Below are 57,671 nucleotides of genomic sequence, written 5' to 3'. Positions count from 1 at the left end.
GGCGAAGGTCCGGCTGAAGATACGCTCGAGTTCGTCCCGGGGATTCGAATCCGGGTGCAATCGGTCACCGTAGGTCGATTCGACGACGAGGTAGTCCGCGTGTGCAAGCGGCGTGGGCGCGCGCATGATCGGGTCTTCGGGGCGGCCCACGTCGCCGGAAAACGCCAGCACCTTGTGATTGCGGCACATCACGACGCTTGCGGCGCCGAGAATGTGTCCGGACGGCAGGAAACGGAAGCAAAGCCCATGCGGCAAATCGGTGGGATGGTCGAAGTGCCGCGGTTCGAGCAGATGCAGCGCGCGCTGCGCGTCATCCCGTGTATAAAGCGGCAACGCCGGATGATGCTTCGAGAACCCATGCCGGTTGGCGAAATCCGCGTCTTCTTCCTGAATCTTTGCGCTGTCGGGCAGCATGATCTCGCACAGCGCGGCGGTGCCCGGTGTGCAATAGACAGGCCCGCGAAAACCGTTTCTCGCCAGCAGCGGAAGATAACCGCTGTGATCGAGGTGCGCGTGAGTCAGGATCACGGCGTCGATCGAATCGGCTGGCACCGGCAGCGCAGCCCAGTTGCGCAGCCGCAGATTCTTCACGCCCTGAAACAACCCGCAATCGACGAGGACGCGCAAACCGGGCTCTTCAAGCAGGTATTTCGAACCGGTGACTGTCTCGCTTGCACCCAAAAAGGTTAGTTTCATGGTTCCTCCGTCGAGCGCCGATACCTGGCTGCGTACCGTTATTTCATCGCATGCGCGCGCCGCGCTATTGATGTGGATCATGAGTCGCGCGCAGGCCGACACTACAGTGAAATCATTGCTTGCGCCTCGGGACCCGAGCCGTGAGCACGATGAAAGCGATCGTTTGTGTGGTGTCGAGGCGCGCTTGCATCGATGCCGATTCCTGGAGGGCCCCGGCCATGAAGTCGGATAGTCAATTGAAAGAGGAAGTCGAGGACGAACTCGCGAACAACTCCGCGATCGACGCGAACCGGATCGGCGTGGCCGTAGCCGACGGCATCGTCACGCTGAGCGGTCAGGTGCCGAACTACGCGCAGAAGGTCGCCGCCGAGAAATCGGTACTCGGCATAGCCGGTGTGGTCGCCGTCGTCATGCACATCGAGGTTGCGCTTCACGACACCGACCGGCGTAGCGACGAGGACATCGCGGTGAGCGCCCGGGCGGTGCTCGACTGGATCGCCGGTCTGGAAGAAAGTACGGTCAGGATCAAGGTCGAGAATGGCTGGGTGACCTTGAGTGGCGAAGTGCGGGACGGCTATCGCAGTCACATCGCCGAGAAGAACATCCGGCACATGCGCGGCGTGACCGGGTTGACGAACGACATCCGCATCACCGGTTGTGCATCGTCCACCGATATCGAATGCAGCATCCGCAAGGCGATCGAGCGACATACCGAGCGCGAATTGAAGCACCTGGGCGTAAAGGTCGACGACGGTAACGTCACGCTGTCGGGCCGGGTCGGCTCCCGCTCCGAACGCTCGGTAGTCTGGGGCGCGGCGCGCTCGACGCCGGGCGTGAAGACGATCGTCGATCATCTGGAGATCGGCTGACAGTCGCGTTGCGCGCGGATCGGGAGTTCGCCAGTGGAGCGGCCGATGAATCGATTCGATATATTCAATGGCGATGCCGACGGTATCTGCGCGCTGCACCAGTTGAGGCTTGCCTATCCCGCCGACGCCGTTCTGATAACGGGCACCAAGCGCGAAGTGGCGCTATTGCAGCACGCGCGCGCGCAGCATGGCGATAGCGTGACCGTGCTGGATATTTCGCTCGACACGAATCGCGACGCTCTTGCCGTCCTTCTCGAGCGCGGTGTGAACATCGAATATTTCGACCATCATTTTCCCGGCGTCATCCCCGGCAATGCGTTACTGACCGCCCATATCGATACATCGCCCGATATGTGCACCGGCCTCATCGTGGACCGTCATCTGCATGGGCGGCACAAGCCATGGGCGGTCGTCGCGGCGTATGGCGACAACCTTCATCGGGTAGCGCATCAGGTGGCCACGGAATGCGCGATGAGTCTGGCCGACGAGCAGATGTTGCGCGAGCTGGGCATCGCGATCAACTACAACGCTTATGGCGACAGTCGCGCCGATCTCATCGTCGATCCGGCCGCGATGTATCGCGCCATTCAACCCTTCTGGAGCCCGCTGGAGTTCATTGCCTCGACCGGCGTACTGCGCGAAATCGAGACGCGGCGCATGGAAGATATCGAGCTTGCGCTCGGACTCGCGACAGTCCAGAGACTTGCAGCCGGGACGTTGCATGTTCTTCCCGACACCGCGTGGGCGCATCGCGTACGGGGGGAATTCGCCAACCTCATCGCGAGGCGCGATCCGCGGCGGGCGCACGCGGTGCTGACCCTGCGCGGCGACAACCGGTACGTGGCGAGCGTGAGGGCGCCATTGGAGCGCCCGCAAGGCGCCGATGTTCTGTGCAGGAAATTCGGCGGCAATGGCCGTGTAGCCGCCGCCGGTATCGATGGGCTCGATCCTCGCCGGCTCGACGAATTCATTGCGGCCTTCAGCATTGCCTTTTCTCCGCATTCCATTGCAGCCGGCGAGTAGCCGTTCCCGCGGCTTCGGGCTTGCGCTGTGCGATGCGCGCAGCCGTCGAAAGCTGCATCGCGCGTTTCGCCGTTGTGTCCGATTTTGGCTTGCGCGGGTTTGATGCAGGTCAAAAAGTGGGCGTGGCAGGCGATCAATCATGGCGCCATACCGTGCAAGGGGGGAAGAATGAGCGGCCGGATCTTTGTCATTGGCGCATCGCAGGGCGGGATCGATGCGTTGCGACAACTCGTCAAGCAGTTGCCCGCCGATTTTCCCGCGCCCGTGCTGATCGTCCAGCACGTCGGCGCGGGCAGCCCGAGTATGCTGCCCGCCATTCTCACGAAGGCTGGGAGTCTGCCCGCGCAACATCCGGGCAACATCGAACTCATCGAGCAAGGGCGCATCTACGTCGCTCCGCCAAACCGACATATGCTGGTCCGGCAAGGCTATATCCGGCTCTCCGAAGGGCCTCGGGAAAATCACTGCCGGCCCGCGATCGACCCGTTATTTCGCTCGGCTGCCAATGCATATGGCCCGGCGGTCGTCGGCGTGGTGCTGACCGGACATCTCGACGATGGCACGGCCGGGCTGATGGCCATCAAGGATCGAGGCGGTATAGCCGTGGTGCAGGAGCCGTCCGAAGCGCTCGCGCCGTCGATGCCGAGAAGCGCGCTCGCGCATGCCTGCGTGGATCACTGTTGCAGGCTGGCGGAGATGGGCGAGCTTCTGGTGGATCTCGCCAGAGACGATCCGGACATGCCCGCGCCTGGCAGTCGCGACGACCTTATCCGGATCGAGACTCGCATCGCGGAAGGAAGCGTCGACGCCGCCGACTGGTCGCAATTCGAGCGGCTTAGTACTCCGTCCGGGCTGAACTGTCCCGAGTGCGCCAGCGCACTATTCGAGTTGCGCGATCGAAGTATGACGCGCTTCAGATGCCGTGCCGGGCACGCCTTTTCGGCGCGTGCTCTTGCCGGCGAACAGACGGGAGTGCGTGACAGACATTCCGCGGCGCATGGCGCGGCTGCGCAATCCGCGAACGCCGGTACGGCGAATGCCGGTGTAGCGCCGGCGGGCAACCACCTCGACGACCTTTGACCCTTATCAAATGCGTCGTCACGCGTGTGTCTAGACTCATGTGCAACAGGGATGAGCCCTCGATATGGAGATTCGCCATGCAAGCCTCGGACATCATGACCACGCAGGTCGTTTCAATCGCACCGGACAGCTCGGTATACGACGCGGCAAAGCTGCTTGCCGATAACCGGATCAGCGGCATGCCCGTCGTCGACGAGACGGGCGACGTGATCGGCATCGTCAGCGAAGGCGATCTGCTCAGACGCGTCGAAACCGGCACGGAAAACCCGCGGCGCTCGTGGCTCGCCGAATTTCTGGCGCCCACGCGTCAGCTCGCGGTCGAGTATCTGAAGGAGCACGCAATTAAGGTACGCGATGTGATGAGCACGCCGGCGGTCACCGTCGACGAAGCCGCGCCGCTGACCCAGGTGGCAGAACTGCTCGCGCGCAAGCACCTCAAGCGGCTGCCGGTGCTGCGCAACGGTAAGCTCGCCGGCATCGTCAGCCGGGCCAATCTGGTGCGAGCGCTCGCGAGTTGCGCGCCCGCGCAGCTCGATACGCAGCCGTCGGACGATCAGATCCGTCAGGCGATTACGAAGGAACTGGATGGCCATCGCTGGGCCATGGCGGCGGATGGCCTGATCGTCACGGACGGCGTGGTTCATTGCTGGGGCACGGTGCGCTCGGAGGAAGAGCGTAAGGCTATTCTCGCCGCCGCCGCGCGTGCGCCGGGGGTGAAGGGCGTCAACGATCATCTGGAGTATCCGGTCGTCTTCACGCCGATGTGAAGCAGTCTGTGAAGCAGTCGCCGGGAGCGAGCCGAACGCGCGCTCGAAGCTGTCTTCTAGCAGTCTTCTCTTTCATTGCTGGTGAACCGGTGCGGCTACGCCCCACCGGTGCTGGCCCGATCGAGATCGGCCGTCTTCTGCTCCGGCGCGCTACTGTCGAGACGACCGATAGCGCGCGTATAACGGTCGATCGCGGGCAACGCGCTGAGTCCGTGAGCAAAGATGCTGATCAGGACCGTCGCCATGACCGCGAGCTTGATGGTTTGCTCACCCGGCAGCCCGGTTTCCCCTTCGAGATAAACAAGTCCGAGAACGATCGATGCGAGCCCTCGGGGGCCGAACCAGCCTATGAACAGCAGCGTTGGCCAGCTCAGGCGCGTGCCTTTCAACGCGATCGCAACCGGAACCATGCGGATCAGCGTCAGGCTCGCTACACCATAGGCCACGATGGCGACGCTGAACTGTGCCCAGACACGCGTGACGAGCAGTCCAAACAGGAAGAAGACGAAATAGTTGAACAGTTGCCCCCAATCCTCGGTGAACTCAACGCTGTGTTTGCCGACCTCGCTAAAGCCCGCCTGGGTCGCGAGACCCGCGACGAACGCCGCGATGAACATGCTGGCGCCGGTTTCCTCCGAAATCAGCACACATGCCAAAGGAAGGACCACGACGCCAAGTTGCGTGAGCGACTGGACGATCCATTCCTTGCGTTGGGCAACGCCGAGCAGCCATCCGCCGGCCAGTCCCACGCCTAGCCCCACCAGCGTGCCATAGCCGAGCTGCTCGACGACGAAACGGACCAGTACCGTGCCGCCGGCACCGGTCTCCTTCACCTCGGCGAGGGCGATGCAAAACATCAGGAAAGGAACGGCCAGCCCATCGTTGAGCCCTGCCTCGACGTTCAGTGTCTGACGAATGCGCGTTGGTACGCGCGGGCTGTTGACGATGGCCTGCCCGAGCCCTGCGTCCGTCGGCGCAAGAATCGCGGACAGGATGCCCGCCTCCCACCAGGTCAGCGATCCGAGCAGGACCATCGCCACGAGTACACCGAGCACCATGGTGAGCAGCATGCCCGTGCTGAGCAGGCGAACGGCCAGATGCGCCTCACCCTTGAGCATACGGGGACGCACGCGGGACGCGTCCGTGAACAGCGTCATGACGAGGCCCAGTTCCGCGATCAGCAGCAGACTTTTCCGGTCGAGCGCCAATTCCGTGAGCGCGTCATGCGAGAGCGACATGAGCATGCCCAGGGCCGTAAACAACATTGGCGCGGTCAGGACCGTGCGTTCGAGTCGTCGGGATACAAGGCTGTAGACGAAGACCAGCGTGACGAATGCGGCGATGAGTGTCATTTGTGCGCTCCCTGTGTACGGCCAGTCGCGTCCCAACGTGATGAACAGACTAGGACGGGCACAAAACGCCTGGTTGATACAGGTCAAGCCTTCGTCGTGGGCAAATGCAGGCTACGTCACCCGCGTTTCGTGGAATACGCGAGGCGGTTGTCGAAGCCGTCGGCGGCGCAAGGGCCGTTGATCTGTATCAACTCCGGGTGTAGCCATCTGACTATCGTGGATCAGACCGGTCAGGTATGCCGGGCAAGGCACTGGCGCGGCGGCGCCCCGGTTGCGTCGAGCATGGGCGCGTACGGGCCAGGGATTAGCAGGGAAGCGTAGTCGCGAGGTGATGTCATGGATAAAGCCGTTTCACGCAAGATGGTAAGCGACGCAAGAGAGAAACGCGTTACGTACACGACGCCCGACGAGAGGGCATCGCAAGGGCGCGTGATACGTGATTCGGTTCCCCGTTCGTCGCAGGCGGGATGGGTAGCGCCCGCGGATCGCCGCGACATCATCGAGATTTTGAACGAATCCAATGAAGGGCGCATCGCGCATCTGATACCGATCCGCTTCGGCCGGATGGCGGCATCGCCGTTTGCGTTCTATCGCGGCGCGGCCGCGATCATGGCGGCCGACCTGGCTGTGACGCCGACCAGCGGCATACGCGTTCAGGCATGTGGCGATGCGCACCTGATGAACTTCGGAGGCTTCGCGACGCCGGAGCGCAATGTGATCTTCGATATCAACGATCTCGACGAAACGCTGCCTGCTCCATTCGAGTGGGATCTGAAGCGGCTCGCCGCAAGCGTGGCGATCGCGGGTCATCATCTGGAGTTGCCGGCGAGCGATACGGCGCGCATCGCCGTGGATCTGGTGCGGGAATACCGTGAGCGTATGCACGACTATGCATCCATGCGCACGCTCGATGTCTGGTATGACAGGATCGATCTGCAAAAGTATCAGGACCGCACGGGCGACCCCGAGATAGTCGAGATTGCGCGCAAACGGATCGCGCAGCGCATAGAAGTGGAACGTCGCAAGACCGTGCCCGACCATCTGTATCCGAAGCTCGTTTCGGACGAGGGCGAGCGGCCGCGGATCAAGGACGAGCCGCCGCTCATCGTGCATCCCAATGAGGATCTGGCCCCGGGTATCGGCTCAAATTACGCGGAGGCGATCGAATCGTATCGGCAAAGCCTTGCCGAACACGTGCGGGTTCTGTTCGACCGGTTTCATTTCGTCGATCTGGCGATGAAGGTCGTGGGTGTGGGCAGCGTCGGCACGATGTGCTCGGTCGGTCTGCTGATGGCGTCGGACAACGATCCACTGTTCCTGCAGGTCAAAGAGGCAAGGGCATCGGTGCTCGAACCTTATGCGGGAAAGAGCTTGCATGCGAATCACGGCGAGCGCGTCATCGCCGGCCAACGGCTCATGCAGGCCGCGAGCGACGTGTTTCTCGGCTGGACTCGCGGGAAGAACGGGCGCGATTTCTACGTCCGGCAGCTTCGTGATATGAAACTGTCGGTCGTCATCGAATCGCTCGACTCCGGCATGCTCAGACAGTACGCGCGCATGTGCGCGCACGCCCTCGCTCGAGCGCATGCACGCAGCGGCGACGCGGCGATGATGGCTGGCTATATGGGTTCGGGCCAAAGCTTCGACGATGCGATCGGCGAATTCGCGATGGAATACAGATCGCAAAACCAGCTCGATTACCGCGCCTTTATTCAGGCAGTGCGGGAAGGCCGGATTGAGGCCGTGCGAGAAGAATAGGGCGCATGCATTGGAGGTCATATGGACACGGCTACATCCGCCCAGCAGGATCAGATTGAGAAGCGCGAGCCGATACTCAGCATGGTCGACCGTGTCTCTGAACTGTGTTTCGGGCTGTTCATGGCGCTGACTTTCGTCGGCGCGGTCAAGGCGGTGACCGCGGGCGAAGATGCCGGGCGCAAGATGTTTCTTGCCGCGCTCGGCTGCAACCTCGCGTGGGGCCTCGCCGACGCCGTGATGTTTCTGGTTCGCACGCTCGCGGTTCGTGCCCAGCGCCTGACACTTGCGCTGAGTGTGAAACGCGAGCGGAATCACGCGGCCGCTGTGCAGACATTGCGCGACGCATTGCCGAAGTCGCTGGAGCCGCTCGTCGAAGATACCGAACTCGAACGGATACGCGCGCGTCTCGCCGCCGTATCAACGCTACCGTCCCGCGCGCGTTTCGTGTTCGACGACTTTCTCGGCGCGCTCGGCATCTTCATGCTCGTCGTCATATCGACCTTTCCGGTCGCGCTGCCGTTTCTCGTTGTCGCGGATCGCACCGTGGCGCTTGTCATCTCGCGCGTGCTCACGCTCGTGATGCTGTTCGGCGCGGGCTTTGCGCTTGGGCGCTACACCGGCTTCAGTGCGATGAAGGCGGGCTTTGCCATGACTACGGTGGGTATCGTGCTGACGGTGGCGATCATTGCGCTCGGAGGATAGTCGCTCAGCGGCCGGCTCAGTCTGGCCACGGGTGGAGCGCCGCGAACGGGCGCCGTGTTTCATCCCGCGCAGCGTGTTGCGGCATGTGCAGATGAGCGTCGTACAGCAACCTGCCGGGTTCCGAAGGCGCGTTGTCCTGGGATGTGATCCGCTCCACGAGTCCGATCAGATCGAGTGCGCGCATCAGGCGTGTCGCATTGACGCGTCCCGAAGTCAATGGCGGAAGGTCCGCATCGTCGGGCAACGCTTCGCGAATTGCCAGGCGGCAGGTGCCGCCCGGATCGCCGAGTGTCATCAGAACGTCGTAGTGGCGCGCACGCCGCGGGCCGCTGCGGTAGCGGAAGCAGATTTCCGCCGCCTCGTCACGGGTATCAGCGGCTGTGGCTTTCGGCTTCGAGGATAGATTGCGCAAGATCGGTGCTCCATGTTGGCAAAACGTTCGCGGCATTCACCGCTCCGAACGATGCATGCGGCTCGCGACGATGCGTTTGAGCAGCCGCGCGAATCCGAGGCAGGCCGCAGTGACGAGCAGCCACAGCACGAGTGCGTAGCCGATCATTCTCCAGAACTCGCCGACCCGCTCCCGCATGATCATGTTTTGATAGGACGCAACGTCACCGGCGGCATTCTGGGTCGTTGCGCGATACAGAAAGAACGATCGGCAGATCTCGTCGTCCGGTTGCGCGGCGGAAAGCACAGAGCCTGCCGGCATGCGGCTGACCTTCACGCACTCGGGCGACATCATCCCGGTAACGACCGCGTCGTCGATCGGGTGATCGAAAATGGCGTTCAGCCAGGTGACGGCCGTCACGAACAGCAGGCTGACGCACAGTACGTACAGCCATCTGGTGTGTGGTCCTCGCATGGGGCTCGCGGTCTGGACTTTCATCGCAGCACTCCGTCATCGCGTTTGAGTGCGCGTTCCTCTAGCGCAAAAACGCGCGATTGCGTTAGCGGCTTTATACGCCGCCGGCGGCTCATAGTTACCTGGCGTATCGACCCGCGTCGTTAACACGAACTACCCTCGGGCGGAAACGGCGACGATCTAGCGTACCGGCGCGCCGTCGCGCGTGATGTCGACGGCGATCGCCTCGACGTAGTCGACCTGCACGCTGTCACCTGCTTTCAGGCCGTCGAGCAGGCTGTCCGACGATGCCTGCAGCACCACCGAACGGGTCGGACCGCGCAACGTCAGTTGATGCCTGTCGCGATCGATCCGCACGACGGTCGCCACTGCCTCGACGCGGTGCAGGGACAGGGAAGAGCCCAACGATGCGCCGCTGGTATATCCCTTATCGATGCGCTCGCGTATCCCGCGTGAATGGCTCTTGTCGGCACGCAGCAGCAGAGCCCGGTGGAACGTGACGGCGACAGTGTCGCCGAGCCGCAGTTTGCCCACATCGCCGATGTTCGGGTCGACCACTACGTCGACAGGTTCTCCGTTGTCCTGGAGCAGCGTCATGCTGTTGCGGCCGGTGTCGATAGCGAACACGACCGCGTTTGCATGCGCGACGCTGGTTCCGGAGAACGGGACGCCGGAACTGGCCTGTGCCGTCACTTCGCCGCGAGCGGCGGACTGTATCGAAAGGCAGATTGCCAGCACCGTCAGCAAGACAATCAATGCTTTACGCCGTGCGTGTCTCATGTGGCGTTCTCCGTGCGGCAGAAATCGTCTATGTGAACTCCCGGCAGCTTGCGGCTGCGCGAGGCCGGTCGCGAAACACGCTCAACTGGAGCGCAACACCGCGATGCGTCCCTTCACACGCGCCAGCAGCGGCGCGGCACAGGCCAGCTCGGTCAGCATGGCGCGGCTGCGCGGATGAACGCACGCGATGGACACGACGAGGAGCGACCCCGGTAGCGCGAGAAATCCTATGAACAATATCCGCCTGAACATGCTGTGCCTCGCTTTTCACCTGCTCGATGGAATCAGCGTAGAGCCTTGCGCGGCAACGCACTTGATGCATATCAACGGCGCGGCTCACGCAGCGGTGTCATTAGCGCGACCGAGCCGTCCAAGCCAAGCACGGGTCCTAGGCTGCGTTCGAACTGCGATAGCGGATGCCCGGCGAATTCATGCTTACGCAGGTCCCTCCGCGGTGTTCGATGACGGCCTGAATGTCGGACAGCGAGCCGATCACGGCATCGCGCCCGGTTTTACGAACGAATTCGAGCGCCGCCTGAACCTTGGGTCCCATCGAGCCGCTCGCGAACCCAAGTTTCTCCAGCTCGTCCGGATGAGCCTGCGCGATCGCTCTTTGATCCGGCGTTCCCCAGTCCACGTAGACGGCATCCACGTCGGTGGCGATGATCAGCATGTCAGCGCCCAGTTCGTGCGCAAGCAGCGCCGAGCACAAATCCTTGTCGATGACCGCTTCGACGCCGACCAGCTTTCCGTCGTCGTTGTAGCAGGTGGGAATACCGCCGCCGCCCGCGCAGATGACGATCGTGCCGCGTTCGAGCAGCCATTTGATAGGCCGGATCTCGAAGATATTTTGGGGACGTGGACTCGCGACGACGCGGCGGAATTTGTCGCCGTCGGCGGCGATGCTCCAGCCACGCTCCTTCGCAAGACGTTCGGCATCTTCTTTCGGGTAGACCGGCCCGATCGGCTTGGTCGGATGCGCGAACGCGGGATCGTACGGGTCGACTTCGACCTGCGTAAGAATCGTCGCGAATGGCACCTCGAAGGGCAGCAGATTGCCGAGCTCCTGCTCGATCAGATAGCCGATCATGCCTTCCGTCTGCGCGCCCAGAACGTCCAGAGGGTAAGCCTCGACCTCCTTGTAGGCGGCGCTTTGCAGTGCAAGCAGTCCGACTTGCGGGCCGTTGCCGTGAGCGATCACAAGCTCGTTGCCGGGTGCGACGAGGGCAATCTGGCGGGCGGCGAGCCGCACATTTTCACGCTGATTTTCCGCCGTCATCGGCTCCGAGCGCCGCAACAGCGCATTGCCTCCCAACGCGATCACGATACGCATGATGTGCCCCTCCTGATTGACGCGTGATCGCGGGCGGCGCAAACGTCACCGACGCTTGTGCCGCCCGCGGCTGATGATTCGACCGGATTGTTCAGAGGTCGGCGAGTGTCGCGACGAGGATCGCCTTGATCGTATGCATGCGATTTTCGGCCTGCTCGAAAGCGATATTCAGCGGCGATTCGAAAACCTCTTCGGTCACTTCGATTCCGTTGGCAAGCGCGGGGTACGCTTCGGCGATCTGCTTGCCGACCACTGTCTCGCTGTTGTGAAACGCCGGCAGACAGTGCATGAATCTTGCCTGCGGGTTCTGCGTGGCTTTCATCAGATCCATATTGACCTGATACGGCAGCAGAAGCTGGATGCGCTCACCCCAAACTTCCATCGGTTCACCCATCGATACCCACACGTCGGTATGCACGAAATCCGCGCCCTTCACGGCGGCTTTCGCATCCTCCGTCAGCGTGATGCGCGCGCCTGTTTCGGCCGCGAAGCGCTCGCACGCCTCGATATGCGCGGCACTCGGCCACAGCGCCCTCGGTGCGCCGATGCGCACGTCCATGCCGAGCTTCGCGCCGATCAACAGCAGCGAATTGCCCATGTTGTTGCGGGCGTCTCCCAGGTACGCGTAGCTGATGGCGGTTAGCGGCTTGTCGGTGTGTTCGCGCATGGTCAGCACGTCGGCGAGCATCTGCGTCGGGTGATATTCATCCGTCAGTCCATTGAAAATCGGCACGCCCGCGAACTTCGCCAGTTCCTCGACGATCTCCTGACTGAAACCGCGATATTCGATTGCGTCGTACATGCGCCCGAGAACGCGCGCCGTGTCCTTCATGCTTTCCTTGTGCCCGATCTGCGAAGAGTGCGGGTCGATATACGTGACCCTCGCGCCCTGGTCATACGCGGCGACCTCGAACGCACAGCGCGTGCGAGTCGACGTCTTCTCGAAGATCAGCGCGATATTGACGCCCTTCAGATGCTGCTGTTCAGTGCCCGTGTACTTCGCGCGTTTCAGATCGCGCGACAGGTCGAGCAGATAACGAAGCTCGCGATTGCTGTGATGCGTGAGGCTCAGAAGGCTCCGGTTGCGCAGATTGAAAGCCATGATGAACTCCTTGTCGGTGTATGCGGCAAAGGCGCGCGGTAGTGCGGCGCGCCTTCGAGGCAGGTATCAGTAGTCGATGCGATCGCGCACGATCGGGCAGGTCATGCAATGGCCGCCGCCGCGGCCGCGGCCCAGTTCGCTCGCGGTGATCGTGATCACTTCGATGCCGGCCTTACGCAACAACGTATTGGTATAGGTATTGCGGTCGTAGCCGATTACAACGCCGGGCTCGATGCACACGAGGTTGTTGCCGTCGTCCCATTGCTCACGCTCGGCCGCGAAAGTATTGCCACCCGTCTCGACGGTGCGCAGCCGCGCGAGCCCCAGCGCCTCGGCCACGACTTCGACGAACGGCTTGTCTTCGCGGCGAATGTTGATTCTTGCCGCCTCGGAATCGCTGGGACGCAGCGAGAACGCGACGATCTCGTTGACCACCTCGGGAAACATCGTGACGAGATCCCGATCGCAGAAGGTGAAGACCGTATCGAGATGCATCGCGGCGCGAGACTTCGGCAGGCCGGCCACGATGATGCGTTCGACCGCGCCGTTCCTGAACAGGCTCTGCGCGAGTTCTCCGATCGCTTGCCGCGAGGTGCGCTCGCCCATCCCGATCAGCAGCACGCCCTTGCCGATCGGCATCACATCGCCACCTTCGAGCGTCGCGAGGCCGTGGTCGCGATCCGGATCGCCATACCAGACTTCGAATTCCCTGCTCGCGAAGTCGGGATGGAACTTGTAGATTGCCGCGGTCAGCACGGTTTCCTGGCGGCGCGCGGGCCAGTACATCGGGTTCAGGCTGACCCCGCCGTAGATCCAGCAGGTCGTATCGCGTGTGAACAGCGTGTTCGGCAAGGGCGGTAAGACGAAACCGGAATAACCGAGGTACTGCCGGTACATCTTCAAGGCGTTCGAATCGTCGGTATCGGGGATGTCCTCCGCGATGACACCGCCGATCAGGAACTCGGCCTGCCGCCTCGGCTCGAGACTTTCGAGCCACGCGCGAACCTCGTTGGCGAGCCCGACGCCGACCGTATCGGGACGGATTTTCCGATCCAGAAGCCACTTCAGCGCTTCCGGGTTGCGTACCGTTTCCGTCAGCAGGTTGTGCATTTCCAGCACTTCGACGCCGCGCTCGCGCATCTTCGTGACGAAGTCGAAATGATCCCGTTTGGCCTGACTGAGCCAGATGACGTCGTCGAATAGCAGTTCGTCGCAATTGCTCGGCGTCAGACGCTGGTGCGCAAGACCCGGCGAGCAGACCATCACCTTGCGCAGCTTGCCCGCTTCCGAATGAACGCCATACTTCATTGTTTCCGTGCTCATCATGTGTCTCCTCGAATCAGAGCGTGAGGAATCCCTTGTACAGGCCGAATGCGGCGATCAGCGCGCCCACGAGTACCGCCGCGAACACGAGTTTTTCCACCAGCGTGAACACGGGTTGACCTGCTTCGCGCTTCGCCTTGGCAAAGAGCAACGCGCCCGGGGCATACAGCAGCGCCGAAAGCAGCACGTACTTGAAGCCGCCTGCATAGAGCAGCCATACCGCGTACACCACGGCGATCAGGCCGATCAGCAAGTCCTTGTTGCGCTGCTTCGGTTCGGCTTCGTAGGTCTCGCGGCGCCATGCGACGAGCACGGCATAGGCCGCCGACCAGAAGTACGGCAGCAGGATCATCGACGTGGCCAGATAGATCAGCGAAAGATAGGTGCCTTTGGAAAACAGCGTGATGAGCAGGAATGCCTGCGTCATGCCATTGGTCAGCCACAGCGCATTCGACGGAACTTTCTTCGCATTCTCCTTGCGCACGAAGTGCGGCATGGTGTTGTCCCGCGCCGCCGAGAAAATGATCTCCGCGCACAGCAGTACCCACGAGAGCAACGCGCCCAGCAGTGAAATGACCAGTCCCACGCTGATCAGAATCGCGCCCCAGTGACCCACGACCCGTTCGAGCACGCCCGCCATCGACGGGTTTTGCAGCGCGGCCAGATCGGGCCGCGACATGATGCCGAGCGACAGCATGTTGACGAGCACCAGCACCAGCAGCACGCCGATGAAGCCCATCACCGTTGCCCGGCCTACGTCGGCGCGTTTCTCGGCGCGCGCCGAGAAAATGCTCGCGCCTTCGATGCCGATGAAAACCCAGACCGTGACGAGCATGGAGCCGCGCACCTGGTCGGCGACACTGCCGAGCTTCGGCGTGCTCAAGCCGAAGAAGTCATTCGTGAAGATGTTCGCCTTGAACGCAAAGAGGCAGATCACGATGAACAGCACAATCGGCACGACCTTCGCAATCGTCGTGATCATGTTGACGAACGCCGCTTCCTTGATGCCCTGCAACACGAGGAAGTGGACGCCCCACAGCAACACCGACGCACAGGCGATCGCAAGCGGCGTATTGCCTTCGCCGAAGACGGGAAAGAAGTAGCCGAAGGTGCCGAACAGCAGCACGAAGTAGCCGACATTGCCGAGCCATGCACTGATCCAGTAGCCCCATGCCGACGAAAAGCCCATGTAATCGCCAAAGCCTTGCTTGGCGTAGATATAGACGCCGCCGTCGAGCTCCGGCTTGCGATTCGCGAGCGTCTGGAAGACGAATGCGAGGGTCAGCATGCCGACGGCGGTGATCGCCCAGCCGATCAGCACCGCGCCCGCACCGGCGCTGACCGCCATGTTCTGCGGCAACGAGAAGATGCCGCCTCCGATCATCGAGCCCACCACGAGCGCGGTGAGTGCGCCGAGATGAAGTTTCGGGGCCGCGGCGGCCGATACCGTCGAGGGTCCTGCCTGCGGGCTGGACGCGGGTTGCGTTACGGAATCTGACATGTAACCTCTCCTTAACCGGTTTCGAGTCCGTTCACTCCGTCGCGGGCGCAGCCGACCGATCGGAGTTTTCGACACATAGTCAGGATAGAAACGGTCAGGTCACGTCGATTGACCTGAATCAACGGACCAGATGGTTGAGCTGACATCGGAGCGGATGCAACGAATTCCGCCGATGATTGGCGATGCTTCACCGGTTGAACCAGCGATATTGCAAGGTCAGCGAAATCGCCTTGTAGTTGCCGCCGGCTCTGACCACGAATCCGTTGGACACGGCCAGTTTGGCCGACCAGTCGCGCGTGATCGGAACCGACAGCGTGAGTCCGTAGCGGGCATTGTTCTGTCTGTCGTCGCCGGTGACACCGTTGACGGAAGTCGCGCCGCCCGAGGAGAAACCTACATCGGCCGCCAGCCACAAGCCCGGACGGAACGTGTATCCGCCATGCAGCTGAAGCTCGGCGAGCGGCGCCTGAGCGCGTCGCCTGTTGCCGAGAAAGGACGTGTTGTCCGTGAATAACCACACGCCCGTCATGACTTCCGCAAACCAGTTGCCGAACGGTTGCGAGATGCCGAACTCAGGCTTGAACGCCCATCGGTGGGTGCCGATGTTGACCAGATGCGCGGGCTCGTACTGTCCGGTGGGCGCGACGACGGTGAGGCTCATTCCGACGATGGTGCCGGGTGTGCGGTGCGCGAATTCCTCCGGCGTCAGCGCCGGGCCGCCCAGAAGATTGACGGAAAGCCTGAAGCGGGCATCGCCGATTCCCGCGCGATGCACCTGATTCGGGGCGTCGAAGACCTTACCCGAGATATCGCCGCTGACGAAAGGCGCGAGCAAACCGAACGACGCGCCATGGCCGGCGAGATTGAATACATGCACGTAGCCAATCGACGCGGAGTTGATCTGCGCCTGGACATCGGTAATGGGAATTGACGGATCGACGAGCACCTGCCCGCTGAGCCTCGTATAGGTGAGCCCGATGAAGTTGGTGCCGACGGGCGCGGGCGAATACGCGCGTGGCTCCAGTTCCTGAGCCGACACCCGCATGATGGACAGAGCGAGGCACGCGCCGACGAACGTCGTGCCGAAGCGGCCCATGCGGCGGGAGCGGATTGGCCCGCGTGGTGGCGCCGAGAGGGTTCGCGCGAAGGGTGAATGCACAGCCGGCATGGTTGATCGAAAGCGGAAAAGGCTTCATCCAACGCTGACGTTACCGGGTTGTTACCGGGTTGGAAACGCGCGCTTATCGTCGGCTATCACGCCGTCGAAGTATTGACCTGAATCAACCCCGTAACTGGTCGCATGCGTATCGTGATTTGCAGGGAGAATGCGCGCCTTTTCAGCAGACGATCGAGTGGCACCTGAATTCGATCAACGCGAATTGCGCAGGGGGATTCAATGACGGTTGACGCAAATCAAGCGGCCGCGGCGCAACGGATACTTGAATGAAATTGCGCTGGACGCCGACGCGGCAATGGGCGGCGATGTGCAGCGATGCGCGGTAGAGCCTTCGTGAAGATCGAAACGAGCGGCGGTCACGCGTGTAGGCAACACCGTTGAAATCGGGTGGAGAAGCGCCATGGCGGAGCAACCCAAAAAGATGAACGTCGTGCAGCTGACGTTCATCGTCACCGTCAACATGATGGGATCGGGCATCATCATGCTGCCTGCAAACATGGCCAAAGTAGGCGCGATCTCGTTGCTGTCGTGGGTCGTCACCGCGATCGGGTCGCTCGCCATCGCCTACGGCTTTGCCGAAGCGGGGCTGCTGAACCAGCGTACCGGCGGCATGGCCGCCTACGCCGAGGATGCTTATGGTAAGGATGGCTACTTTCAGGTCTTCTTTCTGTACTTTCTGTCGATCGCCATCGCAAACGTGGCCGTGGCAAGTTCGGCACTCGGCTATCTCGCCGCGTTTTTCCCGGTGCTGACATCGTCTCCGGTCGCGACCTGCATCGGCGTGATCGGTCTGCTGTGGTTGACCACGGTCGCGAATTTCGGTGGGCCGAAGATCACCGGCCGCATCGGCTCCGTCACCGTATGGGGCGTCATTCTTCCCGTTGGATTCATGTCCGTCGCCGGCTGGTTCTGGTTTCATGCAGACACCTTCGCAGCTGCATGGAATCCGCGCGGGATGGGTATCCTCGAAGGAATGGGATCCAGCATCGCGCTGACGTTGTGGGCGTTTCTCGGAATGGAGTCGGCGGTACAGAACTCGTCCGCGGTGGAAAATCCGAAGCGCGACGTTCCGTTGGCGTGCATGCTCGGTACCCTGGGCGCGGCCATCATCTACGTGCTGTCGACGGCGGTGATTCAGGGGATCGTGCCCAATGCGGATCTGGCCCGCTCGACGGGACCATTCGGACTCGCTTTCGCCCACATGTTCAGCCCGGCGATCGGATCGATCGTCATGGCGCTTGCCGCAATGGCATGCGTGGGCTCGCTGCTGGGGTGGCAATTCACGCTTGCGCAAACCGCGAGAGATGCCGCCGACAGCAACATGTTCCCGTCGATTTTCGGCAAGGCAAACGGCATGGGCGCGCCGATCGCCGGCATGATCATCATGGGATGCGTGCAGTCGCTAATGGCGCTGTCGACGATCTCGCCGAACCTGAGCGAACAGTTCGCGGCGCTGGTCAATCTCGCGGTCGTCACGAATGTGCTGCCGTACATCATCTCGCTGTCGGCACTCTTCGCCATGATGCGCAATGCGGGCACGCAACCGACGAAATATCGGCGCAACACGATCGTCGCGGTGATCGCACTGGCTTATTCCGTGTATGCCATCTACGCGTCCGGCAAGGACGCGGTATTAGGTGGGATGCTGGTCATGGCGATCGGCTACGTGATCTACGGCTTCATGGCGTTCCGCGTCGCCACGGTGACGTCCACCGGGCGCGCCCGCGCGGCGAGGGCGGCGGCTCTCGCGATTGCCGTGGTGGCGCTGGCGTCGTTGTTTCCGTCGCGGTCTCGGGCCGAGGAGCCCGTATCGGCAAGCGTGCTGGCGCGGATCAAACAGTCCGGCACTATCGACCTCGGCTATCTCGACGGCGCGCAGCCCTTTGCCTATAAAGATCAGAGCGGCCAGGTCACGGGTTATGTGGCCGCGTTGTGCCAGAAAGTCGCCGACGAGATCGGCAAGCAACTGGGACTGGCGGCGCTGAAGGTGAACTGGATCGGCATCACAGCCGGCGATCAGGCGCGCGCGGTGCAGGAACGCCGGATCGATCTGTTGTGCGGTGACGGCGATACGCTCGCCAGCCGCCGGAGCATGTCGTTCTCGATACCCGTGTATCCGGGTGGTATCGGCGCGGTGGTGCGATCGGATGCGCCTGCCGGACTGAAAGAGGTGTTGACGGGCACCCCGCCATCACATCCCGCGTGGCGCGCCTCGCCTGCGCAATTACTGTCCCGTCAGACGGTCTCCGTCGTCGACGGTTCGCCCGCGCAACGCTGGCTCGGCGCGAAGATGGAGCGGTTTCAGATCACGGCGTCCGTCGTTCCGGTCCCGGATGTTCAGTCGGGCGTGCGCAAGGTCGTCGAGCGCCAGTCGAACGTTTTCTTCGCCGAGCGATCGCTGTTGCTCGCATTGGCGAGCAACAGTCCGGCGTCCGGCGATCTGACGGTGCTGGACCGCCGCTTTACCTATCTGCCCGTCGCCATTGGCATGTTGCGCGGGGAAGACGATCTGCGCCTCGCCGTCGATCGCACGTTGAGCCGATTGTTCGTTTCGCCTGAGTTCGCGTCGATCTATTCGAGGTGGTTCGGCGAGCCCGATGGCGCGACGCGGGATTTCTTCCGCATGACTGCACTTCCAGAGTGAGGCTCTCGATCATGCTCAACCCATCTCCGCCGCGGCACGATTCGCATTTTCGCCTGCCGATTCTCGAATGGGTTCGCGACTATCAGAAGTCGTGGATCAAGCCGGATGTCATCGCCGGTGTGACGGCGGCGGCCGTCGTGCTGCCGAAGTCGATGGCTTACGCCACCGTTGCCGGGTTGCCGGTCCAGGTGGGCCTCTACACGGCTTTTGTGCCGATGCTGATATACGCACTGTTCGGCACGTCAAAACCGCTTAGCGTCAGCACCAGTGCAACGCTGGCCATCCTGACCGCATCGGCGCTCGGGCAGGTCGCTCCCGGCGGTGGAGCGGCACAACTTGCGATCGCGACGGCTACGCTCACGTTGCTGGTTGGTTTCATCCTCGTGCTCGCCGCGATATTCAGGCTCGGATTCGTCGCAAACTTCATTTCCGATCCGGTGCTGACGGGTTTCAAGGGCGGTATTGCCATCGTTATCGTGCTCGACCAGTTGCCCAAACTGATCGGGCTTCACGTCGTAAAAGGCTCGTTCGCCCACAACGTGTATGCGCTCGTCACGGGGTTGCCTCACGCATCGGCTGCGACGGTTATCGTCGGTCTGGCGACGATTGCGATCCTTGTCGCACTCGAACATTTCTACCCGAAATCACCGGCCCCGCTGATCGCTGTGGCTTGCGGGATCGCTAGCGTCGGTCTCGTCGGGTTGCAGCAGTATGGTGTCGAAACCGTCGGCCACATTCCGACGGGGCTGCCATCGATCGTCATGCCCAACCTCGGTCTTATCGAGGCGCTCTGGCCGGCGGCGATGGGCATCGCGCTGATGAGCTTCACCGAAACGATTGCGTCGGGGCGAGCATTCGTTCGAAGCGAGGAGCCCATGCCGGAGCCGAATCGCGAATTGCTAGCGACAGGATTGGGTAACGCGGTTGGCGCGCTGTTCGGGTCCATGCCGGCGGGAGGCGGAACCACGCAGACGGCGGTGAATCGTCTGGTGGGTGCGCGTTCTCAACTGGCGGAGTGCGTGACGGCCGCGGTGACCCTCGGCACGATGCTGCTGCTCGCACCGCTGATCGGACTCATGCCGCATGCAACGCTCGCCGCCGTGGTCATCGTCTATTCGATCGGCCTGCTCAAGCCGGCGGAGTTCCGCGCGATACTCGCCGTCAGACGCACCGAGTTCGTGTGGGCGCTGGTGGCGCTCGCGGGCGTCGTGCTGGTCGGTACGTTGAAGGGCATTCTGATTGCCATTCTCGTGTCCGTCGTGGCACTCGCCTACCAGGTGTCCGATCCACCCGTGCATGTACTCCGCCGCAAGCGTGGCACATCCGTATTCCGGCCGGTCTCCGACAAATATCCCGACGATGAGGAATTCCCCGGGTTGCTGCTTCTTCGGCCGGAAGGGCGGATCTTTTTTGCCAATGCCGCGAATATCGGTCACAAGATCACACCGCTGATCGAGCAGGCGCATCCGCGAGTCGTCGCTCTGGACATGCGGGCGGTATTCGACCTGGAGTACACGGCGCTCAAGATGTTGACCGAGGCGGAGAAAAAATCCCGGGAACATGGGGTTACTCTCTGGCTGGTCGGTCTGAGCCCGGAAGTGTTCGCCGTCGTCGACAGGGCGCCGCTCGGCAAGGCGCTTGGACACGAGCGTATGTTTCTCAATCTCGAACAGGCAGTTGCTGCGTGGTTCGATTTGCAGTGCAAGCAAGGTGAGCCGTTGAGCAATGAGCCGTCCAGGACCTGAAACTCCAGGGCTTTGGCAAGCGTGATCGTAGTCGGAGCTTCGAGTGTTTCGCAAAGACGTTGGATAGTGGCGCCGACGCGGTCGTCGTATCGGATGAGACGCACGAAGCACCTGCCGCGCTGGCGATGCGGCTGGCGCCGGAGCGTTCCGAATTGGACACGATGCTCCAAAGACGCTCCACACAACTCAAGATGGGATTGGCCGCGCGCCCACGTTTGAACAGGCGGGGCGTTCAGCGGTGTGTCGCCATCATCTTTGTGCGCACGGATGTCGCGCCCGGTATCCGTGCGTCGTAGATACTGGATGAACGGCTGGCGGTACTTGCCGTGATGCGCCGACGGGAAGCGGGCGGGTTTTGTGATCCGGGAAGACAGCCGGGGCTCTGGTGCAACGCTTTAGATAGTGAGCGCAAAGTCGTCCACGAAGCATGCCATTCTCGCAGGATCAACAACTTGCTTTTCTTTGGCGAAAACCGATGCTTTAGCTGCGCGGCGGATGAAACTGGTATTCGCGCTGACGTACCTGGCAACTGCCGGGCTCTATCATGTGACGTCGAGCGCTCTCGCGTCCCGAGCCGCCATATGATGATTGATGAGCCGGGCGGCGTGCGCGTGTAGTTCGATCTGAATCCGTCTGCGTTGCGAATACAGACCTCCGCGCCCGGATCGCCGAGGTCATGGCAATACCGTGTATTCGTCGGCAGATTTTGCGTAGTTTCAGATGCTTGCCGTGGCGATGCTCATCACGCCATGCCGAGCGCGCGCCCCAACTCCGCGAGTTTTTCCGCTCGGGTGATGAATGGTCCGTCGACGAGCTTGCCGTCCACCTTGAACGCGCCGACGCCTTCGTTGAGGGCCTCTTTTGCCGCGGCGACGACGCGCAACGCGTGATCCACTTCTTCCTGGCTGGGGCGGAACGCGTCATTGGCGAGTGCGACCTGGGTTGGATGGATGCAGCTCTTGCCGGCGAAGCCGAGCGCGAACGCGGATTTCGCGTCCACCGTGAATCCTTCGGGGTCTGCAATATCGACGAAAGCGCCGTCGTAGGCTTCGATGCCGGCTTCGCCCGCCGCGAGCCGCACCTGCAAGCGGACCGCCTGTAATGCGGAGGTTTCGCGCTGCGAGATGCCAAGCGGCCCGAACAGGTCGCCGAAGCCAAGCTGCAAACCTCTCACACGTGGATGCGCGAGTGCGATCTGCGCCGCGTGACGCAACCCCCGCGGCGACTCGATGTTGGCGAGAATGCCGATCGGCGCCGCAATGCCGCGCTCGCGTTCGAGCGCATCGAGCATCGCCGCCAATTGGCGTACGGCGTCGGGATCTTCGACCTTCGGCAGATTCAGCATGTGAAGGCCGTCTTGCGCGCACGCGGTTACGTCGTCGGCAAAGTGGGGCGTGTCGATCGCGTTGATGCGCACGATCAGCGTCTTGCCTGCAGCGCTGGCCTCGGGCGTCGACAGATACTGGCGCAACGTGCCGCGCGCGCTGGCCTTGCGGCTTTCCTCGACGGCATCTTCGAGATCGAATGAAATCGCGTCGGCAGCGCCTTGCATGGCCTTTGCGAACAGTTCGGGGCGTGACGCGGGGACGAACAGCTTGCTGCGCATCAGTAGATTGCCGGCATTCGATGACATGATTGGCTTCTCAAAAATTGTAGACAATTTATTTTCTGTACTCTACATTGAGGCTGTGTTTCATACAACCACGGGTGCTGTTTCCGTGGCCCGGCAGCCGCCGCAGAGTCATCGCCGGCTGACCCTGGGCTGCTTCGTATTTACCGCGCAGTTGCATCGCCATTGCCTCGCAGTTGCCATTTACCTAGTTCGACATGACGTCTTCATCGCACGAATCCGCCGCTACGCCGGCCATCGCCGATCACTCCGCCGGACCGCTCGCCGGCATCAAGGTGCTGGATTTGAGCGCCTATATCGCGGGTCCATATGGGTGCACGCTCCTTGCCGATCAGGGTGCGGAGGTCATCAAGGTCGAGCCGCCGCAAGGCGACAACCTTCGCAATTACCCATCCACGCTGCCGCAGGAAAGCCGCGCCTTTCTCGGCGTGAATCGTGGCAAGCTCGGCATCGTGCTCGACCTGAAAACGCAAGCGGGGCACGACGCGCTGATGAAGCTGGTGGATCAGGCGGACGTGCTGGTGCATAACTTTCGCCCGGCCGTGCCGGCCAAGCTCGGCATCGCCTATGACTCACTGCGCGAGCGCAATCCGCGTCTGATCTACTGTGCGCTCACCGGTTACGGGGATACCGGGCCGATGCGCGACAAGGCCGGTTACGACCAGGTGCTGCAATCGATGTCCGGCATCTGCTCGCTGCAAGGGGCGCCGGGCGACGCGGAGATCGTGTACGGATCGGTGGTCGACTATTACGCGGCATCGATGCTTGCCGCGAGCGTCGCTTCGGCGCTGTATGCGCGCGAACGCACCGGGCATGGGCAGTATGTCGGCGTGTCGCTGCTCGCCAGCGCGCTCGCGATGCAGTCCGCGCGCTTCGTATGGGCAGACAGCGAGCCGCGCGAGCGCTTTCGCGACATGCGGTCGGGCGGCATCACCGGTTTGCATCCAACTGGCGAGGGCAGCATCTATCTTTCGGCCAACACGCCGCATTTCTGGGCTGCGCTGTGCGAACTGATCGGCCGTCCGCAACTCGCCGCCGATCCGCGTTTCGACACCGTCAGGAAGCGCGCCGAACACGCGGACGAAATCGTACCGGTCTTGCGCGACGCGTTACGCGCGCATTCCGCGAAGGAATGGGAGCAGATTTTCGGCGAACAGGTGCCGTGTTCGGCCGCGCGAGATATCGAGGACATGTTCGATCATCCGCAGGTGCTCGCTCAAGGACTCGTGGAAACCTACCGGCATGACAACGCCGGCCCGTATCGCGGACTTGCGCGACCGTTCCGGTTTGGCGCCGTGCCGCTAGCCGCGCAACGTGCCGCACCGAGGCTTGGCGAGCATACCGAAGAGGTGCTTGCATCGGTCGGCATCGTCGTCGACAAGGATGCGGAGTGATGGAGCAGGCATCGATTCCGGGCACCATCCCGTATTTCCTGAAGGAACAGATTCGCCGCTCGATCATCGACGGCACGTTCCGCCCCGGCCAACCGCTGCGCGAGCAGGATCTGGAGCGTCGCTATGGCAGCAGCCGTGGACCGATCCGTGAGGCCTTGCGTCTGCTGGAGCAAAGCGGTCTGGTCACCCATATACAGCGGCGCGGCTTTCGCGTGACGTTGTACAGCGAGCGTGAAATCCGCGACATGTACCTGCTGCGCGCCGAGCTGCAAAGCTACGCGATGCTGCGTCTTGGCGACATCGACGATCTGAAGCCGCTGCTGAAAGAAATGAACGAGTGTCATCAGCGCATGGCGTCGGCGTTCGAAGCCCGCAATGTCGGGCAGTACGTGCAGGAGATCCGCAATTTCTATGACGCCAGCTCGCGGTTTCTCGGCAACAAGCCACTGCAGGACGCGCTGAACCGGCTCTATGAAACCGCTGAGCCGCTGCGCTTCAACCTGCTGTCGCGCAGGCTCGACAAGAGCCGCTCGCTGCAATACACGAGGAAGATCATGCAGGCGTTGAAGGCGCGTGATTTTGCTCTGGCGGCGGCGCTCAAGCGCGAGCACGTATTACTGAATCTGCCGAGTATCGTCGAGACCTACATGGCGGCAACCTACGAGGATACCGAAGCGAGAGCAGGCTGATTCCAGTCGAGGACGGCGACAACAAATACAACGCGCCGCATGAGCAGGATGGGTACGACGAAGACCCGGATTGAAAAAAGCACCACAGGAGACGACAACATGCAGCATCACGCACAGGCAGGCCAGACTCCGCACCCGTCGGAAACGGATACCAGACCGGCGAGTCAGGTGGACCACACCCCGGCGGGACCGTGGTACCGGCAGGTCACGAGCGGCGCGTGGCGCGTGCTCGCACTCGCGGGGCTCGGCTGGCTGTTCGAGGTCTATGAGATCTTCGTGTTCTCGTTGACCGTGCCCGCCTTCATCGCGTACTTCGCATTGACGCGCGCGCAGGCCGGTGCGATCGGCAGTATCGCCGCGGCAGGATTGATCGTCGGCGGTATCGGGTTCGGTTGGGTGGCGGACCGCATCGGCCGCGTGCGCACGCTGATACTGACCATTCTCGTCTATTCGATCTTCACTGGGCTCACCGCGTTCGTGCAAGGCCCGGCTTCACTGGCGGTGCTGCGCACGCTGGCGGGCCTCGGCATGGGCGGCGCGTGGACCGCGGGTGCCGCGCTCGTCGCGGAGACATGGAAGCCCGAGCATCGCGGCAAGGGCGGGGCGATGATGCAGTTCGGCCTGCCACTCGGCTCGCTCCTCGCGATCGGCGTGGTGGCGCTGATTTCGAACCTGTCGGGCGGCCTCGATCATGGCGGCTGGCGCTGGGTGTATGGCCTCGGTGTATTGCCGATCGTGCTGTTGTATCCGCTCGCGCGCCGCACACCCGAATCGCCGGTGTGGCAATCGCGCGTGCAATCCGGCGGCGAGCGCGGACAGATCGGCGATCTGTTCCGCCGTGGCAACTTCGGCGGACTCGCGAAGGCGTTCGGGTTCATTTTCTTCGTGCAGTACGTGTACTGGGCTGTTTTCACGTGGACGCCGACGTTCCTGCTGACCGTCAAGCACTTCAACTTCGTGCACAGCTTGAGCTTCACGTTCGCGCAGCAGCTCGGGTCGATCTTCGGCTTCGCGGTGTTCGCGCTGCTCGTCGATCGCATCGGCCGCAAGCCAACCTTCTCGATCTATCTGCTGATCGGTGCAATCGCGGTGTTCGCGTTCGTGAACGGCAACGGCGAAACGACTGTGATGATCGCGAGCTTCTTCACGGGCATGGGCATTACCGGCCTGTTCGCGGGCATGGGGCCGTTCGCCGCCGAACTGGTGCCAAAGACCAGCGCGCGCGGCTTCGCGATGGGCGTTGCCTACAACGGCGGCCGCATCGGCGGCATGATCGCGCCGTATCTGATCGGCGCGTTGGCCACCTCGGCGAGCGGCTTCCGCATGGGCATGCTGACCACGCTGGTCGCGTTCCTGCTCGCGTGGGGCGTGGTGCTGATCTCGCCGGAAACGCGCGGGCGGCAACTGAGCTGAGGCGACCAACCGGACGTTCGCCACAGTGGGCGCATCAACCAGAGACAACGTGACGATGAATCTTCAGGTATCTGAAACCGTGAACGAGCGTATCGAAGGCGCATGCGATTGCCACCTGCACATCTACGATCCGCGCTTTCCCGAACAGCCCGGCAACGGTGCACCGATGACCGGCATGACCGTCGACGACTATCGCCGCGTGCAGCGCAAGATCGGCACGACGCGTGCGGTGATCGTCCAGGCCAAGCGTTACGGCACGGATAACGCCTGCCTCGTCGATGCGATCGCGCAGTTCGGCGGCGAGGCGCGTGGCATCGCCGTGGTAGCGCCGGACACGCCGTTTACCGTGTTGCGCGAACTCGACGCCGCTGGCGTGCGCGGGCTGCGCTTTAGCGTCTGGAACGCGCGCGATACGGTGATGACGGTCGATATGATCGAGCCGCTCGCGGCGCGCATCGCCGAGTTGGGCTGGCATGCGCAACTGCATATGTCCGGCGATCAGATCGTCGAGTATCGCGACGTGCTGAACCGCCTGCCCTGCATGATCGTGTTCGATCATCTCGCGCGGCTCGCGCCGCAGCAGGGCGCCGCGCATCCGGCATTTCGCGTCGTTGCCGATCTGCTTGCGCGCGAGCGCTGCTGGCTCAAGCTGTCCGGCGCCTATCTGAATACGCTGACCGGCGCGCCGTACGACGACGCGACGCGGGTCGCCGAGGCCTTCGTACGCGAGGCGCCCGAGCGGCTCGTGTGGGGCAGCGATTGGCCGCATGTCACCGAGCACGGCAACGCGGATACGGTCGCGTTGCGCTCGCTACTCGACCGCTGGGTACCCGACCGGGCGATGCGCGCGCGCATTCTCGTCGACCATCCCGCGGCGCTCTACGGCTTTGCGTGACGCGTGAGCCCAACCGGTTGAACAGGGACAAGGAGTATCGATGGAACCGCACCAGCTTTCCGCGGCTGAAGCTGCGCGACAGATTCGTGAAGGATGCTTGACCGGTGAAGCGTTGATGCGATCGTGCCTCGACCGGGTCGACGCACGTGATCCGGTGGTCAAGGCGTGGCTCGCGATCGATCGCGAGCGGGCGGTGCAGGCCGCTCGCGAGCAGGACAAGCGTCGCCGCGACGGCGCGCGGGGGCTGTTGTCGGGCCTGCCGTTCGGCGTGAAGGACATGATCGATACTGCCGATCTGCCGACCACGCACAATTCGCCGGCTTTCCAGCGCAACCAGCCCGTGCATGACGCTGCCTGCGTCGCGCGCGCCCGCCATGCCGGCGCGGTGCTGCTTGGCAAGACCGATACGGTCGAATTCGCCGCGTTCGGGCGCGTCGCGGCCACCACGCATCCGCTCAATGCGGCGCATACGCCAGGCGGATCGTCGGCGGGTTCCGCCGCTGCGGTGGCCGATCTGCAAGTACCGTTTGCGTTCGGCACGCAGACGGGCGGCTCGCTGATCCGGCCGGCGTCGTTCAACGGCGTGTATGCGTTGAAGCCGACGTGGGGCCGCGTCAGCGCCGAGGGCGTGAAGCTGCTTGCGGTCAGTCTGGATACGATCGGCTGGTATGGCCGGGGTGTCGCCGATCTCGCACTCGTCGCGCAAGTCTTCCGTCTGCTGCCGCCCGATGCCGCTCCCGAGGATGACGCGCCGTTGCGCGGACTGCGCGTCGGCATCTGCCGCTCGCCGCAATGGCCGTCGATCGAACCCGCCGGCGAGCGTGCGCTCGAAGCGGCCGCTCAACGCCTGCGTGATGCCGGTGTGACGATCGCCGATGTGACGCTGCCCGCGGCGTTCAACGACATGTCGGCCGCGCATCTGACCGTGATCGAAACCGAGGGCGCCGCCGCGTTTCTCGACCTGCTCGAAAGCCGCCGCGACAGCATGCATCCCGCGATGCTGGAACGATTGTCGCCGGACCGGCTCGATAAACCCGAGGTTCTGCGCGATGCGTATCGCGTCGCCGAACGCTGCCGCGCGGAGCTGGACCGCGTGTTCGGCGATTACGATGTGCTGGTCACGCCGGCCGCGCGAGGGGAGGCGCCGCACGGCCACGCAAGCACCGGCGAAGCGGTGTTCAACGCGATGTGGTCGCTGCTGCACGTGCCTTGCCTGGCCGTGCCGTGCACGACGGGGCCAAACGGTTTGCCGGTCGGCATTCAGCTGATCGCTGCCGAACATGAGGATGCGAAGCTGTTGCGCGTCGCCGCGCGGCTTGCGCCGATCATCGATATCGAAGGAACAGGTACGGGGAAGGCTGTCATGAACGCAGAATGAGCCGGCAGAATAGTGGGCGAAAACAGGCGTAAGCAGGCACCCGATTCGGGCGATACGCTAAGGGGCGGTATCCCATGCTCGCCGTCTCTATACACCAAGGACGCAGTTAGTTACGGCCGCGCACGCCCTTTCTTTTCTTGCAGACCGGGTGAAGATGGCGCGGTAAGCGGGTGTCCCATGAGGAAGAGGCCGGACTCATTGACGGCTCCGCCAATCGTTTTTCGAAAGAGCTGTTCACGAGGGCGTGGCGCGATACGACCGACTCTGACCAGCGGCATCGTAGAGCAGCACCGGACGTTCAACCTGACGGACGCTCAACGCGAGCCGATCCGCCGCCTGAGCGGGCTCCAAACGCCGCTCGCATACGGCCTGTACGACTTTCAACTGGTCCAGCTCCTACTTGCCTCGTTAATTTTGACGGTCGAGACCATGTGGGCCGGATCGAATTGAACCGGCCGGAAAAGCTCAATGCGATGACGCCCGAGATGGCGGCGTTGCTGCTCGACGCAAGTCAGGTCTGCACACCGTGCTGTGACGACCCTGTGTCGAGCGATGATTCCGACGTGATCCGGAGATGTGCGTATGCTCTGGGAAGCAGAAAGGAAGCAGTTGAGAAGTGAACCAGTACTGGGCAATCCGATACTGGTTTGATGGTGTCAGGCAACGCGAGCTTGGAGTGCTTTTTCACTGATCGGTCTGCGAACGAGTGAGAAATAAATCACAGCGGAAACAGCAGTTATACCGGCGGTCACGAACAGCGCAACGCGAAATGAGCCGGTTTCAGTGACGATGTACCCGGTCAGGAACTGCGGCAGCGACGAACCTACGAGTTGTGCGAGATTCTGAATGCCAGTAAGTGCTGCGGTGTAGCGCTGCGGAACCGCGACAGAGGGCGTGCTGTAGACACATGCCGAGCCTGCGAGCAAAAGAAACATCGACAGCGACACGCAGGCCACGGCGATGAAGTCGCTCGGCGTTTCGGCGACGACGATAGTCAGCAGCGCCGAGCCAAGCAGACAAGCCGCAAGTGGGTAACGGCGGCTATTCAGCGGCGACACCCCGTGACGCACAAGCATGTCCATTACGCGGCCGGCACACAATGAACCGATAGTGGCAGACAGCATCGGAATCGAGGCAACCCAGCCCGAATTCATGATGCTCATATGACGTTCGTGCTCGAGGTACACCGGAAGCCATCCCAGGTAAAGCCACACGCCGTAAAGTACGCCGAACCAGCCGACACAGGTTCCCCACGTAGAACTGAATCTGAAGAGCTGCGACCATTCTTTGCGCGAGAAGCGGTTACCCATCCTCTGCGGTTCTTCTCCGATTGCGAGGTAGGCCTTCTCGTCGACCGTGAGATTCATCTGCTGAGGGTTGCGATAAAACACATAAAACAGGATGCCGACCACGACACCGAAGAAGCCGAGAGTCACGAACATCGAGCGCCAGCTAAGAATCAGCATCAGGTACGAAAGGATTGGCATTGCGATGGCCGGACCAAATGTACTCGAACCGTTGAACACGCCGGTAGCAAAACCTCGTTCGCGTACGTTGAACCAATCGCGCACCGTCACGACACTGGCAGGGAACTGCGGGCCCTCGCCAACACCCAGGAAGATGCGCGCCACCATAAACTGCCAGAAGGTCCCTGCAAAGCCGAAGCACATCTGCACGATGGACCAGAATACGAGCGACGCGCTGAGCATGATACGCGGACGCAAACGGTCGATCACAATGCCGAACGGAATTTGCACGAGGCCGTAAGACCAACTGAGTGCGGACATCAGGACGCCCATCTCCGTCATCGACAGGCCGAAGTCCTTGCGAATGAAGGGAGTCGCGACCGAAAGCGCGGTACGGTCGATGAAGGCGATCGAGCCACCCATCAGCATCACAACCAGCGCGATGATCTGCATTCTGCGCACGCGCGACGTGCGCACCGGAGTTAATAGTGCTGATCCGGCGTCTAGCGAGGTTACGTCCATCAGGTTGTCTCCGTTATACATTTATTCTTGACGAAGTCAGATCGGATTGATCCGGCTTATGTGGGCTTTATGCACCCGCTTCGATGCGCCAGCGCCCATCACTGTCGCGTCGCACAATACAGCCGTAATCACGTTCCGCCGCTTCTACTGACACGTAACCATCGGCGACATCGTCGAGCACTTTCCGCCGATCCCGCAGTGTCGGATCTCCCAGACCCGCGCCGCCACTCTGTTCAACGCGCAACACGTCACCGGGTTGCATTTCGACCAGATCGAGTGCGCGCAAGGCGCGTTCATCAGCGCGGCCCGGGTTATAGATCGCTCGGGAGCGAAGTGGCTCGCTGCCACCCGCGGCACCGTTCGCACCGAATTTCCGTTGCGAGAGCCGCGACATGAAATGAGCCGACTGGCGGACCTCGTATTCCTTTACATATCCAATGCCGCCACGTTGTGCACCTGCGCCCGCCGAATCCGTCCGGATATCGAAAGCACGGATGATCACGGGAAATTCGCTTTCGATGATCTCGATCGGCTGCACCGTTTCATGAATCATGATCGGATGGATAATCGACGCGCCATCGACCTGGGTCGTTCCGCCGAGACCGGTCTGCAGAATCTCGTACTGAACCGCCGTCTTGCCGGTCTGTGCGTTCTCGTAGGAGAGTGCAATCGCGCCGAGGCCGAGACCGGATTCCGCGACGGCCATCTGCGGATAGAGTTTCCCCAGCGCGGACATCACAGCATTGAAGACCAGGTGCGAACCCGGCATATACGAATTGACCGGTGCGGGTGACACAGGATTAACGACCGTGCCCGGCGGACAGATCATTTCGACTACCTTATAAACGCCATCGTTGTAGGTAACCGCGTGATCGACAAACGCAATAACCGCGCCGCCCGCGGCCGCGCGCACTGCCTGCACGACCGCATTGGCCGGGCCGACCGTTTGCTTGTCGCTGTCGCTAAAATCCAGCGTGAGCGAGTCGCCGTGCTTGGTGACCTTCACGTGAATACGAACGGGTTGATCAATCGCCCCATCGCTATCCAGCCAGTTTTCCGCCTCGGCAGTTCCGTCCGGAAGCGCCGCGAGTGCATGCCGTAAGCGCTTCTCCGACGCGAGCAGCAGCATGTCGATGGCTTGCCGAACGTTTGCAACGCCATATTGCATGCACAACTGTTCGACCAGTTCGCAACCAATACGCGTGCAGCCCACCTGGCCGCCGATATCGCCTATCAACAGTTCAGGCGTTCGAGAATTATTTTCGATGATGCTGAGTACGCCCTGATTCCAGACACCTCGTTCCACGAGCTTGACTGGCGGCAGAAGCAAGCCTTCGTGATAGATCGAACGCGAAGCCGAACTGGACGACGATGGCGCGATGCCGCCGATGTCCGGCTTGTGCCCAAGACTCGTGCAGAAGGCGACCAGTTCATCGTCGATAAAGACTGGCGCAACGACGCCGACATCAGGCGCGTGTGCGGATCCGCTGCGGTACGGATCATTCGAAATAAAGGCATCGCCGGGGTAGATGTTCTCACCGAATTTCGCGATGATTGCCTGCACCATCTTTGTATAGGGACCGGTATGCGTCGTCACTCCGGACGCACCGATTAGCCGGCCATCAGCGGTAACGAGACCGGCGCTGCCGTCGAACGATTCACGCAGAATCGTTGAATAGCCGGTATGGAACAGCCGGTGTTTCATGATCTGCTGAATCTCGTCGAGACGGTTTGCAATTACTTCGAGCAGAATCGGATCGATTGCCATGTTGTGGATCTCCCTGTCAGGCGCGCAGCGAGACAATAAGGTTGCCGTACGCATCGGGCCGCGCCGTCTGCTTGCTGGCGATCACGACAGTCGAATCTTCCTGTTCGACAATCGCGGGGCCATCTATCTGATGGCCTTCCCGAAGCCGTGCGCGGTGATAGATGGGCGTGTCGATCCAGCCGCCAGCATCGGAGAAGTACGCGCGGCGCTTATTCTTCAGTGCATCGGAGAGCGGGCGCTCGGGTGAGGCCGGATGCGATGCGAGGGAGAACTTGCGCAGCTTGGCGGTGGTTACGATCCGGAAGTTCACGACTTCGAGCGCGTTGTCCTGCGCGCTATGGCCGTAGACCTCGTTGTGCAGGTTATGAAATTGGGCGCCGAGCACGTCGCGCGCGGCGCGATCCAGTGTGCCGAGCGGGCACGGTATCGACAGTTCGTATCCCTGACCCACGTAGCGAAGATCGAGATAGGGCTGAATTTCAACCGTTGCGAAATCGGATCCTTCAGCCTCGGATTCCGTGCGCGCCCGTTCGATGAGCGCGCCGAAAATCCGGCCGATTTCTTCGTTGGAAAATTCAAGCAGCAGGCCGAGCCGCGACTGAAGATAGTTATGTTTGACATCCGTCATCAGCAATCCCATCGCGGAGCCAAGGCCCGGATAAGGCGGTACGATCACATGCTGAATCCCAAGGTCTTTCGCAACCATGCACGCGCGCACGGGACCTGCTCCGCCGAGTGCTACCAGTGCGAAAGATCGCGGATCGAAACCGCGCGAAATCATCGATAGACGCAACTCGCCTTCCATCAGGCTATTGATAACCGTGATAATGCCGGCGGCAGCTGCCTCTACGCTCAGACCAAGCGGAGCGGCAATCTTGTTCTCGATCGCCCGATACGCAAGCTCGGCTTGAAGTTTATATTTACCGCCGAGGAAGTAATCCGGATCAACATAACCCAGCACAACATCGGCATCGGTCACGGTCGGCTCTTCGCCGCCGCGCCCGTAGCACGCAGCACCTGGGCGCGCCCCAGCGCTATCAGGGCCTACTTTCAGACGACCGTCGACACCGACGCGCGCGATCGTACCGCCGCCGGCACCGATCGTGCTGATCTCGCTCATCGGCACCGATGCGTCGTGGCCTGCAACATGTCCTTCGATAGTCTCGGCGATTTTTCCGTCGACGATGGTTGCGATATCGGTACTGGTGCCGCCTACATCGAACGTCACGACATTCGGCAAGCCTGTGAGTTTCGACAGATAGGCGCCGGAAATGACGCCCGCGGCGGGGCCGGAAAGTAACGTTTGCACCGGGTTATTGCTCGCCACGTCGATACTCATCAGGCCGCCGTTCGACTGCATGATGAACACCTGCCTCGTCGTCACTTCGCGCTCCATCAGACCTGTCTGCAGGCGATGCAGATAGCGCTGGAGCGTCGGTCCGACATACGCATCGAGGACGGTCGTGGAAAGGCGGCGATACTCACGAATCAGCGGAACAATGTCAGACGAAAGCGAAACGCGTATCTGCGGAAAGTGCTCGCGGATGATATCGCGCGTGCGTCGCTCGTGCGCGGCATTCATAAACGAGAACAGATAGCAGACAGCAATTGCCTTTACATCGTAGAGCCGCACCAGATCAGCGACGGCATCACGCACGGCGGCTTCGTCAAGCGGTTGCTCAACTGTTCCGTCGAACAGCAGGCGCTCCGGAATCTCCCGCATGAAGCGCGGCGCGACGAGAGGCGGCGTCTTTTCAAAATGCGGGTTGAGCATTTGCCTCGATGCAGGCTGGTGTGACTTGCGCGCAATATAAACAGCGCTTGTGCCGCGTGTGATCAGCAGGCCCGTCGAGACACCTTTGCGCTCGATTACCGCGTTGGTTGCCACGGTCGTGCCGTGAGCGAAGAAAGAGATGTCGCGTGCGCGCGCATCCGGTACTGCCTTCAAAAATGCATCAACACCATCCAGAAGGGCCCGAGATGGATCTTCAGGCGTCGAAGGAACCTTGAGCGTATGCACGCGGCCGGATTCGACTTCCATCGCCATCACGTCTGTAAACGTACCGCCGCTATCGATGCCGAGCGCCCAGGTCATGCGACATCTCCGGTGAGGTGAACTTGCAGGGCGCGGATCCAGATATGCGCGCAGAAATTTTCCACACGCCGAGTGCGCTTCAGGGGGAGGTCATTCATAAATAGATGAACGATAACGTTTAGTTAGTAAACTAATATTTACGCATGAATATGAGTAGAGGTCACGGATTTGTCAACCGGTAGTTACGATGTATTGGGCGTCCTGTAGGGTTTGTACGAAGATATACATCATGTTCATACAATCTTTGTGTGCAAAGAAAAATGCCAATACGGCACCTTTTCTTCAACAGGATCTGCATGAAAGGCCGGTTATGTTGGTGATGGATCGCCCGATGGCGTAGGGCAGCAGGGCGAAGCTACGGTTTTGGCGCAGGAACTGCGTTTGCGGCTGCCATGTTATTGCTTCCCATCTGATTGGAATGCTGGAGATAGCCAATGACCTCGATGGAGCCGACTGGAGGCGCTCAATTCCCAACGCAAAGTCTCACCGGCATGGTCTGGGTCCGATGCGCGGGTGTTCGGAGAGGGTGTGGCGACGAGCGACGTGCGCAGGGAATACCGCGAGGTTTAACGGGCTCTGGTATGCCGGCTACGAGGGTCCACATTAGCCGCGTCGACGATGACGCGGACGATGGGTGGCAAGCAGGTCGTGTTCAGACGCTTGCTGGCGAGACGAGGCGTTTGCTTCGTCAGAATCTATTCACTGATTGGAAAGTCCGTGCTTTGTGAAGTCGATTCCCACGCGTCGATTTCATCTGCGAAGTTAGCCATTTTCTTACGCATGGTCGTCATTGCTGCTGTTCCGAGCAGCAAATGACCGGGCACATCATCCGATCGTACCAGAGCGATGATTGCCTGAGCCGCGGCGCTCGGATCACCAGCTTGCGTACCGTCACGCTTCGAAATAGTCTCGTATCGATTTTCCGCGCCCTGCGTGTAATGCTTGATGGTACGGGTTGAGCGGCGCAACGAGCGGCCCGCCCAGTCCGTACGGAACGCACCGGGAGACACCGCTGTGACCTTGATGCCAAACTCCGCTACTTCTTCGCGCAAGGATTCGGTCAAACCCTCCAGCGCGAATTTCGTGGCCGAGTAATAGCCACTGCCACCGCCACCAGCAAGGCCGCGAATCGACGTGATATTGATGATGTGGCCGCAGCGTCGGGCACGCATGATCGGTAATACCGCCTGGATCAGGCTTACCGGACCAAAAAAATTCGTATCGAACAGCGTACAGACTTCGTCCTTCACGCCTTCTTCAACAGCGGCAAGGTATCCATAGCCTGCGTTGTTCACCAGCACGTCAACATGACCGAACGTATTCGAGCATTCATCCACCGCGTCGCGCACTTCCGCGGAACGCGTAACGTCAAGATTCAGCGCGAGCGCGCGACCCGGGTACTGAGCCACCAGGTCGGACACGCTCTTTGAATCGCGTGCAGTGACCGCTACACGAGCGCCGGCGGCTAGCGCGGCTTCCGCGAGCGCACGGCCGAGCCCTGTCGAACACCCGGTGATGAACCATACGGTGTCACTGATAGATGAATAGGTCACGTGTCTCCGGGCCAATAAGTGAATTGTTCGATGGATCGAATAATTTCTTAGTTGGCAAATAATATACCGTGACGTTGCTGGCGGGTAGTGCCGGCGTTACCGCATAGGGAAAATGCCAGGCGATCCACGTCGTCGATCACGACGGAGCCTCGCAGGCGGACTCTAACAATCCTGGCGATTTTCGTCCGCGGCAAGATTTTCGATCATTTTGAGAAGTACATCGCGGACAACTTGAACCTTTTCGGGTTCGATGTCCGTGGTGCTGATCGCGTTGACTTCTTCAGCCAATGGCACAAGTTTTGTCTTCAGAGCGCGGCCCTGACGCGTCAGATGCACATACATGTTCTTCTTGTTGTTGGGTAGATGCACCCGCACGACATAACCCTGTGCTTCCATAGCCTTGATCGCTGTGAACGTCGTCGGTTCCATCACGCCAACCAGCGTGCTCAGCTCTTTTTGCGTCAGACCATCCGTTTCCCACAGGACTCGCAGGAAAACCCAGTGTCCAACCTGAACGTTGTATTTGTTCAAGCGAATCTGTAGAGCCCTCACGAAAGCGCGGGACGCGTCCCTCAGCAGGTGCGCAACACGATCATTCGGAACGGCCTCGCGCCAGTGATGAATGATTTCGTCTGTTTCTTTCGCCATATTAAGTGAGTATTAATTAACTAAGATGCCGCAGTATACAAGATGTGGCGTCAGCGATCGTCGTGTGGTGCCGCAGGCTGGGCGTGGACGAGCGCTTTACTTTTCTTAGCATCCTCACTATTATCGTAAAAACTTAGACAACTTATAATAAGGCGGCCAACCGCGATCCATCAGGCCGAGACGTTCCATATCACAGGAGACAGCACGTTGGCGAATTATCTTATCATCGGCGGCAATGGCGTTATCGGACACTTTCTGACGCGGCTACTTGTCGCCCGCGGTGTGCGTCCCGTCGTCATGTCGCGTAGCGGTGATCCGGCGCTGATCGCCGATATCGCCGACAAATGCGAGCTGGTGCGCGGCGACGTGACGGAGCAGGCCTCAGTGGACGAAATCATACGTTCGCACTCGATCACGCACATTGCTCACCTGGGTGCCGTGCTGCCGAATGTAGCCGAATCCGATCCGATCACAGGCATCAGGGCAAACACCGAGGGCGTCGTTACAGTGCTCGAAGCTGCCCGGAAATTCAACGTCAGGCGTGTCGTGCTCGCAAGCAGCAAGGCCGTCTACGGCATACCCACGGAAGGCCACGGATATCCGGACTACACGCCGATTTCCGAAGATGCCGTGCTCAAACCGACCACGGTGTACGGCATCAGCAAGATGGCCGCGGAACAGCTGGCGGCGCTCTATCGCAAGACGCACAACGTCGAGGTGACCTGCGTACGGTTCGGCGCGACCATCGGACCGGGCAAGATCGCACGCCACGGTGGCTCATACAGCCGCTTCAGCACCATCATCGAAGACGCGATGGCAGGTAAGCCCGCGAGGATCCCGAATGCGGGCGACGCGAAATGCGATTCGCTGTTCAACGAGGACGTAGCTCGCGGCATCCTCTGCGCACTCGATGCGGAAACACTCAGGAGCGACGTCTACAACATTTCGACAGGCACTGGTTTCAGCCTGAACGACTTCGCAGCCGCCGTGAAGCGTCGTTATCCGGAAGCGGACATTACGGTGGGTCAGGGTGTGGGCGATCCCAATTCATCCACTAACGTCGTGCTGGACGCGAGGCGCGCGAAAGAGGAACTCGGCTTCGTTGCGGATTCGAACGTGGACAGCATCGTGTCGCGTTATATCGACGCAATGGCAACGCTAGGTCTGATCGCTGCCTGATTCGCGCAAACAGCATGCTGAATATTCAGCGCGCTCTATCCAACGCAGGTCAAGGACATCACATGAGCACGGAACTGCAAAGTGTTACCACCGACGTAGCTATCGCCGCGAAGAACCGCCTGATCGAAGCTGGCTGCATTCTCGAAGTAAATGGACAAAGCGATTTCACGAAAGGTCACGTGTCGGTGCGCGTGCCTGGCGATCCGGATCACTTTTTCATGAAGCCGCATAGCATGGGCTTCGATGAGATGACGCTCGAAAACATCGTCACTTGCAACATGGAAGGCGACAAGGTTGGCGGCGGCGGTCGCCGGCATAGCGAGGTTTACATTCACTCGGAAATCTACAAGGCTCGTCCGGATGTGAACAGCGTCATTCACACGCACTCGGTGAATGTGGTCGCACTCTCGGCCACGGGCCAGCAGGTTTTGCCGATTAGCCAGCCTGCCGTCGTATTCGCGGAGGGGGTGCCTTACTACACCGACACCATCGAACTGATTCGTCAGGCCGACAAGGGCGCCGCACTCGCAAAGGCGCTCGGCAGACATCGTGCAGTGTTACTGCGCAACCATGGTGTGGCGGTAGTGGGTGAGAGTCTGGAGGAAGCAACGATGCTCACGCTCATGCTGGACGAGGCTTGCAAAATTCAGCTTCAGGCGCAGGCGGCCGGCGGCATCGGCGAAATGTTCTCCGATGAAATCGTGGAACGTCTGCGCAAGAGCATGTTGCCGACGGAACACTACGTCATCAACTTCAACTACCTCGCGCGGAAGCTGGCCTGAGGGCAGGAACCAGGATGCCGCTCATGACAGGTCAAATCAGGATCGGAATGGCGGGTTTTGGTTCAGCAGGCCGATCCTTTGTACCGGCGATCACGGCGCACCCTGATTTCGATCTGGTGGCCGTCGCGGAGCCGATGGAATCGCTGCACGAAGAAATTGGTACGGTAACTGGTGCCGCGGTTTATGCATCTGTTGCCCAGATGCTGCAACACCCGCAACTGGACGCTGTTTATATCGCGACACCTACGGCCCTGCACGAAGAACATGTGCTGCTCACGGTGAAGGCGAAAAAACACGTGCTGGTTGAAAAGCCGATGGCGATCAACCTGGCGCGCGCGAAAGTGATGGTCGATGCAATCGAGGCATCAGGCGTTACCTGTGTCGTCGGACATTCGCACGGTTTCGATCTGCCGATTCGCAAGATGCGCGAGATTATCGAAAGCGGCGTCCTTGGCCGCGTTCGCATGGTCAACATGTGGACTTATACCGACTGGATGTATCGCCCACGCCGGCCGGACGAACTCGATACGAAACAGGGTGGTACCGTCACTTATCGACAAGGCTCGCATCAATTCGACATTTTGCGTGTTCTATGCGGTGGCATGGCAAAGAGCGTACGCGCGAATGTATTTGAATTCGGTGACGGAAATAGGGGTATCGGCGCGCATACCGTTTTTATCGAATTCGAAGACGGAATTACCGCAACGGCTGTGTACAACGGCTATGGAAATTTTCAGACTTCGGATTTGTGCTTCAACGTAACCGAGGGCGGATTTGATCAGCCGACGGGACCGTCACTGCGCGCGAAAGAAAAAGCCGAGGAAAAAAAATCGCCGCAATCGGTTGAGGATATCCAACGGGCGAAGCAGGAGCGCGCGCGCAACACAGACCGCTCCGAAGCACCTTATCAGCCCTTTTTCGGCATTACTCTGGTGAGTTGCGAGCACGGTGATATCCGGCAGTCGCCAGAAGGTCTTCTGATCTATCAGGATGGCGACGTGCGCCAACTTACGTTGCCGCTTGGAAAGGGCCCACGCGAACTCGTGCTGGACGAGTGGCGCGATGCAATCGCGGCCGGAAGCCGCCCGCTGCATAACGCGCGTTGGGGCCTCGCGAATCTGGAAATCTGCGACGCCGCTATCCGGTCCTCCAGAGCTGCACAGGAAATCCCGCTGAGCTATCAGGTACCCATCCAGAAATAGGGTGATTACTTACTTGCCGCAGATAGGAAGATTTAATATTCTTACGTAACTAAGAATATTTGAATGCACGGCTGGGTAACTTAGGAGACGCCTCAGTGGAAACCGTTGAGAACAATGAATTGATGACGCGGGTTGGCAAAGGAACCCCCGCGGGTGAACTGCTTCGCCGCTACTGGCATCCGATTGGTGCCGTTGTCGAACTCGAGGACCTGGCGACGAAGAAGATTCGTCTGCTCGGCGAAGACCTGGTGCTGTACAAGGACAAGCAAGGGCGCTTCGGGCTGGTCGAGGAACAGTGCCCACATCGTCGTGCGTCGCTGCTCTATGGTTTCGCCACGGAGCAGGGTTTGCGCTGTCCGTATCACGGCTGGGAGTTCAACGCGCAGGGCAAATGCGTGAACCAGCCGTTCGAAAAGAGCGCGGCGTTCAAGGAGAAGGTCACACTCAAAGGCTACCCGGTCGAAGAACTGGGAGGCATGCTGTTCGCCTACCTGGGGCCGCTGCCCGCACCGCTGCTGCCGCGCCTGGATGGCTATGTGGCAAAGAACACAATCAAGGCGCTGGGATACGCAGTGATTCCGTGCAACTGGCTGCAAATCGTCGAAACGTCGGCGGACCCGGTGCACGCTGAATGGCTGCACGGTCGCTACGCCGAATATCAGGCAGAGAGAGACGGCCTGACGAATCACATCAGCGCGAGTCACGCGAAGATCGACTTCCGTGAATTCAGGTACGGCATGACCAAGCATCGTCTGATGGAGGGTCAATCGGAAGATTCGGATGACTGGAAGACGGGCCACCCGCTTCTGTTCCCGACTACGCTAGCTGTCGGCAACGGTGATGAACACCGTCGCTCGTACGCGTTCCAGTTGCGTGTGCCGATGGATGACGATCACACGATGCACTTCTGGTTCCACGCGTACGCACCGCCCGAAGGTTCAGAAGTGCCACCGCGTCTGCTCGCAAAGATCTACCTGCACGAAGTGCCGTTCAAGTGGGAAGACGGCCCGCTGAAGGGGCGTTTTCGCACGGACCACATCGACGGCCAGGACATCATGGCGTGGCTTACGCAAGGCCCTATCGCCGATCGCACGGCGGAAAACCTCGGTGCGTCCGACATGGGCGTCTTGACGTACCGCCGAATGCTCAAGCGCGAAATCAGGAAAGTCCAGAATGGTGAGGACCCGATCGGGGTGATTCGCGATCCGGCGGAAAACGAGCGCATCGATTTGCCGAATGAGAAGAACAAGAAGCACTTCCGTGGCAGCTTCCGGACGTTTATCAATCGCACGCATATGAAGTTCTCGCCCATTGTCGAAGATATCGGCCTCGTCTTCGAGCCATAAGGAATTGTCATGTCCGAACAAACGCAACGCAGGCACCGGTCGCTGGAAATTCCCGGCGTCAATCACGGTGGCGCGCCGATCCCGATGGGAGCGCGCGTGGGTAACACGATCTACTCGTCGGGTATCGCGGGTCGCGATCCGGCGAGCAACACACTTCCCGACGATACCGCAAAGCAGGCCGAATTCGCTTTCAGCAACATGAAAGCACTTCTCGATGCTGGCGAAGCGACGCTCGACTCCGTCGTGCGCATGACCGTATTCATTACGGACGATAGTGCACGCGCCGCCGTGAATGAACAGTGGCTCAAGTACTTTCCCGATCCGCGGGATCGGCCTGCGCGGCATACGGTCGTCCACGATCTGCCGGGAGGAATGCTCGTGCAGCTGGAAATAGTCGCGGTAATCGCCTGAACCTTCACCAACCGGGTTATTTATGATCATCGATTCTCACGCGCACGTAGTGATCCCAAAGGAAAGCTACAAATACATGGCGGAACTCGTTTCGAATCGTGGCAATCCCACGATGCCGCCGAACGTTCCCGACGAAAGCGTGCGCGCGGCTGGTCAACAGATCGTCGACATCATGGATCGCGTCGGAACGGATATCCAGTTCCTGTCGCCGCGCCCCTACATGCAGATGCACTCGATCAAGCCGTCCATCGTCACATCGCTGTGGACGAAGCACATGAACGATGTGGTGTATCGCACGGTACAAATGTTTCCGGATCGCTTCCGCGCCGTCGCGGGCCTGCCGCAGTACCGCGATGCATCGCCGGAAAACTGTCTCGCGGAACTCGAATTTCGAGTCAAGGAACAAGGCTTTATCGGCTGTCTGTTGAACCCGGACCCGACCGAGGGCGACGGCGCGCCGCCGCCGGGGCTGGGTGACAGGTTTTGGGACCCGCTGTACGCGAAGCTGGTTGAACTCGACATCCCTGCGCTGATTCACTCGGCTGGCAGCTGTTCGCCGCGCGAATCGTACACGCTGAAGTTTATCAACGAGGAAAGCATCGGCATCATTTCACTGATGGAGTCGGACACCTTCGACCGCTTCCAGAACCTCAAGCTGATCTTCCCGCACGGTGGCGGTTCGATTCCCTACCAGATGGGTCGCTTCCGCGCATGGAACATCTTCCGCGGCCGCGAGCCGTTCGAAGAGAAGCTGAAAAAGATTCACTTCGATACGACGAACTACGACAAGGATTCGCTCGAATTCCTGATCAGGAAGGTCGGCGTCGCGAACGTGCTCTTTGCGACGGAAAACCCCGGCACAGGCAGCGCAATCGACCCGAACACCGGACGGCAGCTCGACGATCTGAAGCCGGTAATCGAGGCGATGGAGTTTCTCACCGAAGAAGATCGAAGGAATCTGTTCGAGTGCAATTGCGCGCGTCTGTATACGCACTTCAAGAACTACAAAAACGACGAGTAACGCGCCAGCGCCAATCGGAAAACTGGCCAGCGGTTTTTCTTTGCCGGAAAGGAATCGAATGACTATCGAATTGACTGATTCGCAGCTTGAAAACGCGCGGCGACTCGGCAGCGCGACGCTGCACGAAGCAGCCGGAAAAATCGGCGCGTTGCCCTCGATGATCAAGCCGCTGCGTTACGATTGGCGCATCGCGGCACCGGTCTTTGCTGTCGTCGGTCCGCCACAAGACAATTTGTGGCTGCACCACGCGATCTACGCCGCGCCGAAGGGTTCCGTTCTGCTGCACGAGTGCGGCGGCGACGCGGAAGCGGGCTACTGGGGCGGCATCATGGCGAATGCGTCGATTGTCCGCGGTCTCGCTGGTTTCGTAACCGATGGTGGCGTGCGTGACTCGGAAGAATTGCGCGGCCTCGACTGGCCGGTCTTTGCGCGCAACGTGTGCATCCGCGGGACGAGCAAGCGCACTGACGGCTCCGGTTCGATTGGTGCATCGGTGCGGATCGGTGACGTGGTGGCTTTCACGGGCGATCTGCTCGTGGCCGACGCCGATGGAGTCGTGATTATTCCGCGCGCGAAAGCCGATCACGTTATCGAAAAGGGCAACGAACGCGAAACGCACGAGCGCGAAGTCGTGAAGCAGCTGAAGGAGGGCAAAACGACGCTGGACCTGTTGAAGTTTCCGGACGTGTACGGCATCGGCGTTCCCGCGAAACGAGCAGAGGTGGCGAATGTCTGAGCCGACACTAACCCTCAGTCTCGCGCTTTCAGACAATGAGCGTACGCGTCCGTTGGCGCAGGGCCGTTATCAACCGCAGGGCGTAAAGCTGATCCCGACGGTCGTGCATCCATCTGAAATGTTCTGGAGGCAATTGAAATACCAGGATTTCGACATTTCAGAAATGTCGCTTTCGTCACTGATTATCGCTACTGCCAAAGGCGACAAAACGTGGGTCGCACTGCCGATCTACACGTCGCGATCGTTTTTCCACACGAACATCCTGGTACGCACGGATCGCGGCATCACGGAGCCGAAAGATCTGCGAGGCAAGCGTGTCGGCGTGCCCGAGTATCAGCAGACGGCCGCACTATGGACGCGAGGCATCCTCGAACATGAATTCGATGTGGCTGCGCGCGACATCGAATGGTTCATGGAGCGTGGCCCGGAAATGAGTCACGGCGGAGCAACGGGTTTCAGACCGCCCGAAGGTGTCAGGCTGAACCACATTCCAGCCACCACGAACATCGGCGAAATGCTGGTGAATGGCGAACTCGATGCAACGGTGTTGTATCTCACCACGCCCAATCTGGTTGACCGTAGTCGCATCGATCTGTCGCATAACACGGTGATCCAACCGTTGTTCAAGGACAAGCGCGCTGAAACGCAACGCTATTACGCGAAGACCGGCATCTATCCGATCAATCACACTGTTGTGATCCGCCGCGAACTTTATGAACGGCACCCGTGGCTCGCGTTGAACGTATATCACGCGTTCGTGGCCGCGAAAGAGGACGTCGAGCGCGAAACGAGCGCTACTATCGCTTCATATGTCGATACGGGCATTCTGTCGGGCGATGTGGAGTTCGGCCTGAAAGAAGATCCAAAAGCGTACGGTATGAAGGCGTCACGCAAGGTGATCGAAACGATTGCCCAGTATGTCTACGAGCAGGGCTTGACCGACCGTCTCGTCGCTCCGGAGGAAATCTTTGCACCGTCTACGCTCGAAATCTAAGGCTCCATAGCAGTGTCAGGAGGCCGGACTGCCATCATGGAGTCCGGCCTTTTTTATATTGAACTATAGGGCGGATTGCCGCTGAGCTACGGGTAAATCACTACGCTTAAAGGAGTGTTTGTCGTTGACTCAACTGCACGTTGATCAATATATTATTAGCACCCTTAGAAAAAATTTTGCTAGCCAACACCAATCAGCGGAGACATCCCCCGATGAACATGAAGCGATGTTTTGCATCAGTGCTGTGCTCGTTTGCGTTCGCCGCAACGGCTCTTTCGGCGTCCAACGTAGCATCAGCCAACGATGATGTTTCTATCGGCTCGGTCCCGCAGAACGTCAGTTCGATCATCGCTGATTTCGCCAACGCGTCCGGTGCTTTCAAGAAGTACGGCATCGATGCGCACCTGATCACCATCGAAGGCGGATCGCGCGGCATGCAGGTGCTGCTGTCCGACAAGATCCAGGTGATGCAGGCCGGCCTGTCGGTTATCGTGCAATCGAACCGGGAAGGCACCGATCTGCGGATGGTATCGTCCAATGCGAACAGCAGTCTCTTCGATATCTATGTCACGAAAGACATCAAGACGCCTGGCGATCTGAAGGGCAAGAAGTTTGCGATTTCGTCGTTCACGGCCGAAACTGATATCGCAGCGACGCTCGCGCTCCAAAAGTGGGGCATGACGCGCAAAGACATGAACATCGTGGCACTCGGCGGCGCGGGGCAACGGCTTGCCGCGCAAGTCACGAACCAGGTTGCCGCGTCTGCCTACTCGAACCCTAGCGCGGAGGTTGCGCATCAGAAGGGGCTGGTCAAGATGCTCGATTTGAGCCGCGATGGCATGCCGTGGGTGTTCGACGGCATGGTCCTGCAGAAGGACTACATCAAGGCGCATCCCGATACGGTCAAGCGCCTGATTCAGGCATACGCCGAAGGCGAGTACAAGGCGCTGTCGGATGAGAAGTGGGCGAAAGACGTCATCGGCAAGTCGTTCAAGACCGACAATCAGGCGATCATCGACGCTGCCTACAATCAATGGAAAGCCACGGTACCGCGCGATGTTTCGCTCACGAAAGACGCTGTCGCGAACGTGATCGACGGCGTCGATGCAATGGGGCCCAAGCTCAAGACCAAAGATCAGTCGGCTTATGTCGATACTTCATTTACCGACGCGCTGCACAAGGATGGCTTCTTCGATCAAGTGAAGAACGAGTTCAAGTAGTCGGTTATCCCTGTAAAGGCCAGCAAGCCTGGCACCGCCAATCTGGACAGAAAACGATCGGCACCGTCGACGGAATGGTTCGAGGGCGAAGACCGAGCGGCTGTCAGAATACATCGATCAATCCTTTACCGAAGCGCCGGTAAAGGAGAGCTTCAAAAGACGAAAACAGAATCTGGCAAGTGAGCGTGGCGTCGCGCAGCGGTCAATGTTCGTCGCCACCCGGTATGGATCTGCGATTTATCCTGGAGAACGGACGGTGGATGCAATTGATCTGGAAATAATTTACCAGTCAACTCAGCAGATCGCGCGCGAGCTGACAGTCAACATGCTGCGTACGGGCTATTCGAACACTATCAAGGAAAGCCTCGATTTCACGTTTTGCGTGTTTGACCGACAAGCACGTCTCGTCGCGCAAGGTATTCCGCAGCCTCTGCATATCGGGCCGATTTCCGAGCAGGTGCGCGAAGTGCACCGCCTTTTCGGTGACAAGTTCGTCGCGGGCGATGCGATTATCGTCAACCATCCATACCGTGCGGCGCAGAATCATGCCACCGACGTGACCGTCATCTCACCGATTTTCTACGAGGGAGAACTGTCCGGGTACATTGGCAACACCGCGCACAAGCCGGATTTCGGCGGCATGGTGCCTGGCACGAACAGTCCCGCTGCGACTGAACTCTTTCAGGAAGGGTTGCTTTTGCCGCCGGTATACCTTTTTCGCGCGGGCGAACTGAACGCCGACGTTTACGAAATCATCTGCGCCAATACGCGCACGCCGGAAGTAACGTGGGGCGACGTGAACGCGCAGGCGCAAACGAACGTCTACGGCGTGCAGAAATTCTCGGAACTGTTCCGCAAGCACGGCGTGGAAAACGTCATCGACTGCTGGTCGCAGTGGATGGACATTTGCGAAAGCGAACTACGCAAGCAAATTGCCAGGCTGCCCAAGGGCAACTATGGCCCGGAAATCGACTGTCTGGACGATGATGGTGTCAATCGTGACCAACCGCTGAGCATTGGCTGCTCGCTGGAAGTGCTCGAAGACAACACACTGCATTTCACGCTGACGAGCGACAGGCAGGCAAAGGGGCCGCTGAATCTGCGTCCGTGCGTGTCACGTTCGATCATCGAATGCTGGGTGAAGATGGCTTTCGGCCAGAGCGTGCCGGTCAACGACGGTCTGGCTCGCGTGGTGAAAATCACCTATCCGGAAGAAGGATCGCTGCTCAATCCAAGGTTTCCGGCGCCGGTCAACATGTACACGCGCCCAAGCGTCGTCGTATCGGCGGTCTGCTGCCGTGTTTTGGGTCGAGTGATGCCTGACATCATGCCGGCACCCGCCAGCGGATCCAGTGGCGGTTTTACGGGCTCCGCGACCAACCCGCGCAACGGGAAATGGATGTCGTTCCACGAGATCTACGTCGGTGGTGGTGGCGCACGACCGAACGGCGACGGCGTCAGCGCGCAGGACGACCTCGCGCTGAACATCCTGAATACCCCCGTCGAAGCGATGGAAACGGAATTCCCGGTCCAGATCGACCGCTACGGGCTGCTGCCGGATTCGGGCGGCGCCGGCAAGTTCCGCGGGGGCCTCGGCGCAGTACGCGACTGGCACAACCTCGCGGACGAAATGGTCTGCAATCTGCGCACCGACCGCTTCAAACACTCGCAAACGGGCGTGTTCGGTGCGAAGCCTGCACAACCGTCGCACGCGCTGCGCAACCCGGGCAAAGAGCATGAAGAATCCATGTTTTCGAAAGTTGCCGGTATGCGCCTGAAGAAGGATGAAGTGGTGTCCTGGCGACTGGCCGGCGGTGGCGGCTGGGGTAATCCGCTCGAACGCGACATGGAACGCGTTCGCGAGGACGTAAAACAGGGTTACGTATCCGTCGCAGCTGCGAAGCGCGATTACGGCGTGGTAATCGACACTGTGTCGCTCGAAGTTGACCAGGGCGCTACGACGGCGCTTCGATCGAAGATGAAGGAAGAGGTTACGGCATGAAGCTGCGTATCGGTATCGACGTTGGCGGCACGTTCACGGACGTGACTGCATTCGATGAAGATCAGGGCGAAGTCATCGCGATCCGCAAGTATTCGTCCAATCCGGCGCAGCCGATGAAGGTGATGGATGCCATCGCGAAGGAATTCCGTGACGAATTCGGTGCGGATGCAGTCTCACTGATCCTGCATGGTTCGACGGCGGCGCTGAACATGATGCTCGAAGGCAAGGGCGTTCGTGTGGGCCTGCTGACGACGAAGGGCTTCCGCGACGTATATGAAATCGGCCGTCAGTGGCGTGGCACGGACGTGTTCAATCTGTACTCGCCGGCGCCGAAGATGTTGCTCAAACGCGAGCACATCCGGGAAATCGATGAGCGCCTGAATTATCGCGGTGAAGTTGTCACGCCCATCGGCACGGCGGACATCGAGCACGCGGTAAAGGCGCTGGTCGACGCCGATGTTCAGGCGATCGCCGTGTCGTTCCTGTTCTCATATGCCAACCAGGCACACGAACAGACCGTCGCGGAGGTTATCCGTCGCATCGCACCGCACATCTACATTTCGCTGTCCAGCGACGTGAATCCTCAGTGGCGCGAATACGAACGTACCGCATCGGCAATAGCAAACGCGTATATCGGACCGGGTGCGTCGAAATATCTGAAGGACCTCGAGGAACTGTCGCTGAGCTACTTCCCGAATGCGCGCATTCTGATGATGAAATCTGACGGCGGCGCGGGCAGCGCGCGCATGCTCGGCGGTTCGCCCATTCAAACGATGATGTCCGGTCCGGTCGCCGGCGTGATCGGCAGTCGTTACCTGGGCGACGTGAAGGGCATCCAGAATCTACTGTCCTACGATGTGGGCGGCACGAGTACGGACATGGCGGTCATTCCGGGGCGTCCGCTGACGAAATCCGAACTGACGGTGGATCGTCATCCGGTTCGCAGTGAGGCAGTCGATATTGACACCATCGGCGCGGGCGGTGGTTCGCTCGCCGCGATCAAGCTGGGCAATGTGCTCAAGATGGGCCCGGAAAGCGCGGGCGCTTATCCCGGTCCGGCCTGTTACATGCGCGGCGGTGAAGAAGCTGCGCTGACCGATGCGCTCGTGGTGCTCGGCCACCTGAACCGCGACACACTGCTGGACGGCGCGATGCCCATCGACAGCGCGCTCTCGAGCCGCGCGGTACTGAAATCGGCCGGCACCCAGCTTCAGATGTCCGATCAGGAGGCGGCGTGGGGCATGCTCAAGGTGCTGTCCGCGAACATCGTTTCAGCGATGCGCACGATTACAGTCGAACGTGGCTACGATCCGCGCGAATTCACCTTGATTCCATTTGGAGGCATGGGGCCGACGACGGCCTGCAAGATCGCGGAAGACCTCGGCGTGCGCAAGATTCTGATTCCGCGCGACCCCGGCACGTACAGCGCATACGGCATGCTGGTCTGCGACATCCAGCAGGAGCGCTCGATCACGCACGTCACTTCAATGAAAGAAGCGACGCCGGAATTCCTCGCGGAAATGTACGGCTCGCTCGAGGCGCGTGTGTCGGATGATCTGCTGCGCGAGAACGTTCCGAAGGAGCGCCTGCAACTGCTCCGTTATGCCGGCATGCGCTACGCGGGCCAGTCATACGAGGTGTGGGTGCCGGTCACGGGTTTCGACACCGATTCGATTGCAAAGACCATTTCGGAATTCCACGCGACTCACTTGCGTCGCTACGGTCACGCAGCGGACACGCAAGCGCCGGAAATCGTGAATTTCCGCGTGGTGGGCCTCGGCGTAATTCCCAAGCCCACGCTGCGGTCATTTCCGCCAGCCGAAGAAAAGACTGCACCGAGCGACACACGTCGGCTGGTTTACTTTGGGCCCGGCCTCGTGCTCGATACGCCGATTTATCGCCGCGTGAATCTCGGTGCAGGCATGGAGATCTCGGGCCCGGCAGTGATCGAAGAGAAGACTTCGACCACGGTTTTGTATCCCGGCATGAGCGCGCGAGTTGACGAATATCTGAATCTCGAAGTTGAGCTGTCGTCCGCGGCAGCGTGAACTTCGTACCACATGGCTTTCCTGGTCAGCCAAGGAGAATTGGCGCATGAGTACAGCACCTGATCGTAGAGCGCGAACTGGATTAAGGCGCATCTACGAGCACAATGAACGCCTGATCATCGGTGCGGGTTCGGTGATCACCTTCCTGATTGTCTGGGAAGCCGCGTACCGTTTTGCCTGGGTTAACCCAACGTTCATTTCCGCTCCAAGCCAGGTGTTTCTGGCCGGCATCAAGACGTTCGCATCGGCCGATTTCCATACTGATGTTCAGACGAGCGCGCTGGAATTCATCATCGGCTATGTGATGGCAATCGGCATAGGGGTCCCGCTCGGTCTGCTAACCGGCAGCTCGAAGCGGATCTCCTACCTTGTCAGCCCGTTCATCCACATCCTGAACATCGTGCCGCGTATCACGTTGCTGCCTGTCATCATCATATGGTTCGGCATCGGCATCTGGTCGAAAGTACTTGTCGTGTTTCTCGGCGCACTGATTCCGATTCTAATCAGCACGTATGCAGGCGTGAAGACCAGCGAGGAGCGCTTCATGAAAGTAGCGCGTAGCTTCAACGCTTCGCCGTCGCGCACGTTTATCACGATCGTGCTGCCGGGCACCGTGCCGTTCATTTTCACCGGCATGAAATATGGAACTGGGCGTGCACTGCTCGGCGTTATCGTCGGTGAGCTTTACGCAGCGACGGCAGGCATCGGCTATTTCATCGCGGCAGCAGGAAATTCACTGGAAACGGACAAGATGTTGGTGGGTGTCACGGTTGTGGTTGCAGTCGGTCTGATCGCACTCGAAATACTCAATCGGGTCGAAAAGAGGTTCGACCGCTGGCGTCCTGTCGTTGAGTCGGAGAATTGATAATGTCGCGAGTCAAAGTGATGAGCCCGCCAGTTTCGCGACGCGATGCTTCGCCGTCGCCGCTGCAAGTGTATCTGCGATTCGAGCAAGGGATTCTCGGCGCATTCTCGATCATCGCCGTACTGTTGATCTGGCAAGGCCTCTCGACCGGGGTTTTCGCAGACTGGCTCAGTCCCATCCTGGGCGACAGCGTTGCATCGAAGCTATGGATCAAACCGATATTCATTTCCTCGCCCACTCGTGTGATAGCGAAGACTGGCGAAATGATGGCATCGGGTGAACTTTGGGAACACCTGTCATCGAGTGGAATTTCGTTCATCCTCGGTTCGTTCATCGCGATTATCGTCGGGATTCCGCTAGGTCTTGCAATCGGTTGGTACCGTAGGTTGCGCTACGCAGTCGAGCCTTTTCTGCTCGCTTACAACGCAACGCCGCAGGTCGTGTTCATTCCGCTGATGATCATCTGGGCGGGCACCGGCATGGCAACGCGTGTGCTGATCATCGCCACGGTAACGTTTGTTCCACTGACGATGAACGCGTGGGCAGCCGTGAAGACAGCGGATCCCCGTCTGCTGAAAGTCGCGAAAAGTTTCTGTTCATCGGATTACCAGCGATTCCGCGACATCATCCTGCCTACGTCGATTCCATTCCTGCTGTCGGGTCTGAGACTTGCAATTGGCCGTGCAATGGTTGGCGTTGTGGTGGGTGAAATCTATGCTGCTACGTCGGGCGTTGGCTATCTGATCAACGTCGCCGGTTCTTCCTTCCAGACAGATAGCGTATTCGTCGGCATTGCGATGATTGCGCTGTTCGGTCTGCTGTTGACAGCGATGATCAACAGCATCGAGAAGCGATATGCGAGATGGCGTCCAAAGAGCGCTACGAAGTAAACGAAAGGAAACTGCCATGAATGTGAAACTGGAAGCGAAGGGTATCTGTCTTCAATACTTGCGCCCGCGCACGAACATCTATCAGACGGTTCTCGAAGATGTGAATCTGAAAGTGATGGAGGGCGAATTCCTTTCGGTAGTCGGTCCATCCGGATGCGGTAAAACGACCTTTGTTTCTCTCGTCGACGGTCTGATTCCGAGTAACAGCGGCGAGATCCTGGTAGACGGCAAGATCGTGACGAAGCCTGGGCCTGATCGGGCGATGGTGTTTCAGGATGCTTCGCTGCTACCGTGGCGCTCGGTGATCCGCAATGTGACATATGGCCTCGAATGCCACAAAGTGAACGCGAAGGAAGCACGCGAGCGCGCGACGCACTTCATCGAAATGGTCGGCCTCACTGGTTACGAAAACCACTATCCACACGAATTGTCGGGCGGCATGCAGCAACGCGTCAACCTCGCGCGAGCTCTGGTAATGGACCCGAAAATCCTGCTAATGGACGAGCCGTTCGCGGCGCTCGACGCACAGACGCGCGAAGCCATGCAGGAAGAATTGCTCCGCATTTGGGCACAATCGAAAAAGACCGTGCTCTTCATCACCCACCAGATTGACGAGGCCATTTTCCTGTCGGATCGCGTCGCTGTCTTCCGTGCAAAGCCCGGCCGAGTCAAGGAAATCGTCGACATCGATATCGAGCGTCCGCGCAAACTGTCGCTCAAGCGCGATCCACGCTTTCATCAATACGAAGACTACATCTGGTCGCAGATTCACCACGGTAGTGGACAGCACGTCGAAGCGGCATAACGCAAGGGCTTCAAGTGAACAACGCCGCTCCGCAAGACGGACTGAACGGAGCGGCGCGATATTGCGCGCTGGTCGTTCTGATTGTCAACGTGATCATGACTTCCCTGGATGGAACGATCATGAATATGGCGCTGCCGAGCGTCATGAAAGCGATGAACGCAACGGCCGCAAGTTCGGTCTGGATTATCAGTGCCTATCAGCTCGCGGCGCTTACCCTTTTGCTTCCCGCCGCGGGCGCCGGTGACCGGATTGGGCTTCGGAAAGTCTATCTCCTTGGCGTTGCGGGCTTCACGATTGCATCTGCTATTTGTGGCATTGCTCCCAACCTCGGCGTGCTTATCCTTGGTCGGTCTATCCAGGGCGCTAGTGCGGCCGGCATCATGTCTTGCAGCAATGCGCTGGTCAAGCTGACCTATCCGAAGCGTCTTTTCGGCGTTGGTGTGTCGATCAACGCCGCAGTCATAGCGGCAGCCTCCGCATCGGGGCCATCCATTGCAGCTGCGATCATGTCCGTCGCGACCTGGCATTGGTTGTTTATCATCAATCTGCCCGCCGGCGTTTTCGTGGTCATCATGGGTAGCAAGTTCCTCCCACGCAATCGAATGGACGTCCGGCGTGAACCGGTGAAGATAACCGACGTGCTTTTGAACATGGCAACGTTTGGCTTGATCCTCGTTGCGCTGCAGTCCTTTGGGCAAGGTGCATCCGCCGTGAAGGAGCAGATTCCGGCCAATGTCGCTTTGGCTATGCTCGTTTCCGGTCTGATTGTCGGCATAGTTTACTGGCGAAGACAACTTGGCCTGTCGATGCCGCTACTGCCGATCGATTTGCTCAGGATTCCAATTTTCAGACTTTCAATGTGTACGTCTGTGACGTCGTTCGTATCGCAGACAGCGGCATTCGTGGCGTTACCCTTTCTCTTTCTTGGCATCTGGGGGTATTCGCCGGCGAGAGCGGGGCTGCTCATGGCCTGCTGGCCGGTTACGGTCGTGGTGGTTGCGCCCATCGTCGGACGTTTGATCGGACGGGTACCTGGAGGATTACTGGGTGGCATCGGCCTGGCAATACTTGCTGTGGGTCTGGCATTGCTCGCCACGCTACCCGAGCACCCGGACGCGATCGCCATTGCCTGGCGTATGTCCCTTTGCGGAATGGGTTTTGGCATCTTTCAGTCACCCAACAATCACACGATCATGACAAGCGGCCCTGCGTACCGCAATGGGGCCGCAGGTGGAATGCTGGGCACGGCACGCCTCACGGGACAGACACTCGGCGCGGCCATGCTGATGCTTATCTTTAGCGTCCTTCCGGTGAATACCGGACGCGGCCCAGTCGTCGCATTGGATCTCTCTGCTGGCATGGCTGCTGTCGCCGGCATCTTTAGCTCGCTTCGCCTACGCTACGCGCCTCGCACCGATGCAGACATTGCATCGACGCATCAATATTTTGAGGATGTAGAACCGCCGACCAGCGGCAACGCCTGTCGCATCGATTCTTAGTTGCTAAATAATCCGCATCGTCGAGCCATTAGGGGTTTTCACCCCGTTGCCGGCAAAAATATTTGGATTTAATCTTAGTGCTGTAAGAATATTCCGTGTAGAGGTAGCGAAAGTCGTCTGACGGGCGTCCACGAAGATAAATGTGGTGAGCCAGTTGGCGGATGAGTATTCGGCATTTCATCTAAAAATAGGATAACGAATGAATTACTCAAAGACATTGGGGACCGCAGCGCTTCTCGCAATCGGTTCAACGGCGTACGCGCAGTCATCGGTCACGCTATACGGTTTGCTGGACGTCGGTCTGCAATACAAGAACCAGACACCTACGGCTGATGGCACGACAGCCAGCCAGGCGAAGATGTCGAACGGCAACCTGCTCGGTAACCGCTGGGGGTTGCAAGGAGCCGAGGACATCGGCGGCGGCACGAAAGTGATCTTCACTCTCGAAAGTGGCTTCACGCTCACTGATGGCAAGAGCGCTCAAAGCGGTCGCCTCTTCGGACGAAAGGCGTTCGTCGGTATGGATACGCGCTATGGCGTCGTCACGCTCGGGCGCCAGAACAATCTCATCTATGAGAACGTCACGCCCTTCGATCCGGCGCTTCTGGTACTCTATTCGGCATCCACCTATGACGCGTTCCTCGTCGGCCGCATGGACAATTCGATCAAGTATCAGGCTAGGGGCAACGGTATGTTCTTCGGCACAATGTACTCGACCGGTTACGAAACCGTAACGGGTCAAGGGCAGGTGCCGGGACATAGCAAGGTAGGTCGAGAATACGAATTCGTTGCGACTTATAAGAAAGCCGGTTTTGGTGGCTTCGTGGGTTTCGACCAGCAGCAAGGCACGTCGATCGCGACGCAAGACGATGCACTTCAGCGTTTCATTCTCGCTGCATCTTACAAGGCGGGTCCAGCGACGCTCGCCGGCGGATGGCGTTGGTTGAACGGTCAGAACGGCGCATCCGCGCAAAGCTCGAATCTGTTCTGGGGCGGCGGTACGTGGCAGTTCACCCAGTTCTTCTCGCTCGCGCTGAGTGGCTATCACATGCAGATGAGGAACACGCACAACGGCCCATCAAGCGTAGTGCTCTTTGCCGACTACTTTGTATCGAAATCAACCGACTTCTACGCACTCTTCTCGCGGATGTGGAATTCGAAGGATACGAAGCTCGGCGTCGAAGGGCAGGGGCAGGATACGGCCTTAGGTGCAGCGCAGACCGGTGCAATCATTGGCATCCGTCACACATTCTGATGGGCGAGCCAAAACGGAAATGGCGAACTCTTCGCTAGCTCATCCGTGAAGTTAAGCGGGAATTTTTCGCCGACATTGTGCTGCCGGGTGGACTCTTCCGGCTTCAAATCATTGGAACTTGACACAGGCCAAGCCTCGACTTCGCCTCCGTCGGGGATTCGAACCAGCATATGTTCCGGCATTCATGCAGGAATGAGCTATTAGACGCCGCGCTCGAGCGCTGCAGCAATCTATTCCACCGCGTCTTGCTTGCGTTTCATCGCCCGCCTTCTCATTGGGGAAGCTGCTCGGAAACACTAACACTCATTTCTGAGCAGCTCATCAGGGGGGAGCGTCACTTTGTTTGCGGGGCCGCACTTTGTGCGGCCGCAAATTATAAATCGAGGTCGAGACAGGGCGACATGGCGCGCGAAACGCAGATCATGATTTCCTTTTTCTGCTCGTCTTCGTCCAGCACAAGATCGCGATGATCAACTTCACCAGCGGTGTAGGTCACGCGGCACGAACCGCACGTACCGGCCTCGCACGAACTTGCGACACGATGGCCGTGCCGACGCAGGGCATCCAGAATGGATTCATTCACACCGACCTGGATTGATTCATTCGACTTTATGAGGCGAACCGTAAAAGGCGTGTTTTCAGAGACACCCTTTGTTTCCGCACCGAAACTCTCGAAATGAATATTCTCGGACGGCCAATGGCCCGTCATGCCCTGGACGCTATCCATCAATGGCTTGGGGCCGCAGCAATAGACGTGAGCTCGAGTTGGCGTGCCGAGTACTGGCCAGAAATTGAACGCTTTGCCACGGTCGCCGCCGTCATGATGCACAACGATCCTGCCGGGAAATTCCGTATTGATTTCATCGAGAAATGCCGTCGATTCCTTATCGCGCGTCAAATAATAGAGCTTGAAATCCGCGCTTTCGGCGTTCGCTAAATGACGCATCATCGAAAGGATCGGCGTGATGCCGATTCCACCAGCGATAAACACGAATTCTTTGGCACCTTTCGATAATTCGAACTCGTTGCGTGGCGCACCAACACGTACCTGCTGTCCGTCCTCCAATTCGTCGCTCATGCTCACCGATCCGCCGCGGCCTGCCTGATCGCGCTTGACGGCGATCAGATAGCGGTGGCGTTCGTGAGATGCGTTGCACAACGAATAACTGCGCCGCATCTTGTTGGGCGCCTCAACAACGATATGCGATCCAGGCGTGAATTCGGGGAGATCCCGGCCTTCAGGGTCGGACAATTCAAATAGATAAATACCCTGAGCCGCAACTTCTTTGCGACTGACTTTCAGTGTGAGCATGCCGTCCGTATCAACGGCAGCTTGGGCAGCGGGAGAGAGGGCTACACGAGTTTCCATAATTGTCTTGACAGGTCAGCGGCGTTGGAAATAACATTTGTTCATTAGGGTCCTAAGTATAAACCTCGAGACTAGGGTTTGCAATCCGAAACCCATAAGACGTTCAACCAGTTTCAAATAAAAAGTGTGCAAAGGAATTCGCCATGATGACTTCCGAGGAGAACGACCTGCTGTGCCGGGTCGAGGGTGACGCTCCGATGGGGCAGTTGATGCGGCGGCACTGGGTTCCAGCCCTGCTTTCCGAAGAACTTCCGGAAGCCGACGGCACGCCGGTCCCGGTGCGCCTGTTCGGAGAAGACCTGCTTGCGTTTCGCGCAACAGATGGCTCTGTCGGTCTGATCGGTCGTTACTGCCCACATCGGCGGGCCTCCCTGCAGTTCGCGCGCAACGAGCACGACGGTGTGCGTTGCATCTATCACGGCTGGAAAATCAGAACCACCGGCGCGGTGGCTGAAATGCCGTCCGAGCCACCCGAAGCGTGCGCAAAGCAGCAGGTGAAACATCTGTCGTATCCGACGGTTGAACACGGCGGTTTCGTGTGGGCTTACATGGGTCCGCCCGAAACGATGACACCGTTCGACCCGCCCGCATTTGCACCGGAAGGCGACTGGAAAGTTTCGATCATCAAGATCAAGGTCAGGTGCAACTGGGCTCAAGTGCTCGAAGGCGCGATCGACTCGGCGCACAGCAACACGTTGCATCAGAACATGATCCGTCCGGCGCCGGTCGGTGGCACGCAACCGGTCGGCCACAAGTTCTCGCGTCCGAGCACCGACAAGGCGCCGCGTATCCAGCCGCAGATGACGGATTACGGTTTCTACTATGCGGCGATCCGCAAGCCGATCGTGAACTCCGACGTAGAGGACTACGTGCGCGTGACGATCTACGTCGCACCGTACTACGCACTGATTCCGCCGAACAGCGATTACCGCTCGGCCCAGGTCAATGTGCCGATTGACGACGAAAACACGATGTTCCATTTCATCGCTTTCTCGAAGAAAGGCACGGCTCCGGATCAGGAGGAATACCGCAAGATTCTGGGCGCGCAGATCGGCATCGACATCAACGAGCGTTACGAGCCGGTTCGCAATATGGAGAACAACTATATGCAGGACCGGCAGGCGATGAGGAACGGAGACTTCACGGGCATTCACGGCTTGCCAATGGAAGACATTGCGATGTGGGAGACGATGGGGCCCCTTGCTGATCGCGGCGAAGAGCGGCTGGGTGCGAGCGATCAGGCCATCGTGCAATTCCGCCGGCAGATGCTCGCTGCAGTGAGAGAGTTCATCGATGGCAAGCCCGCTTTCGGTACGAAGGAAGTGTGCTCGACGCCGCAAGCGGAAATCCGTTCGTTCGAAGGCATGATGCCCAAGGGGGCCGACTGGCGCGGTCTGGATACGCGGACGGGGCAGTTCGCACTGGTTGGCGACAAATTGGAGGTCTGAGTGGACGACCGTACGGTAAAGGCGTTTCAGGAACGCCTGAAAAAAATCGACACATGCGTGCTATCAGATGCGCTGGATCGTCTCGGCATCAAGGGGGTTGCGTTCGGTATGCGGCGCCTCGCGGGAAGCAGTCGCGTTGCGGGTCGCGTGATTACCGTCACGCTGGGGCCGGCGGAAGGTGGCGTGGCGCCGCGTCATCTATGCACGGCGGCGGTCGAGCAGGGCACGGACGCCGATGTGATCGTGGTCGAGCACCATTCGCATCAGCAGGCCGCCGGCTGGGGCGGAATTCTGTCGCTCGCGGCCAAACAGCGCGGCATAGAAGGCGTGATCGTCGACGGCCAGTGTCGCGACATCGACGAGGCCGAGGACTTCGGCTTCTGCATATTCGGCAAGGGCTCGGTGCCTTCGACGGCGCGCTCACGCGTGAT

At 60.0% G+C, this 57,671-nt stretch carries 48 protein-coding genes (2 of these 48 running past the window's edge); 31 read left to right on the top strand and 17 right to left on the bottom strand.

What is annotated here, in order from left to right; all coding sequences use genetic code 11:
* Positions 1-696, bottom strand: the 5' portion of a protein-coding gene (locus L0U82_RS33150; RefSeq protein WP_233837755.1) for an MBL fold metallo-hydrolase RNA specificity domain-containing protein. The gene continues 669 nt to the left of window position 1, outside the view; the window shows 696 of its 1,365 coding nt (coding positions 1-696); it begins with the start codon at positions 694-696; the stop codon falls past the left edge of the window.
* Positions 697-914: 218 nt separating this feature from the next.
* Here L0U82_RS33150 and L0U82_RS33145 point away from each other — a divergent pair, with 218 nt between their 5' ends.
* The 4 genes from L0U82_RS33145 to L0U82_RS33130 all read left to right on the top strand — a co-directional run bounded on the left by L0U82_RS33145 (position 915) and on the right by L0U82_RS33130 (position 4,435).
* Positions 915-1,565, top strand: coding sequence for a BON domain-containing protein (locus tag L0U82_RS33145; protein ID WP_233837753.1), 651 nt, complete (start codon positions 915-917; stop codon positions 1,563-1,565).
* 45 nt (positions 1,566-1,610) lie between these two features.
* A complete protein-coding gene (locus tag L0U82_RS33140) occupies positions 1,611-2,588 on the top strand; it encodes an acetyltransferase (RefSeq protein WP_233837751.1) in 978 nt (325 codons plus the stop codon).
* 168 nt (positions 2,589-2,756) lie between these two features.
* The gene (locus L0U82_RS33135; protein ID WP_233837749.1) at positions 2,757-3,668 is read left to right on the top strand and encodes a chemotaxis protein CheB; all 912 of its coding nucleotides are present in this window, start codon (positions 2,757-2,759) and stop codon (positions 3,666-3,668) included.
* Positions 3,669-3,745: 77 nt separating this feature from the next.
* On the top strand, positions 3,746-4,435 hold the full coding sequence (locus L0U82_RS33130; RefSeq protein ID WP_233837747.1) for a CBS domain-containing protein: 690 nt from the start codon (positions 3,746-3,748) through the stop codon (positions 4,433-4,435).
* 95 nt (positions 4,436-4,530) lie between these two features.
* Here the strand turns inward: L0U82_RS33130 and L0U82_RS33125 are convergent, their stop codons facing one another.
* Positions 4,531-5,787 (bottom strand): cation:proton antiporter, encoded by a 1,257-nt coding sequence (locus L0U82_RS33125; RefSeq protein WP_233837746.1) that lies wholly within the window; start codon positions 5,785-5,787, stop codon positions 4,531-4,533.
* 336 nt (positions 5,788-6,123) lie between these two features.
* On the opposite strand from L0U82_RS33125, the gene L0U82_RS33120 reads away from it, so the two are divergent.
* Positions 6,124-7,545: a DUF2252 domain-containing protein gene (locus tag L0U82_RS33120; protein ID WP_233837745.1), complete on the top strand. Its 1,422-nt coding sequence runs from the start codon at positions 6,124-6,126 to the stop codon at positions 7,543-7,545.
* Between the two features lie 21 nt (positions 7,546-7,566).
* Positions 7,567-8,247: a VIT1/CCC1 transporter family protein gene (locus tag L0U82_RS33115; protein WP_233837744.1), complete on the top strand. Its 681-nt coding sequence runs from the start codon at positions 7,567-7,569 to the stop codon at positions 8,245-8,247.
* 16 nt (positions 8,248-8,263) lie between these two features.
* Here L0U82_RS33115 and L0U82_RS33110 read toward each other — a convergent pair whose 3' ends face one another.
* The 8 genes from L0U82_RS33110 to L0U82_RS33075 form a co-directional block, all read right to left on the bottom strand.
* Positions 8,264-8,659 carry a hypothetical protein gene (locus tag L0U82_RS33110; RefSeq protein WP_233837743.1) on the bottom strand — a complete coding sequence of 132 codons (396 nt, stop codon included), beginning with the start codon at positions 8,657-8,659 and terminating at the stop codon, positions 8,264-8,266.
* Between the two features lie 36 nt (positions 8,660-8,695).
* Entirely contained in the window at positions 8,696-9,136 is a 441-nt protein-coding gene (locus tag L0U82_RS33105) for a hypothetical protein (protein WP_233837742.1), read from the bottom strand.
* A gap of 156 nt (positions 9,137-9,292) precedes the next feature.
* Positions 9,293-9,850, bottom strand: coding sequence for a hypothetical protein (locus L0U82_RS33100; protein ID WP_233839293.1), 558 nt, complete (start codon positions 9,848-9,850; stop codon positions 9,293-9,295).
* Positions 9,851-10,280: 430 nt separating this feature from the next.
* On the bottom strand, positions 10,281-11,225 hold the full coding sequence (arcC, locus tag L0U82_RS33095) for a carbamate kinase (protein WP_233837741.1): 945 nt from the start codon (positions 11,223-11,225) through the stop codon (positions 10,281-10,283).
* A gap of 91 nt (positions 11,226-11,316) precedes the next feature.
* The gene (locus L0U82_RS33090; RefSeq protein WP_233837739.1) at positions 11,317-12,327 is read right to left on the bottom strand and encodes an ornithine carbamoyltransferase; all 1,011 of its coding nucleotides are present in this window, start codon (positions 12,325-12,327) and stop codon (positions 11,317-11,319) included.
* Positions 12,328-12,393: 66 nt separating this feature from the next.
* A complete protein-coding gene (gene arcA / locus L0U82_RS33085; protein WP_233837737.1) occupies positions 12,394-13,650 on the bottom strand; it encodes an arginine deiminase in 1,257 nt (418 codons plus the stop codon).
* 16 nt (positions 13,651-13,666) lie between these two features.
* The gene (gene arcD, locus L0U82_RS33080) at positions 13,667-15,034 is read right to left on the bottom strand and encodes an arginine-ornithine antiporter (protein WP_233839291.1); all 1,368 of its coding nucleotides are present in this window, start codon (positions 15,032-15,034) and stop codon (positions 13,667-13,669) included.
* Positions 15,035-15,338: 304 nt separating this feature from the next.
* The gene (locus L0U82_RS33075) at positions 15,339-16,247 is read right to left on the bottom strand and encodes a transporter (RefSeq protein WP_442793708.1); all 909 of its coding nucleotides are present in this window, start codon (positions 16,245-16,247) and stop codon (positions 15,339-15,341) included.
* Positions 16,248-16,728: 481 nt separating this feature from the next.
* On the opposite strand from L0U82_RS33075, the gene potE reads away from it, so the two are divergent.
* Together potE and L0U82_RS33065 are read left to right on the top strand one after the other, a co-directional pair.
* A complete protein-coding gene (gene potE, locus L0U82_RS33070; RefSeq protein WP_233837735.1) occupies positions 16,729-18,972 on the top strand; it encodes a putrescine-ornithine antiporter in 2,244 nt (747 codons plus the stop codon).
* An 11-nt stretch (positions 18,973-18,983) separates the two neighbouring features.
* Positions 18,984-20,717 carry a SulP family inorganic anion transporter gene (locus L0U82_RS33065; RefSeq protein ID WP_233837733.1) on the top strand — a complete coding sequence of 578 codons (1,734 nt, stop codon included), beginning with the start codon at positions 18,984-18,986 and terminating at the stop codon, positions 20,715-20,717.
* Between the two features lie 742 nt (positions 20,718-21,459).
* Here the strand turns inward: L0U82_RS33065 and L0U82_RS33060 are convergent.
* The gene (locus L0U82_RS33060; RefSeq protein ID WP_233839289.1) at positions 21,460-22,323 is read right to left on the bottom strand and encodes an HpcH/HpaI aldolase/citrate lyase family protein; all 864 of its coding nucleotides are present in this window, start codon (positions 22,321-22,323) and stop codon (positions 21,460-21,462) included.
* Positions 22,324-22,544: 221 nt separating this feature from the next.
* On the opposite strand from L0U82_RS33060, the gene L0U82_RS33055 reads away from it, so the two are divergent.
* From L0U82_RS33055 to L0U82_RS33035, 5 genes are all read left to right on the top strand, one after another.
* Positions 22,545-23,741, top strand: coding sequence for a CaiB/BaiF CoA transferase family protein (locus L0U82_RS33055; protein WP_233837731.1), 1,197 nt, complete (start codon positions 22,545-22,547; stop codon positions 23,739-23,741).
* Positions 23,741-24,430 carry a GntR family transcriptional regulator gene (locus tag L0U82_RS33050; RefSeq protein WP_233837729.1) on the top strand — a complete coding sequence of 230 codons (690 nt, stop codon included), beginning with the start codon at positions 23,741-23,743 and terminating at the stop codon, positions 24,428-24,430. The genes L0U82_RS33055 and L0U82_RS33050 overlap by 1 nt, the downstream gene beginning before the upstream one ends.
* A 99-nt stretch (positions 24,431-24,529) precedes the next feature.
* Positions 24,530-25,843: an MFS transporter gene (locus tag L0U82_RS33045; RefSeq protein ID WP_233837727.1), complete on the top strand. Its 1,314-nt coding sequence runs from the start codon at positions 24,530-24,532 to the stop codon at positions 25,841-25,843.
* Between the two features lie 55 nt (positions 25,844-25,898).
* Complete coding sequence (locus L0U82_RS33040; protein WP_233839288.1) at positions 25,899-26,738, top strand: amidohydrolase family protein; 840 nt, start codon at positions 25,899-25,901, stop codon at positions 26,736-26,738.
* A 40-nt stretch (positions 26,739-26,778) separates the two neighbouring features.
* Positions 26,779-28,116, top strand: coding sequence for an amidase (locus L0U82_RS33035; protein WP_233837725.1), 1,338 nt, complete (start codon positions 26,779-26,781; stop codon positions 28,114-28,116).
* A 656-nt stretch (positions 28,117-28,772) separates the two neighbouring features.
* Here L0U82_RS33035 and L0U82_RS33030 read toward each other — a convergent pair.
* From L0U82_RS33030 to L0U82_RS33010, 5 genes are all read right to left on the bottom strand, one after another.
* On the bottom strand, positions 28,773-30,104 hold the full coding sequence (locus tag L0U82_RS33030) for an MFS transporter (RefSeq protein ID WP_233837723.1): 1,332 nt from the start codon (positions 30,102-30,104) through the stop codon (positions 28,773-28,775).
* A gap of 67 nt (positions 30,105-30,171) precedes the next feature.
* Complete coding sequence (locus L0U82_RS33025; protein WP_233837721.1) at positions 30,172-31,926, bottom strand: hydantoinase B/oxoprolinase family protein; 1,755 nt, start codon at positions 31,924-31,926, stop codon at positions 30,172-30,174.
* Positions 31,889-33,967 carry a hydantoinase/oxoprolinase family protein gene (locus L0U82_RS33020; RefSeq protein ID WP_233837719.1) on the bottom strand — a complete coding sequence of 693 codons (2,079 nt, stop codon included), beginning with the start codon at positions 33,965-33,967 and terminating at the stop codon, positions 31,889-31,891. Before L0U82_RS33020 ends, L0U82_RS33025 begins: the two co-directional genes overlap by 38 nt.
* Positions 33,968-34,662: 695 nt before the next feature.
* Positions 34,663-35,520 carry an oxidoreductase gene (locus L0U82_RS33015; RefSeq protein WP_233837717.1) on the bottom strand — a complete coding sequence of 286 codons (858 nt, stop codon included), beginning with the start codon at positions 35,518-35,520 and terminating at the stop codon, positions 34,663-34,665.
* A 162-nt stretch (positions 35,521-35,682) separates the two neighbouring features.
* The gene (locus L0U82_RS33010) at positions 35,683-36,168 is read right to left on the bottom strand and encodes a MarR family winged helix-turn-helix transcriptional regulator (protein WP_233837715.1); all 486 of its coding nucleotides are present in this window, start codon (positions 36,166-36,168) and stop codon (positions 35,683-35,685) included.
* A 207-nt stretch (positions 36,169-36,375) separates the two neighbouring features.
* Between L0U82_RS33010 and L0U82_RS33005 the strand changes: the two genes are divergently transcribed.
* The 16 genes from L0U82_RS33005 to L0U82_RS32930 all read left to right on the top strand — a co-directional run bounded on the left by L0U82_RS33005 (position 36,376) and on the right by L0U82_RS32930 (position 54,423).
* Positions 36,376-37,347, top strand: coding sequence for an NAD-dependent epimerase/dehydratase family protein (locus L0U82_RS33005; protein ID WP_233837713.1), 972 nt, complete (start codon positions 36,376-36,378; stop codon positions 37,345-37,347).
* A gap of 62 nt (positions 37,348-37,409) precedes the next feature.
* Entirely contained in the window at positions 37,410-38,129 is a 720-nt protein-coding gene (locus tag L0U82_RS33000) for a class II aldolase/adducin family protein (protein ID WP_233837711.1), read from the top strand.
* A gap of 23 nt (positions 38,130-38,152) precedes the next feature.
* Positions 38,153-39,331 (top strand): Gfo/Idh/MocA family protein, encoded by a 1,179-nt coding sequence (locus L0U82_RS32995; RefSeq protein ID WP_233837709.1) that lies wholly within the window; start codon positions 38,153-38,155, stop codon positions 39,329-39,331.
* 95 nt (positions 39,332-39,426) lie between these two features.
* Entirely contained in the window at positions 39,427-40,677 is a 1,251-nt protein-coding gene (locus tag L0U82_RS32990) for a Rieske 2Fe-2S domain-containing protein (RefSeq protein ID WP_233837707.1), read from the top strand.
* 9 nt (positions 40,678-40,686) lie between these two features.
* The gene (locus tag L0U82_RS32985) at positions 40,687-41,088 is read left to right on the top strand and encodes a RidA family protein (RefSeq protein WP_233837705.1); all 402 of its coding nucleotides are present in this window, start codon (positions 40,687-40,689) and stop codon (positions 41,086-41,088) included.
* A 22-nt stretch (positions 41,089-41,110) separates the two neighbouring features.
* Positions 41,111-42,109 carry an amidohydrolase family protein gene (locus tag L0U82_RS32980; protein WP_267929895.1) on the top strand — a complete coding sequence of 333 codons (999 nt, stop codon included), beginning with the start codon at positions 41,111-41,113 and terminating at the stop codon, positions 42,107-42,109.
* A gap of 58 nt (positions 42,110-42,167) precedes the next feature.
* Complete coding sequence (locus tag L0U82_RS32975; protein ID WP_233837701.1) at positions 42,168-42,845, top strand: RraA family protein; 678 nt, start codon at positions 42,168-42,170, stop codon at positions 42,843-42,845.
* Between the two features lie 163 nt (positions 42,846-43,008).
* Positions 43,009-43,839, top strand: a complete 831-nt coding sequence (locus L0U82_RS32970; protein WP_233837699.1) for a hypothetical protein — start codon at positions 43,009-43,011, stop codon at positions 43,837-43,839.
* A 212-nt stretch (positions 43,840-44,051) separates the two neighbouring features.
* Positions 44,052-45,059, top strand: coding sequence for an ABC transporter substrate-binding protein (locus L0U82_RS32965; protein WP_233837697.1), 1,008 nt, complete (start codon positions 44,052-44,054; stop codon positions 45,057-45,059).
* 205 nt (positions 45,060-45,264) lie between these two features.
* Positions 45,265-47,061, top strand: coding sequence for a hydantoinase B/oxoprolinase family protein (locus L0U82_RS32960; protein WP_233837696.1), 1,797 nt, complete (start codon positions 45,265-45,267; stop codon positions 47,059-47,061).
* Positions 47,058-49,109, top strand: a complete 2,052-nt coding sequence (locus tag L0U82_RS32955) for a hydantoinase/oxoprolinase family protein (RefSeq protein WP_233837695.1) — start codon at positions 47,058-47,060, stop codon at positions 49,107-49,109. The genes L0U82_RS32960 and L0U82_RS32955 overlap by 4 nt, the downstream gene beginning before the upstream one ends.
* Positions 49,110-49,155: 46 nt before the next feature.
* Positions 49,156-49,974: an ABC transporter permease gene (locus tag L0U82_RS32950; RefSeq protein WP_233837694.1), complete on the top strand. Its 819-nt coding sequence runs from the start codon at positions 49,156-49,158 to the stop codon at positions 49,972-49,974.
* A 20-nt stretch (positions 49,975-49,994) separates the two neighbouring features.
* A complete protein-coding gene (locus tag L0U82_RS32945; RefSeq protein ID WP_233839287.1) occupies positions 49,995-50,864 on the top strand; it encodes an ABC transporter permease in 870 nt (289 codons plus the stop codon).
* Positions 50,830-51,669, top strand: coding sequence for an ABC transporter ATP-binding protein (locus tag L0U82_RS32940; RefSeq protein WP_233837693.1), 840 nt, complete (start codon positions 50,830-50,832; stop codon positions 51,667-51,669). Before L0U82_RS32945 ends, L0U82_RS32940 begins: the two co-directional genes overlap by 35 nt.
* A gap of 14 nt (positions 51,670-51,683) precedes the next feature.
* The gene (locus L0U82_RS32935; protein ID WP_233837692.1) at positions 51,684-53,168 is read left to right on the top strand and encodes an MFS transporter; all 1,485 of its coding nucleotides are present in this window, start codon (positions 51,684-51,686) and stop codon (positions 53,166-53,168) included.
* 199 nt (positions 53,169-53,367) lie between these two features.
* On the top strand, positions 53,368-54,423 hold the full coding sequence (locus L0U82_RS32930) for a porin (protein ID WP_233837691.1): 1,056 nt from the start codon (positions 53,368-53,370) through the stop codon (positions 54,421-54,423).
* 373 nt (positions 54,424-54,796) lie between these two features.
* Here the strand turns inward: L0U82_RS32930 and L0U82_RS32925 are convergent, their stop codons facing one another.
* Positions 54,797-55,792, bottom strand: a complete 996-nt coding sequence (locus L0U82_RS32925) for a PDR/VanB family oxidoreductase (protein WP_233837690.1) — start codon at positions 55,790-55,792, stop codon at positions 54,797-54,799.
* 143 nt (positions 55,793-55,935) lie between these two features.
* Between L0U82_RS32925 and L0U82_RS32920 the strand changes: the two genes are divergently transcribed.
* Both L0U82_RS32920 and L0U82_RS32915 read left to right on the top strand, forming a co-directional pair.
* Entirely contained in the window at positions 55,936-57,240 is a 1,305-nt protein-coding gene (locus L0U82_RS32920) for a Rieske 2Fe-2S domain-containing protein (RefSeq protein ID WP_233837689.1), read from the top strand.
* Positions 57,241-57,671, top strand: the 5' portion of a protein-coding gene (locus L0U82_RS32915; protein WP_233837688.1) for an RraA family protein. 235 nt of this gene lie beyond the right edge of the window; only the first 431 of its 666 coding nucleotides appear in the window; its start codon is at positions 57,241-57,243; its stop codon lies off the right edge, out of view. It abuts the gene before it with no gap.

It is taken from the genome of Paraburkholderia sp. ZP32-5 (assembly GCF_021390495.1).
GTDB lineage: Bacteria > Pseudomonadota > Gammaproteobacteria > Burkholderiales > Burkholderiaceae > Paraburkholderia.
The sequence above is the reverse complement of the archived record's forward strand: the minus strand, read 5'-3'. Positions and strand labels throughout refer to the sequence as shown.

What these genes read in the sequence shown, in the direction of transcription:
- L0U82_RS33145 (WP_233837753.1), top strand. Translation starts at nt 915, where the DNA reads ATGAAGTCGGATAGTCAATTGAAAGAGGAAGTCGAGGACGAACTCGCG.
- L0U82_RS32930 (WP_233837691.1), top strand. Translation starts at nt 53,368, where the DNA reads ATGAATTACTCAAAGACATTGGGGACCGCAGCGCTTCTCGCAATCGGT.
- L0U82_RS33020 (WP_233837719.1), bottom strand. Translation starts at nt 33,967, where the DNA reads ATGACCTGGGCGCTCGGCATCGATAGCGGCGGTACGTTTACAGACGTG.
- L0U82_RS32985 (WP_233837705.1), top strand. Translation starts at nt 40,687, where the DNA reads ATGTCCGAACAAACGCAACGCAGGCACCGGTCGCTGGAAATTCCCGGC.
- L0U82_RS32940 (WP_233837693.1), top strand. Translation starts at nt 50,830, where the DNA reads ATGCGAGATGGCGTCCAAAGAGCGCTACGAAGTAAACGAAAGGAAACT.
- L0U82_RS33135 (WP_233837749.1), top strand. Translation starts at nt 2,757, where the DNA reads ATGAGCGGCCGGATCTTTGTCATTGGCGCATCGCAGGGCGGGATCGAT.
- L0U82_RS33060 (WP_233839289.1), bottom strand. Translation starts at nt 22,323, where the DNA reads ATGCGCAGCAAGCTGTTCGTCCCCGCGTCACGCCCCGAACTGTTCGCA.
- L0U82_RS33120 (WP_233837745.1), top strand. Translation starts at nt 6,124, where the DNA reads ATGGATAAAGCCGTTTCACGCAAGATGGTAAGCGACGCAAGAGAGAAA.
- L0U82_RS32925 (WP_233837690.1), bottom strand. Translation starts at nt 55,792, where the DNA reads ATGGAAACTCGTGTAGCCCTCTCTCCCGCTGCCCAAGCTGCCGTTGAT.
- L0U82_RS32960 (WP_233837696.1), top strand. Translation starts at nt 45,265, where the DNA reads ATGTTCGTCGCCACCCGGTATGGATCTGCGATTTATCCTGGAGAACGG.
- L0U82_RS33000 (WP_233837711.1), top strand. Translation starts at nt 37,410, where the DNA reads ATGAGCACGGAACTGCAAAGTGTTACCACCGACGTAGCTATCGCCGCG.
- L0U82_RS32995 (WP_233837709.1), top strand. Translation starts at nt 38,153, where the DNA reads ATGACAGGTCAAATCAGGATCGGAATGGCGGGTTTTGGTTCAGCAGGC.
- L0U82_RS33045 (WP_233837727.1), top strand. Translation starts at nt 24,530, where the DNA reads ATGCAGCATCACGCACAGGCAGGCCAGACTCCGCACCCGTCGGAAACG.
- L0U82_RS33040 (WP_233839288.1), top strand. Translation starts at nt 25,899, where the DNA reads ATGAATCTTCAGGTATCTGAAACCGTGAACGAGCGTATCGAAGGCGCA.
- L0U82_RS32950 (WP_233837694.1), top strand. Translation starts at nt 49,156, where the DNA reads ATGAGTACAGCACCTGATCGTAGAGCGCGAACTGGATTAAGGCGCATC.
- arcA (WP_233837737.1), bottom strand. Translation starts at nt 13,650, where the DNA reads ATGAGCACGGAAACAATGAAGTATGGCGTTCATTCGGAAGCGGGCAAG.
- L0U82_RS33130 (WP_233837747.1), top strand. Translation starts at nt 3,746, where the DNA reads ATGCAAGCCTCGGACATCATGACCACGCAGGTCGTTTCAATCGCACCG.
- L0U82_RS32945 (WP_233839287.1), top strand. Translation starts at nt 49,995, where the DNA reads ATGAGCCCGCCAGTTTCGCGACGCGATGCTTCGCCGTCGCCGCTGCAA.
- L0U82_RS32920 (WP_233837689.1), top strand. Translation starts at nt 55,936, where the DNA reads ATGATGACTTCCGAGGAGAACGACCTGCTGTGCCGGGTCGAGGGTGAC.
- L0U82_RS33075 (WP_442793708.1), bottom strand. Translation starts at nt 16,247, where the DNA reads ATGGGCCGCTTCGGCACGACGTTCGTCGGCGCGTGCCTCGCTCTGTCC.
- L0U82_RS33050 (WP_233837729.1), top strand. Translation starts at nt 23,741, where the DNA reads ATGGAGCAGGCATCGATTCCGGGCACCATCCCGTATTTCCTGAAGGAA.
- L0U82_RS33035 (WP_233837725.1), top strand. Translation starts at nt 26,779, where the DNA reads ATGGAACCGCACCAGCTTTCCGCGGCTGAAGCTGCGCGACAGATTCGT.
- L0U82_RS33010 (WP_233837715.1), bottom strand. Translation starts at nt 36,168, where the DNA reads ATGGCGAAAGAAACAGACGAAATCATTCATCACTGGCGCGAGGCCGTT.
- L0U82_RS32955 (WP_233837695.1), top strand. Translation starts at nt 47,058, where the DNA reads ATGAAGCTGCGTATCGGTATCGACGTTGGCGGCACGTTCACGGACGTG.
- L0U82_RS32980 (WP_267929895.1), top strand. Translation starts at nt 41,111, where the DNA reads ATGATCATCGATTCTCACGCGCACGTAGTGATCCCAAAGGAAAGCTAC.
- L0U82_RS32965 (WP_233837697.1), top strand. Translation starts at nt 44,052, where the DNA reads ATGAACATGAAGCGATGTTTTGCATCAGTGCTGTGCTCGTTTGCGTTC.
- L0U82_RS33065 (WP_233837733.1), top strand. Translation starts at nt 18,984, where the DNA reads ATGCTCAACCCATCTCCGCCGCGGCACGATTCGCATTTTCGCCTGCCG.
- L0U82_RS33140 (WP_233837751.1), top strand. Translation starts at nt 1,611, where the DNA reads ATGAATCGATTCGATATATTCAATGGCGATGCCGACGGTATCTGCGCG.
- arcD (WP_233839291.1), bottom strand. Translation starts at nt 15,034, where the DNA reads ATGATCGGAGGCGGCATCTTCTCGTTGCCGCAGAACATGGCGGTCAGC.
- arcC (WP_233837741.1), bottom strand. Translation starts at nt 11,225, where the DNA reads ATGCGTATCGTGATCGCGTTGGGAGGCAATGCGCTGTTGCGGCGCTCG.
- L0U82_RS33025 (WP_233837721.1), bottom strand. Translation starts at nt 31,926, where the DNA reads ATGCGTACGGCAACCTTATTGTCTCGCTGCGCGCCTGACAGGGAGATC.
- L0U82_RS33125 (WP_233837746.1), bottom strand. Translation starts at nt 5,787, where the DNA reads ATGACACTCATCGCCGCATTCGTCACGCTGGTCTTCGTCTACAGCCTT.
- L0U82_RS33030 (WP_233837723.1), bottom strand. Translation starts at nt 30,104, where the DNA reads ATGGACGTAACCTCGCTAGACGCCGGATCAGCACTATTAACTCCGGTG.
- L0U82_RS33115 (WP_233837744.1), top strand. Translation starts at nt 7,567, where the DNA reads ATGGACACGGCTACATCCGCCCAGCAGGATCAGATTGAGAAGCGCGAG.
- L0U82_RS33105 (WP_233837742.1), bottom strand. Translation starts at nt 9,136, where the DNA reads ATGAAAGTCCAGACCGCGAGCCCCATGCGAGGACCACACACCAGATGG.
- L0U82_RS32970 (WP_233837699.1), top strand. Translation starts at nt 43,009, where the DNA reads ATGTCGCTTTCGTCACTGATTATCGCTACTGCCAAAGGCGACAAAACG.
- L0U82_RS32975 (WP_233837701.1), top strand. Translation starts at nt 42,168, where the DNA reads ATGACTATCGAATTGACTGATTCGCAGCTTGAAAACGCGCGGCGACTC.
- potE (WP_233837735.1), top strand. Translation starts at nt 16,729, where the DNA reads ATGGCGGAGCAACCCAAAAAGATGAACGTCGTGCAGCTGACGTTCATC.
- L0U82_RS33090 (WP_233837739.1), bottom strand. Translation starts at nt 12,327, where the DNA reads ATGGCTTTCAATCTGCGCAACCGGAGCCTTCTGAGCCTCACGCATCAC.
- L0U82_RS33055 (WP_233837731.1), top strand. Translation starts at nt 22,545, where the DNA reads ATGACGTCTTCATCGCACGAATCCGCCGCTACGCCGGCCATCGCCGAT.